The following is a 57,671-nucleotide window of genomic DNA, read 5'->3' on the forward strand; positions in this document are numbered from 1 at the left end:
CATCGCGGGTGACGACGACCCGGTGACGAACGTAGAACTGGCCGAGTTTCTGGCTACGAATATCCCGAATGCCCGCCTACGTGTCCTGTCCGCAAAGCATCTGGCCAGTACCGAACTGCCCGAACAATACGCCCAACTCCTCATTAATTTTTTTGTGGGCGAATCAACGGTTGATCGAGGGATGCATGTCCGCCGAACGGTGTTAGGAGATGTTCACGTCGATAAAGCTACAAGCCAGATTAACGAATTCAATGCTGATTTTCAGCAATTCATAACAACCTATGCCTGGGGCGAAATCTGGACGCGCCCCGGACTTTCCAAGCCCAACCGAAGCCTGATTACGCTGGCTATGCTGATTGTATTGAACCGAAAAGCCGAGTTTCAGATGCATGTTCGGGCTGCCCTGAATAATGGGGTAACCGAGGAGGAAATCAAAGAGGTTATCATGCAATCGGCCCTGTATTGTGGGTTGCCAGCCGCGAATGAAGCCTTTCACTCGGCGCTCGAAATCCTTAACCAACAGCCATGACCCACTATACACAGGTTGGCATTATTGGAGCCGGACCCGCCGGGCTCCTGTTAGCCCAACTCCTACAGCAGCAGGGGATTCGCTCGGTTGTGCTGGAAAACAGGTCGCGCGAACGCGTCGAAAGTCGGCAGCGGGCGGGCCTACTTGAACAAAACACCGTTGACCTGCTCCGACAGGCAGGGGCTACCGATCGACTCGACCAGCAAGGACTCGTTCATGATGGTGTTATTCTTAGTTACAACGGCCAACGACACCGTATTGACCTGGCTAAGTTGACTGGTGGCTCGCGGGTAACCATTTACGCGCAGACCGAAGTGGTTAAAGACCTGATCCAACTAAGATTGAATACGGGGGAACCCATTTTATTTGAGGCCGAAGCCACATCTATTGACGGGCTGGATGGAAACGAGCCGATGATCCAATATACCCACAATGGAGAGAACCATACCCTTATCTGTGATTTTGTAGCGGGTTGTGATGGTTTTCACGGCATCTCCCGGCAGACTATACCCGAGTCGTTAACAACTGCCTATGACAACGTCTATCCGTATTGCTGGCTGGGTATCCTGGCAAAGGTTCCGCCATCGACGCACGAGTTGATTTATGCCTACCATGAGCGCGGGTTTGCGCTTCACAGCATGCGTTCGCCGGAGATTTCCCGGCTGTATGTGCAATGCGATGTGACGGATACATTGGCCGATTGGCCCGACGAGCGTATCTGGGCGGAACTTCAACTTCGTCTCGGAACAGTGGGCTGGACGTTAATGGAAGGCCCAATTCTGGAGAAAACCATTACCCCCATGCGTAGCTTTGTGAGCGAACCCATGCAATACGGTCGGCTATTTCTGGCCGGTGATTCGGCGCATATTGTACCGCCAACGGGCGCAAAAGGACTGAACATGGCCGTGGCCGATACAGGGCAATTATTCCATGCGCTTATGGACTGGTATCAGAACGGAAGCTCCTCTAAATTGGCTAATTATACGGCTTGCTGTATGCGTCGCGTTTGGCGGGTGCAGGAGTTTTCCAACTTCATGACCGAGCTTTTACACCACAATCCGAACAAGACTCCATTTGAGGCTCAATTGCAGGCCTCCCGATTCAATCAATTAATCACCAGCCAGATGGCCTCGACCGTAGTCGCCGAGAACTACGTAGGTCTGTCCGCTAAACGCGCTAGTGAAGCTCAACAATCCGTAAATTTTCACGTATGAAAACCGTACCTATTCTCGACGTACATACAGCTGCTAAACTGGTTAACGAAGGCGATACGCTTTTGCAGGGCGGGTTTGGGATGACAGGCAACCCCGTTCACCTCATGCACGCTCTGGCCGAAATCGGTACGAAGAACCTGACGTTCATCGGCAATAACACAGGCGAAACCGGTTTAGGTGGCGGGCGGCTGCTCCGGAACGGCCAGCTCAAAAAACTGATCGGCTCGTTTTTTACGTCCAACCCCGATGCTGTAAAAGCGGCCCAAAGCGGGCAGGTGGAGTACGAACTCCTTCCGCAGGGAACACTGGCCGAAGCTATCCGGGCGGGCGGGGCGGGTATCGGCGGCTTTTACACGCCAACCTCTGCTGGAACGCCACTTGCCCAAGGTCGTGAAACGAAAATCATTGATGGCGTAGAGCAGGTATTTATTAAGGGGATTCGGGGGAACGTGGCGTTTATTCGCGCCTGGCGGGCCGATACAGCGGGCAACCTGCAATACCGCATGACCGAAAATAATTTTAACAAAGCGATGGCTACGGCCGCTGATCTGGTCATTGCCGAAGTCGAAGAAATTGTGCCTGTAGGGTCAATTGCTCCCGAGTACGTGCATACGCCCGGTTGTTTTGTCGATTACCTTGTTCAGGCCACCCTAACGCTGGATGATTTAGGCATTTCGGCATCGGTCTCGTCGTCCAAAAAAGTGGACGACCGACGTATGAACATGGCGCGACGGGCACTTGCCGAGCTAAAGAAAGGGGATGTGGTCAACTTAGGCATCGGTATCCCGACGCTCGTTGCCGATTTGATCACCGATGAGCAAGGTATTATTCTGCATACCGAAAATGGAATGTTGGGCGTAGGGCCTGTGCCAGCGGATGGTGGTGGAGCGATGGATTACCCTGTTAATGCGGGGAAAATTCCAGTGACAGCCCTCAAAGGCAGTAGCTATTTCGATAGTGCCGATTCATTTGCCATGATTCGGGGCGGCCATGTTGATGTCGCCATTATGGGTGGTCTGGAAGTGGACGAAACGGCCAATCTGGCCAACTGGGCCGTTCCTGGCAAACCGTTGCTTGGGGTAGGGGGCGCAATGGATCTAGCGAAGGGCGCTAAACGGCTGATTATTACGATGACTCATATAAACCCGGATGGATCGTCCAAGATTGTGCCGGAATGCACGCTGCCCCTAACGGCCACCGGTGTTGTCGATATGGTGATTACCGATCTGGCCGTCTTCGCCTATCCCGACGGTAAGCTCACGCTCCTCGAACTCATGCCCGGTGCTACATTGGAAGAGGTACAAGCCAAAACAAGTGCGCGATTTCTAATGAGCGAAAGAGTAAAAGAGTGACAGAGCGATTCGCTACTCACTCCTCCGCTCCGCTTCGGCGGTCCGATTTCACTCATTAACTCTTTCACTCATTAATTTATGATTGACTCATTCATCATCGACGCCATCCGTACGCCCATTGGCAGTTTCGGAGGAAGTCTATCGTCCATCCGAGCCGACGATTTGGCGGCCTTGCCGATAAAAGAACTGCTTAGTCGTAACCCAACTATTCCGCCCGATGCCATTGACGATGTAATTCTGGGTTGCCATAATCAGGCTGGAGAAGACAACCGCAATGTAGCGCGCATGGCGTTGCTTCTGGCTGGATTGCCGTATTCTGTTCCCGGTGAGACGGTTAACCGGCTGTGCTCATCAGGTATGTCGGCGGTTATCCACGCCAACCGGGCCATCAAAGCTGGCGATGGAGATCTATTTATTGCCGGAGGAATGGAACACATGACCCGTGGCCCGTGGGTAATCTCCAAAACGTCGAAGCCGTTCGGCAATGATGCCCAAATGTTCGACTCCAGCTTTGGCTGGCGGTTTGTTAATCCCAAGATGCACGCTCTATATGGTACGGATGCAATGGGTATAACCGCCGAAAATCTGGCTGAGCTCTATGCTATCAGCCGGGACGATCAGGATTTATTTGCCTATAATTCCCAGCAAAAAGCCGCTCGAGCCCAGCAGTCAGGGCGGTTGGCCGAAGAAATCATGGGGGTTGAACTTCTGGCAAAGAAAGGTCCTGTGACCATTTTCAATACCGATGAATTTGTAAAACCACAAACCAGCCTGGACGTTCTGACGAAACTGAAACCCGCTTTCAAAAAAGAAGGTGGAACCGTGACGGCTGGTAATGCCGCTGGCTTAAACGACGGAGCTGCCGCTATGTTCATTGCGTCCGAAGTGGCTGTAAACCAGTACGGCCTTACCCCCAAAGCGCGAATCGTAGTCTCGGCGGTTGCGGGTGTTGAGCCACGTGTTATGGGTATTGGCCCAGTTCCGGCCACAAAAAAAGCGCTCCAAAAAGCTGGCCTTAGCCTGAATGACATCGACGTGATTGAACTTAACGAAGCCTTTGCCGCTCAGTCACTGGCCTGCACGCGCGCCCTGGGCCTGGCCGACAACGACCCACGTATCAACCCAAATGGCGGAGCTATTGCACTGGGGCACCCACTGGGTATGTCGGGTACACGTCTGGTGCAAACGGCCTCGCTGGAATTACAGAAACAAAACAAGCGCTACGGGTTGGCCACCATGTGTGTAGGCGTGGGTATGGGCTATGCGGTAATTATTGAACGAGTGTAAGCCATTCGGTACGAATTATTCCTTCTTATTTACCAGGGCTGGCGTGAGAATAAGACCCTCCTGTGGTTCTCGCAGGAGGATACTGTTTTCATCAATCAGATTTTTCAAGGACTTATCAGCAAGCGTATCCAGAAGTTTGTACTTCAATTGAAACAGTTTGGTCTGATTCGCCGATTGCGTCCATTTCATGATCTTACAATGGCAATTGGCGTTTTCACGTGTGTTGGTAACTTCTTCGAGTGAACCACCTTTGCCCTGCTTGATAAACACATTTCGGATACCAATCATGTCGTTGCCTTCGCCCGTATCAAAGCTCCAGGTGGTGGCAATACTGGTCAGATAACCTTTGCCTTTGTCCAATCGCAATAAGGCATGAATTGGGGATTCAACGTTTCCCGAAGCGTTTTTTACCCGGGAATAAATAGAGACAAGCGATGGGGCTTCAAATTGAATATAGCCGATATGATCAATGTTGGCACCGTGTCGATAGAAGGTAAAATAGCCGTCTTTGTAGGTTATCTCCACCAGATTATTGGCCACCTGATGGTAGCGATTAGGATCATTCCCCCTCGCCTGAGGAGCCCCCGTATAGTATAACCAAATACCCGACAGACTATCAATCTCTTCCTGTGTTGGTTGGTAAGGAAGAATCGTCAGGTCTTTCCGGATGGTGTTCCACGCTGCTCGCTCGGTAAACCAGCGAAAACCAACAAATGCGAGAATGGCAAGCAGAGTTACAAGGCCAGCCAGCCAGGCTCTCGTTTGTTTATTGAACGACGTTTTTAATTGACTTTTCGTCTCCTGTAGCTCCTGTTGGCAGGTTGCTAACTGTTGTCGAAGAGCTTCCTGTTCTTCTTTCAGTAAGCTTATTGATGCGTTGGTATCGGCTCCTTCAATGAGATGGGTATCTTGTGGATGTTGCTCAAATCCTTTACGACCAATACCGTACAGATAGATGTAACAGGCATCGGTCAGAAACGAACGTGGATGAGCCACTAACCGATTGTAGGCATCTTTAATTTGAACCCCTGTAATATCATACTTTCGGTGAGGGTAGTCTAACTGCTTAGGGTTTGGATCTGGCGGATACAAGTCATGATCCAGTTGTTGGGCCGTGTGTGGCAACTCATTACTAATGTTGCTGAGCATTTTAGCCACTTCTTCGTAGTTTTTTGGATTTGTGTTCCGTACGATTCGTTGGCCCGTAGCGAGCTGGTACTTTTCCATTACTTTTTCAAGTAAGTACGAAATCTCCTCCTTGCCCGTCTTAAGTTTCATGCAAACTGCTTGTTATGAGCTATTTATAGAAGTTTATTAACCTTAATAAAATTTCCTAAAGATAGGGCTTCATTCATAAATTGGAGGGGAGAATTTATATATAATGAATGATTGACGTAGTAGGATATAAGTAAGATTTGTGTGTATACCTTTGGTCTTATTAGCCGATCCAATACTATGCCTGTTGTTCGTTTACTTGTTTGTATTAGTCTGCAACTCATATCTGTGTTAGCCTTTAGCGCCAAAGTAGATTCGCTCGATGTGCCCAGTGCCGTTATGAAAAAGAATTTTCGGGCGGCAGTCGTTGTCCCCGAATCATATGCTAAAGGGAAAGCGAATTACCCTGTATTGTATCTGTTGCACGGCGGCTTTGGCCATTTCAACGACTGGGAAACGAAACTGCCCGATAAAACCCTGTTGCAGCGGTTAGCCGATCAGTATAATTTACTCATTGCCATGCCAGAGGGCGAAATATTCAGCTATTATCTGGATAGCCCCGTTATCAAAGACAGCCAGTTTGAAACCTACCTGACGAAAGAAGTCATTGACAAAATTGATAAGACCTACCGCACCGTTCGAACGAACAAAGGGCGGGTCATTACAGGTCTTTCAATGGGGGGCTATGGAGCCTTATACCTGGCCACGCGTCACCCCGATCTGTATGGCGCGGCTGGCAGTATGAGTGGCGCGCTTAATCTGGATATGACTAGCTGGAAACTGCTGCCTGAGATGGAGAAAGGCATTAAAGGCGAATTTGAAAAGATTTTAGGGCCATTTTCGCCAGAGAGTTACGCACCTTATTCGGTGATTAATATGGTCGATAAAATGAAGGCCAATGGATTGAAGCTGATTTTTGACTGTGGCGTCGATGACTTTCTGATTGAACCTAACCGGGAGCTTCACCGTCGGCTGGTGTTCAACCAAACACCCCACGATTACAGCGAACGGCCTGGCGGGCACAGCTGGGACTACTGGCAAAACTCGCTCCCCAATCATGTCTTATTCTTCAACCATGTTCTGAAAGCGAACGGAACTGCTGTTCAATAAAGCCAATGCGTAGACTATCGACCCAAATCCTGCTCTTTTTTATAGGTTGCCTGCTAACATTCCCCTTGTTTGCCGCCAAAGTAGATACGCTGGATATAACGAGTGCCAGTATGAATCGGACGCTTCGGGCAGCTGTGGTTCTGCCAGCGCGCTACAAGAAATCGAAGCAACCATTTCCGGTATTGTATCTGCTCCATGGCGGAACAGGCAGTTTCCGGGATTGGCTGACCAAAACACCCGATAAAACACTACTGCACCGACTGGCCGACCAGTATAACATCATCATCGTAACACCCGATGGTGACCCTACCAGTTATTACTTCGATAGTCCACTCGTTAAAAGCAGCCAGTTCGAAACGTTTATTTCCAAGGAGTTAATCGACAAAATTGACAATACCTACCGCACGGTTCGCGAGCGGAAAGGGCGCATCATTGCGGGTTTGTCGATGGGGGGGCACGGGGCTATGTTTATCTCAAGTCGTCATCCAGACCTGTACGCAGCCGCAGGCAGTATGAGTGGCGTTATGGATATTAACACCGCCAGCTGGAAGGTACCCGCCGATTTTGCCAAATCCCGGTCTGAAAACTTTGCCAAGCTATTAGGGCCACCCAAAGAAGGCGACACGCCTTATCCAGGCTATACAATGGTCACGCTGGCCGATCAGCTCAAGAAGAATAACCTGCCTTTGATTTTCGACATCGGGGTGGATGATTTTCTGATCAACGGCAATCGCGAGTTACACCGTCAGTTGATGGAAAACAAAACACCCCACGACTATACCGAGCGGCCCGGAGCCCATACCTGGGACTACTGGGGAAATGCCCTGCCTTACCAACTGCTGTTTTTTAGCAAGATTCTGACCGAAAATGGCGTGATGGTTCTTTAACGCAAAAATCAACTCTCAATTTGTATAACCCGAATTACCAACCTAAAAACTCCATGAAAATCAAACCAATCCTGGTATCCCTGCTTATCCTTGCGTTGCCTCTGCTGTCTATTGGGCAAGCCAAAGATCCCATCATAGCGGGCAAAGGCATCGCTACCGTGCCCACCGAATCGGGCAGCGTTCGAGGCTATATTCACAATGGTACGTTCACCTTCAAAGGCATTCCGTACGCCAAAGCCGAACGCTTTATGGCCTCTTCGAAACCTGATTCATGGACAGGAGTGCGCTCTTCTATGACCTACGGACCCGTTTGTCCGATGGACGTAACTACGACTACATACGACGAAATTGAGTTTCCGTTTCACCACGACTGGGGCTATACCAACGAAAACTGCCTGAGTCTGAACGTTTGGACTCCCGAAATCAGCAAAGCGAAAAAGCGCCCAGTCATGGTTTGGCTGCATGGTGGCGGCTTTACCGCGGGTTCGTCGGTTGAGTTGCCTTCGTACGATGGGGAAAACCTGACGAAAAAGGGTGATGTGGTGGTCGTGACGGTCAACCATCGCCTGAACATTCTGGGCTTTCTGGATTTGTCGGGCTATGGCGAGAAGTACAAAAATTCGGCGAATGCGGGTCTGATGGATCTAGTGTCGGCTTTGCAGTGGGTAAAGCAGAACATCGACCAGTTTGGTGGTGATCCGAACAACGTAACCATCTTCGGTCAGTCGGGTGGGGGTGGTAAAGTAACCTGCCTGATGAACGCCCCTTCGGCGAAGGGGCTCTTTCATAAGGCCATCGTACAGAGTGGTAGCTACATTACCAGTTTCACGGAAAGTGATGTGATGAAAAAAGTAAGTGCTGCGCTGCTCGAAGAATTGAACTTACAGCCGAATCAGGTCGATTCACTCCAAAAAATTTCATACGAACGGTTGAATGCGGCTGGTAAAAAAGCTCTACGGAAAGTGTCGGATGGGATGAAAGCCGAAGGTCGCCCCGCTTTTGGATTAGGTTGGGGCCCCATTCATGATGGGAATTTCCTGCCTTACCAAACGACAGACCCGGCTGCGATGGCACTTTCGAAAGATATTCCGCTGCTGGTTGGTTCGACGAAAAACGAGTTTACGCCTTTCAATCCGGCTACCCGCGATATCACGATGGAAGGAGCCAAGGCTAACCTACAGAAAAAATACGGCGATAAAACAGACGCGTATCTGGCAGCGGTGAAGAAAGCCTACCCCGAAACGGTGAAGCCATCCGATTACATCGATATCGACTTCAACTTCCGCCCGCTCACCGTTCGGCAGGCCAATGCGAAAGCTATTCCGGGCGCGGCTCCGGTTTATATGTACCTCTTTACCTGGCAGTCGCCGGTATTGGATGGCGCTTATAAAGCGATGCACTGCATGGAAATTCCGTTCGTATTCGACAACATCAGTCGTTGTGAAGAAATGACAGGTGGTGGTAAAGATGCTCAGACGCTGGCCGATAAAATGAGTCGGGCGTGGATTGCCTTCGCCCGAACCGGCAACCCGAACCACAAAGGTCTGCCAACCTGGCCTCAATACAATGCTGAGAGTGGTGCTACGATGATTTTCGACAATACCAATCAGGTAAAGAATAACCCCGATAAGGAGTTATTGGAGATCGCTGCTGGCAAGTCGATGTAATTTTTCTGACAGGATTAACGGGATAAGGCAGGATTTTTTCAATTCTGAAATCCTGCCTTATCCCGTTAATCCTGTCAGAAAATAATCTCACTCACTTATCTGACCATGCTTTCTCTACTTGGCTTTGCCACCATTGGCGTTTTTCTCGCCCTGATCATTACCAAGCGTTTGTCGGTCATTACGGCTCTGGTGCTGGTGCCGCTGGTTTTTGGGTTCCTGGCAGGATTTAATCCCAAAGAACTGGGAGAGATGATTCTGGCAGGCATCAAGCAGGTTGCCCCAACGGGTATCCTGTTGATGTTTGCCGTGCTGTATTTCGCGACGATGCTCGATGCGGGGCTGTTCGATCCCATTAGTACCGCCATCATCCGCTACGTAAAAGGTGATCCGCTAAAAGTGATTATTGGTACGGCCATTCTGACCATGATTGTCCACCTAGACGGAGATGGCACGGCAACGTTCATGATCGTGATGTCGGCGTTCCTACCGATTTACAAACTGTTGGGTATCAATCGCCTGATTCTGCCAGGCATTGTAGCCCTTAGCGTTGGCCCGATGCACCTGGTCCCCTGGTCGGGGACGTCGGCACGGGCTATTTCGACCTTAAAAACAGATGCAACACAACTCTTCAATCCAAATATTCCGGCGATACTAGCCGGTATTTGCTGGGTATTATTTGTCGCGTACTGGTTTGGTCTGAAGGAGCGGAAACGACTTGGTGTTAGTGAGTTGCGCTATGTTCATCACGAAAGCCTGACCGAAGAACAGCGACAATTTCGCCGACCCAAATTGTTCTGGATCAATGCGTTATTGACTATAGGGCTCATTACTACGTTGATGAAGGGTTGGGTACCCGCACCCGCCCTGTTTATTGTAGCCGCTGTGGTTGCCTTGTTGATTAACTATCCTAAACTCGCGGATCAGCAAAAAGTAGTGCGAAGTCATGGTAACAATATCTTCATGGTATCGAGCATGATCTTTGCCGCGGGCGTTTTTTCGGGGATTCTAACGGGTTCTAAAATGATCGACGCCATGGCAACTTCAGTTGTTTCACTGATCCCTCAACAACATGCGGCCTTGTTGCCAACGCTCACGGCCATTACCAGTATGCCAGCCAGTCTGCTCTTTACGCCTGATGCCTATTATTTCGGAGTAGTCCCTATTTTGAGTCAGACGGCCACGCAGTTCGGTATCGATCCGCTGGAAATTGGGCGAGCGGCTTTGTTGGGGCAAATGACGGTTGGCTTTCCGGTTAGTCCGCTGACAGCCTCAACCTTTTTGCTGGTTGGCCTGGCCGAGGTCGATTTAGGCGATCATCAGAAATTTATTCTTAAATGGGCGTTTGGCACTACGTTGGTCATGACGTTGGCGGCTCTGTTAACCGGTTCTATTCATCTATGAAAAACCGAATTCGCATCGGCTGTGGGGCTGGCTTTTCCGGAGACCGGCTCGAACCCGCCCTCATTCTGGTTCAGCAAGGCCAGTTGGATTATCTCGTGCTAGAATGCCTGGCCGAGCGAACGATAGCGCTGGCCCAGAAACGGAAACGCCAGGATTCTGCGCTTGGTTATGACCCGTTGCTAGAGCGCCGAATAGAAAGTCTGTTGCCTCATTTACTGGAAAAGAAGGTTCGTCTGATTACCAATATGGGTGCGGCCAACCCACTGGCAGCCGCTGAAAAAATTGTTGAAATCGCTCGGCGACTAAATCTATCCGTTACCGTAGCGGCCGTTACGGGAGATGACGTGTTCAGTCTACTTTCGGATGATGAACTGGCGTTAGAAACGGGCAAATCGCTGAAGGAATCCGGTACACTTGTGTCGGCCAATGCGTACCTGGGTGCCGATGCTATTTTACCCGCGTTGGAAACTAATGCCGATATTATCATTACCGGCCGTGTTGCCGACCCGTCGCTATTTGTAACCCCAATGGTACACGAATTTGGCTGGTCGCTGGAGGATGCGAATCAGCTTGGCCAAGGGACAGTTATTGGTCATTTACTGGAGTGTGCGGGTCAACTCACAGGAGGGTATTTTGTCGATCCCGGCCGAAAAGACGTGCCCGACATGGCGCATCTGGGTCATCCGTTTGCCGATGTGTCGCCAGATGGAACGGCTATTTTTGGTAAAGTAGCCGGTACAGGTGGAAGCCTGACTGTTGCCACCGCAAAAGAACAGCTGTTGTATGAAGTCATGGACCCAGGCTGGTACATCACGCCCGATGTTGTCGCCGATTTCACGCAGGTACGTTTAGCAGAAACAGGCCTGAATCAGGTTAGAGCCACAGGCGGGCGCGGTCAGACCCGCCCCGATACGTTAAAAGTAAGCGTGGGCTACGAAGCGGGATTTATCGGCGAAGGCGAAATTTCCTATGCGGGCTCAAATGCGTTGGGCCGGGCACAATTGGCTGGCTCAATCATTCAGGAACGCTTACAAGATCGCTTTCCCGATTTGCGAGTTGACTATATCGGCAGCACTTCGGTGCATCGAACCAGCTTTGGGCAGTACCCAGACCCCTATGAAATTCGACTTCGCGTGGCAGGGAAAGCTTCAACAGCACAACAAGCGGCTTTGGTAGGCGAGGAGGTCGAAGCGCTTTACACTAATGGGCCAGCCGGTGGTGGCGGGGCTCGCAAATACGTTCATGAAGTTGTCGGTATTGTATCGACACTGATGGATCGAACAAAACTAACACCCAGTATCAGCGTCCTCCAATCATGAGAATAAAGCTATATGATATTGCCCATAGTCGGGCGGGGGATAAGGGCAATACATTGACCTTATCGCTCATTCCCTATAGTGCCGAAGATTATCCGTTAGTATGCGCTAGGGTAACTGCTGAGGCTGTCAGGCACCATTTACAAGCTATTGTTGCAGGAGAGATAACTCGGTACGAGCTACCCAATCTGCCTGCTCTTCAATTCGTATGCCAGCAAGCACTAACAGGCGGTGTGACAACCTCGTTAACCATGGATACGCATGGAAAAAGCCTGAGTTACGCCTTGCTGGAGATGTGGGTAGAAACTGAAGTTAATGGACAAGAGGAAATGGGTAATGGATAATGAATAATGTAAAATGAATAATTGGTAGGGCGATAGTAGCCAGTGGATTATCCATTATCCATTGTTCATTATTCATTTTATTCCTCACTACTGCTTATTACTATCGACCACTAGGCGCTGGTCGCGATTGGCAATGTCCCAGGCGGTGTAGAAGACGAGCCGGGCTGATTTTTCGGCCAGTTTGAAGTCGATTTTCTCGATGTCATCTGTTGGTTTGTGATAATCGGGATGCAGACCGTTGAAATAAAAGATAATGGGGATCTGATGCTTGGCGAAGTTATAATGATCGGAGCGGTAGTAGATTCGCTGAGAATCTTTTGGATCGTTATACTTATAATCCAGCTCCATATTGATGTACTTTTTATTCGTCTCCTCACTGATTTTGTGCAGTTCCGATGAAAGTTTGTCGGAACCGATCACGTAGATATAGTTATCCGATTTGCCCAGATGCAGATCATCGACCCGACCCACCATGTCGATATTTAGATCAGCGACGGTTTTTTCAAGGGGAATCACCGGACTCATATCCGCGTAATACTGCGAACCTAGCAGACCTTTTTCTTCGCCCGATACGGTCAGGAATAAAATAGATCGGCGGGGCCCTTTACCAGCCGCCTTGGCTTTGGCGAATGCCTGTGCAATTTCCAGCACTGATACCGTACCTGATCCATCGTCGTTGGCTCCGTTATTAATCTGGCCATCGGCGCTGATACCGATATGGTCGTAGTGCGAGGAAACAACCAGTACTTCGTCTTTTTTGTCGGTTCCTTCAATAAAGCCCAATACGTTCGAAGACTCCGTTTTTTCATCAACCCGATCAGCTTTAACCGCTACGTTGCCAGTTAGTGATGAGGCAATGGGCTTCGCCGATTGAGCAAGTTGAGAGGTTGTTTGTCCTAGCGTGGCGGTGGAGGTATTCAGTAAGGCCGCAGCCATATCTGCTGTAATCAGAAATACACCCGCTGAACCTACATTTTCAGCACCGGGCTTCAGACTCAATCGATTGAACCGGGCTTGCATGGCGCTACGTTGGGTGAGCAACTGTTTAAACGCTTCGGCCGATTCCGCTGAAACAATAAACACCTGAGCAGCTCCCTTATCCTTTGCTGCCAAGCTCTTTGCCCGCCAGCCATTTGGGCCTCCCCATTTAGAGGCTTCGCTGCTGCCGCTCACCAGTTTTGTCCCATTAGCGGCTTTAGGCTCATCATCCAGCATTACAAGGGCTTTTCCTTTTACGTCGCGCCCTGCATAATCGTCGTAGTTCGTGTCACTGATGCCATAGCCAACAAATACGGTCTCGTAGCTTGTTTCTGTAGGCAGGTATAAAAGGCCGTTCGGCATGAAATCCTTCTGCGGTTCAAACCGTTTGCCGCCCGCACTCACATAAAAATCACCCCAATTCTTTTTGTAAAGCGTATAGGGCTGTAAGTAACCCAGCTTGCCATCCGTTTCCTTAACAATGGGTTTGAGCCCTTCTGCCGTAAACTGACTGGCGATATAATCCGCTGCTTTGCGCTGGCCACGGGTTCCGGTTTCCCGGCCCTCCATATCATCGGCAGCCAGAACACGAAGGTGTTTTTCAAGGTCAGCTGCCGTAATAGTATTGGCAAACTTTTCCTGAGCGATACTGGCGAAAGGCAGGCTGATTAGCCCGGCGGCCAGTAGTAGTTGTTGAGAAGTCATTAATCAGGTTTTGATTGGGAATTTTAGATGAAATAGCGAAAGCCCTATGTAGAACGGGACTACTAATTTCCGAAAAATTACTTTACTAAATTCGATTCCTGCTTTTTCTGTCGATTTGTGATCAAGAGAGGAATAATCAAAAAGCTCAGGCTGCTGAGCAATAAGGCGAAGCCAGTTTGAACGGCGTGCAGAAAGGTAGCTACAATGACGCCTTCGGTGAGCGTCATACCATACAGTACTAAAGCCCGGCTCACCAGAAAGTGATACGTTCCAATGCCGCCCTGAGTGGGTACAGCCAGCCCTCCTAGAGAGCTGACTGCTAAAATCGTTAAAGCAGCAGTAAGTTGCAGATTCGCTGTATCGGAAGTGCTTAATAATAATACATACGTAACCAGCCAACTCAGTGTTTGAATAAGGAGAGTCAGAGTAATAAACAAGCCAGGTTTTGATAGCTTCCGGATGGCCATGAAACCCTTACGGAATCCTTTAATTACATCTGTCATGCGTACAATAAGCGGGTGCTCCCGAAGCGTTGGATGGATAAGTAGTTGCCAGACGCCAACAAAAACAAGCAAAACCAATAGGCCTACCCCAGTTAGAACGTAGACTCCCGGAAGAGCCAGCGTTACTTTAGCAAGGTAGCTTTGCATACGGCTAAACTCAATCATAACGGTGAGCAATAGGACTAACGCGAGCATAAGCAAGTCCATAATGCGCTCGGCAACGACCGATCCGGCCGCCTGCGAAATCGGAATGTCATCTGTCCGCTGTAGTGTACCACATCGTGTCAATTCGCCTGCCCCCGGAACAATCATACTGGCTACTGTACCGGCTAATAGCGCAACAGTAGACCGGAATAGGGATGGTTCATAGCCCATCACTCGTAAGGTAAGTTGCCAGCGAGCAGCTCTAAGCACATAACTCAGGCAGATAAGTAACCCTACCAGCGAAAGCCAGCCATAATTAGCCAGTTGAAATTGATGACCTATTTCGGCAAATGGTACGCCTTTTAGTACATACCACAAGAGAAAAAAAGCCAGCAAAATTGGTAAGGCTCGCCTTAGTAACGCTTTATTCATGCGGGCAAATTACCGCATTTTCAGAAAGAAAATACGTAATGTTGGCAAACTGGCACGGTATTAGTAAGTTTGGTTACGCGTATCGTACTGATAACCTAATCCGAGAATTCTTCTAGAAACGTCCTCATGTCGAAGAAACAAAAAGGCCGCGCCACGTCAGTAGGGGCCAGCCCAGCCGTTAAGACCGCGAGTTCTCCACTTACTAAACCAATATTGACAGCCCCTTCCAAGGTCGAAGATTTGCCTGAAACCCAATCATCGTTTGAGCTAATTCGATTTGACAAACCTGTAAAACGGACGCTGGGGACATTTTTAGGGCTTTTTTTGCTGTTTGTCCTATTCAAATGGCATTATGTGTCGTTGCCTATCTGGAATACACTTTTACCCGACGGCTCTCCGCCAACACGCGGACTAATTGCAGGTACACCTAAGCAAATTCGGATGGATGACTATGCGGTGGCGGCTCCCTGGATTCTGTCGAATGTACACCACCAACTTGCCCAAGAGAATGAAGCCATTGGTGGATTGAATTCTTCGTTGATCCTGCTTCCTACGCTCCATCCCATTACGCTGTTTAAGCCTGGGCACTGGGGTTTTCTGGTGCTTGACTCAGAACGAGCTTATGCCTGGATTTATGATATAAACCCACTTTTGCTACTGGTAGGTGGTTTCCTATTCTTTCTATTAGTCAGCCAAAATCAATACTGGCTTTCGCTGGCAGGCGTTTTAACCTTATTCCTGTCATCAGGTACAGTACGCTGGTCATTTATCCCCTCCAGTATTATTGGTTATTGTTGCGCAGCGTTTGTCGTAGCCGCTTATTTACTGTATGAGCAAAAGCCGCTATGGTCTGCTTTGTATGCGTTACTGTTGGTATGGTTGGCGTGCTCACTGGCGCTGATTTTATATCCTCCTTATCAAGTTCCGATGGGCTACCTGTTCGGGTTAGCTTTCGTTGGATATATCATCAATAATAGACGTTCGTTATTCCCAATCAAGGGCATTTGGCTCAAACTAGGTTTATTTGGTGGAGCGGTTGGGCTGGCTGGATTAGTTCTGGCATTGTTTTATGCCGACGCTCAGGAAACCCTTAAGGCTGTGGCAAGTACAGTTTACCCAGGTCAGCGTAGTGAAACTGGGGGCACAGGTTTTATTGGCAATGCGTTTTCTGAATATTATAGCTGGTTTTTTGATGATCAAAAATTTCCAAAAACCTGGCTTAATATCTGTGAGCTATCACATTATCTCAATTTTGCACCAGTTATTGTTCCATTGTCAGTTGCCCTTTGTATTCTGAAACGTAAAGTGGACTGGTTACTGGCCGCTGTTTCTGTATTCGTACTGCTCATGTGGATATGGGTTGAAATCGGCTTCCCAGCAGGACTGGCCAAGGTTAGTCTCATGAGTATGGTACCCACCCGCCGGGCGCAGATTCCCATGGGTGTGGGGAATATTTTACTTTTGTTTCTGTACCTGAGTGCCATTCGCGATAGTAATATCAGTTTACCTCAACGGGTACCTGCCTGGGTAAATGCAGTGGCTATTGCTGGCATTGTTGGCTTTGTAGGATATACAGCTTATGTCAATGTGAACGATACAGATGGATTAATTAAACCGTATCAGACGTTGATGCCAGTCATATTTTTTTCGCTGATGAATGCCCTGTTACTCTTTACCATTCCAGTCCGATATCGAGTTGCTATTTTCTGCTCAGGCTTACTCCTGTTTCTGTTGCCCAACCTGAAAGCAAATCCGCTGTCAAGAGGTATGAGTCCGATTACCGAAAATGCGTTTTATAAAACGGTACGTCAATTGGTCGAGCAGGAACCACAGGCCCGGTGGCTGGTTAATGGTAATCAGTTTATTACGTATATGGTTACGGCAACTGGGGCAAAACAAATCACAGGTGTGAAATACCTACCGGATCGGAAACATATTTTTAAGGTTCTTGACCCGCAAATGGAGCGCGATTCGGCCTATAACCGATATGCACACGTTACGAATCAGAGCTTCATAAATGGCCGAGATTCCGTGATTCTCGTCAATCAATTTGAAGATGGGTATGTTATTGCAATGGACCCCTGTTCGCCACGGATGAAACAGTTGAATGTGAAATATCAGGTATTCGACCATCAGCCACAACCAGTTGAAATCCGGTGCATGAAATCGGTTGCTACGCTCGGGTCATTAACGATTTATCAGGCAAATCCATAAGTTATGCCTACTAAGCCGCATATCCTGGTCATTGTGCCCTGCTATAATGAGCAGGGGGCTATTGCTCAGGTAGTACGTGAACTTACGGCGATACGTGACCGCGAGAGCTATCAATTAGACATTCTGATTGTCAATGACTGCTCTACTGATGATTCAATGGCTGTTGTTCGCACGCTTCCCTGCTTTTACTTAAACCTGCCTGTTAATCTTGGCATTGGTGGAGCTATGCATAGTGGCTACCGGTATGCCTATCAGAAAGGGTATGATATTGCGGTTCAGATGGATGGCGATGGACAGCACCCCGCCGAAGAGTTACCTAAGGTTCTTCTGCCTGTTCTAGCCGAGGAGGTAGATGTTTCAATTGGTTCGCGGTTTATCAATCGAGAAGGGTTCCAGTCATCTTTTACCCGTCGGTTAGGTATCCAATATTTTCGCTGGCTGAATCAATTACTCATTGGGAAAACCATTTACGATAGTACGTCTGGTTTTCGTGCGTTTAATCGACGTACCATTGAACTGGTCAATAAATATTATCCAGATGAATACCCAGAACCCGAGTCGATCGTGCAGTTTGGGTTACAGGGGTTACGGATCAGAGAGGTTCCCGTCAGAATGCGCCAACGTGAAGAAGGCGTGTCGTCCATTAACACCAGTCGGGCGTTTTACTATATGCTGAAAGTGTCGCTTGCAATCGTATTTATGTATTTTCGTTTGATAAATAAACGTACATACTAATGGCATCGGTACCAATAACAATACAGATTATCAGTCTATTAGGCGCGTTTTTGTTTCTGGCGTTTATTTTCAGACTGATTGTAAAAGGCAAACTTCGGGAGGAGTATTCCATTTTGTGGATTGCCTGTACACTTGTGCTGATCGTTTTCTCTATCTGGCGAAAGGGATTGGAGCAGATTTCACTGGCATTGGGTGTATTTTATCCACCTTCGCTGGTATTCCTGGGAGCTATTTTTGCGATTTTAGTTTTTTTGGTACACTTATCGGTCGTTGTTTCGCGGCTACAGAATCAGATTAAAGTACTCACTCAGGAAGTTGCTTTGCTGAAAAACGAACTCAAAAGCCATCATTTACTGAGTGAATCCGAATCAAGCACGCTAGCTGAACCGGTTACACTCATAGAGTAATCATGTTGCCATCCATCAGTGTTATCACACCTTCGTATAATCAGGCTTCTTTCATTCGGCAAACGGTTGAATCGGTACTTTCGCAGAATTACCCCCGGCTAGAATACATTGTGGTCGATGGTCTTTCAACCGACAACACCCTGTCCGTACTTGAAACCTATAAAGATCAGCTTACATTGATTGCCGAACCCGATAATGGGCAGACCGATGCGATTAATAAGGGACTGCATCTGGCGACTGGTGATATTGTTTGCTGGCTAAATTCGGATGATTATTTTTTGCCTGGTGCCTTGGCTGCTGTGGGTAACTTCTTTTCCCAACATCCTGATAAACTCTGGCTTACGGGCGATTGCCAAATTGTTGATCAGCATAGTCGTGTTATTCAGCAGCCTATTCGGCACTATAAGCGGCTACTCCGATCACTTACGCCTGCACTGTATTTAGGCATGACCAATGCCATCTGTCAACCTTCAACCTTCTGGCGTCGGCAGGTTCATACAGACTTGGGTTTCCTGACCGAATCATTGTGTTACACAATGGATTATGACTGGTGGTTGCGTTTAGGAGAACTGCAGCCACCCGCTATATTACCTCAGCCTTTAACAGCATTCCGCATTCATGCCGATTCTAAGGGGGGGAGTCAGTATCAGTTACAATTTGATGAAGATTATCAGACATTCAGTCGGTATTGGTCGAGTACGCCTATTCGATGGTTGCATAAACTGCATAATCAGGCAATAACCTCCGTTTATCAGTTTGTAAAATAATGCCGCCATAATTTGTGGTTTTGACAAAATAGTAGGCCCTGGTTTACTCATTTTGGTAGTCCTGTCTGATGACAAACTGAATTGAATAGAGCTGCCATGTTACTGAAAAATATCATTCGGATTCTGAAGACATCACCTCTGCTGGTTCCACTACTTGCACTCATTGATCTGGCTTTGTATGGTATTGATCGCCTTGCGGTCTTATCTGTTGGTCCAATTAAGCAGAAACCAAATACCTTGTTGATTCTGCGGATTGATGTGTTGGGTGACTATATGGCGTTCAGACCCTATTTGCAGGCAATTCGGCAATCGGCCCGGTATAAAGACTATTCAATCACACTCTGCGCCAACCACGCCATCCGAACCGTTGCGGAGATTTTCGATGGCGATCTGATAGATTCCTTTATCTGGACTGATATTTACAAGCTAAGTACTCGGCCCCTCTATCGGTTTCGTTTTGTGCGTCAGCTTCGACAACAGGGATTTTCGAGCGTTTTTTGCCCAACTTACAGCCGGGTTCTTGTGCTAGACGATTTTCTGGCTAAAGCAACGGGTGCCTCCGAACGGGTTGGGTGCCTGACAGATTTTGTGAATATCAAACGGTGGGAAGATCGGTTTGGTCGTCAGCTCTATACGCGTCTGCTTCCATCGGGTGACGGGCTGGTATTTGAAATGGAGCGAAACTGTCAATTGGTAGAAGCATTTCTGGAAGAGCCCGTTTCACCTGGGCAACCCGTTTTGAAGACTGCTTATGCCAAACCCGTGTTACTTCCTAATCAGTATGTTGTTTTATCGCTTGGTGCTGGACAGGACTTTAGAATTTGGCCGGCAGAAAAATTTGCGAAGGTGGCTCAATTTATTTTGGACCATTACCCAGCCTGTAAACTTGTTTTAACCGGCATGAAGAGTGAGATTATGTATGCCGATGCCTTTAAAAAACATATGCCAGACTTATCATCGGTAGTTGATCTAACAGGAAAGTTATCAATTCCAGAACTGGTTTATGTGGTTAACAGTGCGGAATTACTCATTGCCAATGAAACCGGTGTTATCCACATTGCTGCTTCAACTCAAACACCGTCTTTAGTAATTTCTCAGGGTAAAACGCTGGTCCGCTGGCACCCGTATCCGAGCCCTATTGGTGATTATATTCACTATTTATATCCCACTTTTATCGAAGAAAACAGACATCGACTAACAGAAATAGCACCAGCATTTAACCCCGAGTCACCTTACCCAATTGAGGAGATATCGGTAGAGCGGGTGATCAAACTGTTGCCTTCATTATTGCATCAGTTAGCTGTTTGAAATACAAGGTTTGTGTACCGGTTCGCCCCTTTTTTACTTTCGGCAAATAAGATATTGTAATCAGTTTCTACAACGGTTTTGTTCGCTTCATCAATTCGGCTGACCGAATAGCCTAGTGTTTGCATCATTGTCAGGTAATCAGCCGGAGAAGCCCCGCTATTGTACAAACCGCGCGGCCAGAATTCACTGATGACGATTGGCTTATACTTCGCCAAAAGAGCGCGCCCTCCTTTTAAAACAAAGTATTCAAATCCCTGAACATCAATTTTTATGAGATCAACTCGCTCGCTGACCGTATCGTCGATACGTAATGTGGGTACATCAACGTATTCAGTAAAATCACCGTCGTTATAAAGTCGATAATCACCGACATTGAATGGATGTTTATAAAGACGTAACGTATCTTTTTTATCCGACAGAGCGGCATTATAAGTAACTACGTTTGTTAACGTGTTTAAGGCCAGGTTCTTTTGAAGAATAGCAAAGTTGCCCGGGTCTGGCTCAAAGGCTATCACTTTTCCTTTCTTTGCTTTTTGCCCCACCCGAATGCTGTAAAAACCCATGTTTGCTCCAATATCGAGCATCACAGTATCTTCTTTTACGAACGAAAGAATGGTTTGTGTTTCAGTTTCCTCGAATTTACCTGAGCCCGTAATTTGCAACGTATCGTGAGCATCTACGTACATTGAGAAGTCACCAAAATTGTAGGGTTTGCTGTTGTCGATAGCGCCTTTCAAGCCTAATTTATGGGCTAAAATGGCAGTTTTAAAGAGAACCCTGTCTCCATCAAAACCCAAACGATCTAAGGTAGAGGAAACAGTGTTAAGAAGGGCTTGCTTCATTGTGGGTGAAGAGGTTAGGTTATGGTCAATACAGGTCAAAAAGTAGGCTTTCGAACCAATGTTAACAACTAACGTGCCGAAATTTTTCTCCTGATTTTTCCGCCAGCTATATCTCTGTATACCTTACCAGAGAATTACGTTCACAATCCAATGGAATGATACTAGCTTGCCAATAAAAATAAGAGAAGCCAAATCAGCACCTTATTTTCTCTACTCTTTGTCAATAACAATTAAAATGCTGGCTTTGGGGTAATGCCAGGGCCAAGTAAGAACGAATTTATCGTTTATTTGACCAAAACTATACTTCCCTGAACTGTAAACTCCTCTCCGGTATCATAAATTCCTTTTATAGAATACGGATAAATACCCTGCATGCAGGGAATACCTCGGTATGTACCATCCCATCCATCTGCGAGACTACTCCCTTTAAAGATCACTTCGCCCCATCTGTCAAAAATAGTTAATACGGCGTTTCCAACACCTTGATAGATAGGTTTATAGATGTCATTTATGCCATCTTTATTAGGCGTGAATGAAGACGGAGTATAAACGCCGGGTTTTGCAGGATTTACTGGATTCAAAACATGTTCGCATGCGCAGGCACTCTCATTGTACGTATCATCAGTTTGATTGTTGTTATCGTTACAATCTGGTTTAGGTTTGGAAGTATGCTCACATTGGCAGGTGTTTGGATTAATTTGATCTTCGGTTAAGCAATTGTTGTCATCACAGACAAGGGGACCACATAGCAGGAACAATTTGTTAAGTTCGTCCTTAGTCAGAACTCGATCGTAAATTCTTACATCATCAATAAACCCTTCAAAATAATCGACAAAACTCCCACTGTTATCTTTTCGTGTACCGATATAGGTGTAATTGGCTAAGTTCCCAATAGAAGATGGTGTAGCTGAACAAGTTGAATAGATCGTGTTGCAGGTGGGATTATAGGCGGTACAATTTACCTGAAACGTTGCACGATCAGCTGCAAGCGTTTTCGTTCCATCATAAAGAAGAACAATTAGTTGCCATTCGTTTGAGTGCACAACGCTATTCACAGAACTAACCTGATACCCTCCTGAAAAAGCATTGACAACAGAACTATCGGGACTTACGCCAAACAATATACCTATTGGGTTTGAATTCCCGTAGTCAATCCAGTGCGAGTAAACAGATTTTAATGTGTGTTGGATATTATTGAAGCGTATGGGTTTGACCCAGGCGGTGATTGTTAGTTTTTGTCTACCATTTAATTGAGTAGCAAGGGGAAGGTCTATATAAGCATCCTTGCCATTTAAATAAATAGCCGAATTAGAATCTCCACATTTCCCCTGCCCAAAGGTCACATTATGAGACGTGCCATGTTTGGCGGAGCTACTTGCATCCTTTGTATCACCATCAAATTTATACCAGGCCAGAAGCCCGTTAGTTAAATCCTGTGCTTGAATGCAGGTGGGTAAAAACAATAGAAAAATAAAAAAACACGTAGATGTAAAATTCATTTAGTCCAAGTTTGGATAGAGTAAGGGGCGCGACTCTTAATGGTTGATCAAGCCTAACAAGGCTATCAAATACGAGGAAAATTAGCAGAAAAAAGAGGAAGATCACTGGAGTTTACTGTCCTTTAGTAAACAATTGTTTCTTTCTTGGATAATAAGCCTTACTGATGAGATAGATCGCAAGTTGCAATTGACTGGAAGAGTTATGAAAAAGTACTACCGAATGAATTTTGTCTCAAACATCCAGCGTCACATCCAGTTGCTGATAGGCCTTTGACGCTCCATCTGTCAGGCAAAGCCATAACATATAATGCCCCGCCTTCAGGTCTTTTTTGTCGAGAACGCAGGAAAAGCCCGGATGGGTATACTGTCTGTCTAAAGTATGGTCGGTTACGTCATCCCAAACGTGTTTGTGGGTGTCAAAAACGTAACTGGCGGTTGGGGATTGTGCCACGATCTGAATAACGGTGTTTTTGGGCAAGCCGTTATTGACCAGAGCCCATGATCGGTAAAACACCAGAGTTTCTGGTGTGCTGTAGGGCTTCACCTCCGAGGTGACCGTGTTTGTGGCAACCAATTTTGTTGAATCGAAGGGCTGCGGGCTGCTTTTAAGATCGCGGAAGGTGAGATTTGGAATCTTGTAAAGACCTCGCTTGATCGCATCGTTGAAAATCGGCTCGGCTACTCCCGGATTGCCCCAGTGTAAAAACAGATTCGCGCGATTGTCGTTAAAGAAAGCTGTACTGTATTGCAGTTGCTGGGTTCGATCAACAATACGCTGCCGGTTGCTCTGATTGGTGGATGACAAATAAATAAATACTGCAACGCCAAGATAAACACCCAATATGCCCAGGCGAAGGTAACGTTGCGTAAATGCTTCAATCGCCAGGACAGCCTGTGTGGCAAATAACATAACGACCACAATGCCATAGCGCGGGCTGAACGCCTGCTCTACCCCCATCCCCGACCGGGAAGCCATCAACGACAGACAGGTAAGATAGAGGAATACTAACCAACCCAATACGGGCAAATGGGCCGTAAGCCGTTTCTTATACCAAAGATAGCCGAGCAGTCCTAGCGTTACGAGCAGCAACAGCAGACCAAATACCATCGCTAATTTGGCCCGTCCGATACCGACCATCGAGCCGGTTAATGAGAAAAAGTAGCTGATGGCGCGGCCCGTATGATTAAATAAAGAATCGACAATATCCGGATGGTAGGGCGGCCTGATGTAATTCGTAAAATAGAACCCTACTGTTGCGCCCCCGATGAGTACCCAAAGCGCCAGTTTTCGATAGGACTTCAGGAGAACCAGTAGCGGGATACCCACCATAAACGTGAACATCCCATTACCGCTGGTAAATGTTGCCAGAATCGCTGCTGCACAGGCAAACGCAAAAGCCCTTCGACCAGCCTGATTTAAACTGTAAATGCTGAATAGAGCGAACGGAATCACATATAAATTCTGCAAGGCAGCCATGCTCCAGGTCGACAGTTCCCAGTATTGGAACGAAAAAAGCGAGTAGGCGACAGGCAGTAGATACAAAAGTTTCTGATTGAGTGGTAAACCACGGAACGCCACTTTTAAAAAAAGATAGCCAACAAGCAGAAGCGCCAGATTCCCGACCAGAATTAGATGCACGAAATTTAATTGCCCAAATAGCCAGTAATCGGTCAGAAAAACGAGCCGGTCGAAAACAATGCGGTGCTCGTTGTACTGCCAAACGATGAGGTTGAGCTTTTCGCCAGTCGTAAGTTTTCCTGAGGTGTAGTCGGCAATAAAGGAAAGGGCACTATTAAAATCGTCTTCGTAAGGAAAGTTGTAGGCATTTGTGTAAATGGTAGCGTAATAAAGGATAGCTGGAATAGCTAGTAGTGCACTAAGAAGGAGGTATTGAAAGGCCGGTGCCTTTGGCGTCTGTGACGACGAATCTGAGGCTAAAGGGGATGGCCATTCAGGGTGTGAGTTCATGTAGATTGCGCGTTGTATCGATTTGTGTTTCCGGCGGGGAACAGGTAGTTAAACGAAGAAAAGTCTTAATACGAAAAGGATTGTTGTCAAATAATAGAGCAAGTATACTTCATAATACACTATCTGGGTATATGATTCGTCCAGTAAACTACTATCTGGCGATGACAAGGCTGCACAATTCCCTTAACGATACGGCTTTTACGGGAGGATTGCGTAAATTTGTCTGATCTAACAGACTATAGAAACCATCGTTCAATGAAGTTAAATCTTCGTTATCAGGAATCCTTCGAGGACCGTCATCACGGTCAAACAGACGCGGCTCTGACCGAAATGCTTAAAACGGTGGGCGTCCAATCCATCGATCAACTGATTGAGCAGACCGTACCCAAAATCATTCGACTCAAAAATCCGCTGAATTTGCCCGACCCTAAGTCGGAAATGCAGTTTCTGACTGATTTTAAAAAAATAGCCGGACAGAATAAAGTTTTCAAATCCTACATCGGTACGGGATATTACGACACCATCACGCCAAATGTTATCCTGCGTAATATTCTGGAGAATCCAGCCTGGTACACGGCCTATACGCCTTACCAAGCCGAAATTGCTCAGGGGCGGCTCGAAGCGCTATTGAATTTCCAGACCGTAGTATCAGACCTAACGGGCATGGATCTAGCCAACGCATCGCTGCTGGATGAAGGTACCGCTGCCGCCGAAGCCATGCATATGCTGTATGCGATGCGGCCAGCCGCCAAGAAAAATGCCAGTACGTTTTTTGTCTCGGAGCGCTGCCATCCCCAAACGATTGATGTTCTGTTAACCCGCGCTACGCCAATTGGAGTTAACATTCTCATTGGCGATCACCGCACGGTTGACCTCACGAACGGGGATATTTTCGGTCTCTTGCTCCAATACCCGGCTACGGATGGGGAAGTATTCGATTATACAGACCTGATTGCTGCTGCCCACGAATTAAATAGTACGGTTGCCGTTGCCGCTGATTTATTGGCCTTGACGCTTCTGAAATCGCCCGGTGAAATGGGTGCTGATATTGTCGTTGGTTCATCGCAGCGTTTTGGGGTGCCGATGGGTTATGGTGGTCCACATGCCGCCTTTTTCGCAACCCGCGATGCCTTCAAACGGCAGATTCCAGGTCGGATTATTGGGGTGTCGCAGGATGCCGAAGGGAAACCTGCTTTACGGATGGCATTGCAAACCCGCGAGCAGCACATTCGTCGCGAAAAAGCTACGTCAAACATTTGTACGGCGCAGGTATTACTGGCGGTTATGGCTGGTAGTTATGCGGTTTATCATGGCCCGCAACGGCTTCGTTCCATTGCCGAGCAAGTGCATGGATTAACAAAGGCATTTGCTACGGCGCTACGTTGGAGTGCCCACGAGGTTAGTACCGAAAATTATTTCGATACGGTAACGGTAAAAGTGTCGGACACCGAATCGTTGAAAAAATCAGCGAAGGCCGCTCAAATTAATCTAAAGTATCTGCCCGATGATGAGCATGTTAGCGTTTCCTTCGATGAGGCTAAAACCTATCATGATCTAACCGAATTGCTGACCGTATTTGGCGTGAAAGCAGATATGGAGGCAATTCTGGAAGGGCTGGAAACTACCTGGCCGGAACAACTTGTCCGAACATCTGATTACCTGACGCATCCGGTATTCAATACATACCACACAGAGCACGAAATGCTGCGGTACTTGAAGTCGCTGGAAGATAAAGATCTCTCGCTGGTGCATTCAATGATATCGCTGGGTAGCTGTACCATGAAACTGAATGCTACGGCCGAAATGATTCCGGTTACGTGGCCAGAATTTGGTAAACTCCACCCATTCGCGCCGAAAGATCAAACAACTGGTTATCAGCAGTTATTCAAAGAATTGAATGATTGGCTTTGTGAAATCACAGGCTTTGCCGCCATGTCGTTGCAACCAAACTCGGGTGCGCAGGGCGAATACGCAGGTCTGATGGTTATCCGAGCCTATCACGAAAGCCGGGGCGATACGCACCGGACAATTTCCCTCATTCCACAATCGGCGCACGGAACAAATCCGGCCAGTGCCGTTATGGCGGGCATGAAAGTGGTCATCGTAAAATGCGATGAGCGCGGTAACATCGATGTCGCTGATCTGAAAGCGAAAGCCGAGCAATACAGTGAAAACCTTTCGTGCCTGATGGCAACCTACCCATCTACGCACGGGGTGTTTGAAGAAGGCATCATTGAAATCTGCGATATCATTCACCAGCATGGTGGACAAGTGTATATGGATGGCGCGAATATGAACGCGCAGGTTGGTTTGACCTCACCGGCTAACATTGGTGCAGACGTTTGCCACTTGAACCTGCACAAAACATTCTGTATTCCGCATGGTGGCGGTGGACCGGGCATGGGACCAATTGGTGTCGCATCGCAATTGGTGCCTTTCCTGCCGGGGCATTCTATGGTTCATATTGGCGGTAGTCAGGCGATCCATGCTGTTTCGGCAGCCCCTTACGGTTCGGCTAGTATCCTGACCATTTCCTACGCCTACATCGCGATGATGGGTGGCGAAGGATTGACGAACGCAACCAAACGCGCCATTCTGAATGCCAACTACATCAAAGCGCGCTTAAGTGGTCATTACGAAACGCTTTATACAGGTTCCAATGGCCGTTGTGCGCACGAGATGATCATTGACTGCCGTCCATTCAAAACGGCAACGGGGGTTGAAGTTGAAGATATCGCCAAGCGATTGATGGACTATGGTTTCCACGCGCCAACGGTTTCGTTCCCGGTAGCGGGTACCTTAATGATTGAGCCAACCGAATCGGAATCGAAGGCAGAGCTGGATCGTTTCTGCGAGGCTATGATTGCTATCCGTGAAGAAATTCGGGAGATCGAAAACGGCCAGGCCGATCGCGTTAGCAATGTGCTGAAACACGCACCCCATACCGCTACTGTTGCGTTGAGTGATAACTGGACCCGGCCTTATAGCCGCGAGAAAGCGGTTTATCCATTACCGCAGGTTCGCGCCCGAAAATTCTGGCCAAGCGTTAGCCGAATCGATTCAGCCTACGGCGATCGGAATCTGGTTTGCGCTTGTGTGCCGGTAGAAGCTTATACTGAAGAGGTTGCGGAAGAAGTAGGAGCAGAGAAATAGCAATAAGTCTGATAAAGTAGTAAAAAAATAATTGTTGAAAAGCCACTTGCCCTTGTTAGGTAAGTGGCTTTTTCATATGCTTTACTAGTCAAAATTTGCTCAATAAAAAGCCAATTGTATTCGTTAAAAGTAGTACCCGCCTGAATTTGCAGTATCTTGGGCGCGGAAAAAGTACTCTGCTCACTAACCTCTATGAAAATCAATACGTTGTCTGTACTGCTAATAGCGGTGGGGTTGGCCTCCGGATTAATGGGCTGCAACTCGGCTATGCAGGCGTATAAAAAAGGCGTTCGTCATTACGACGCTGGAGAGTACAATCTGGCACTGAACCAGTTCCAGAAAGCGGCTAAGGGAAACATAGACCCCGCTCGGCTGAATTATTACACGGCAGAATCCTACCGGTTATCGAACCGGTTTGGCGAAGCGGTTCCGTTCTACCAGAAAGCCATTGAAGCCAACACGACCGAGCCAGACGCCCGGTTGAATTATGCCTACGCGCTGAAATCGCAGGGAAATTATACGGGGGCACTCGAGCAATTGCAGCAGTACGTAGCCAATGCGCCCAGAACCACAGCCAAAGGCACACTCGATAAGGCAAAGCGAGAGGTTGAAACCTTAAAGGCCATTGACATCATTGCCAAAAACAAGTCGTTGATTACGCTTCGGAATATGGGTAACCTGAACTCGCCGGGCGCTGAATTTGCGCCCGTTGTGCGGGGCGAAGAGCTCGTGTTTACAGCTTCGCGAAAAGAGCAGGTTTATAAAAATAATGGCCAGCCGATGCTGGGCCTATATAAAACCAAGCTGAACCAGAATCCCGATGAAACCGGTAGTATGCCCAAACCTGAACTGTTCAGTACAAACATTTTTGAGGGTAATGTGAATGAGGGTACACCGGCTTTCTCGAAGGATGGCAAAACAATGGTGCTGGCACGGGGCAACAATGGCAAACGCAAAGGTGGATTAGACGTTGATCTGTATATCAGCCGCTTCGATGGTACTACCTGGAGTCAGCCGCTTCGGTTACCCATTAGTGACTCATTAGCCTGGGATGGTTCACCCGCCTTTTCGGGGGATGGCAAAACGCTCTATTTCGCATCGAACCGGGCCGGTGGCGCTGGTGGAATCGACTTGTATCGGACCAGCATCGACGCATCAGGACGCTTTAGTCGCCCGGTCAATATGGGCCGCGATATAAATACCGCCGGCGATGAAATGTTCCCTTATGTTGGCCCGAATGCCAAATTGTATTTTGCCTCAGACGGACATCCCGGTTTAGGGAAACTGGACATTTTTGTGGCCACTCGTTCAGGGGGCGTTACGCGGGTTGAGAATATGGGTCAGCCAATTAACTCGCCAGCCGATGATTTTGGCCTGGTTTATACCGATCCGGCAAAAGGCTTCCTGGCATCTAACCGGACAGGTGGTAAAGGGGACGATGATATCTATTTCTTCCAGGAAGGCCCACCTGCCGATACAACCACGATTGCTAAGAATCCACCGCCAGCCGATGCACCTAAAATCGTACGTTATTTTATAGCAGGAACTGTTTCGGTCAACGAAACTCCCGTTGTGCCACTGGATTCAGCCAAAGTACGAATTCTGGACGATGCCACCGGCCAACCTATTGCCGAAGTAACAACGGGAGAATCGGGCACGTTTGGTAAATATCCATTACAGGAAGGGAAAGACTATACAATTCTGGCCGAACGGAAGGGCTATCTGACTCGTCGGGAGCAATTTACGATGCAGGGTAAAAGCATCCCTCCGGTTTTTCTGACCAAATCCCAGACCGACACAACGTTCTACGTTCCGGTTCTCCTGGATAAATCGGTACTCAACAAGACGTTTGTTTTGGAAAACATTTATTACGATCTGGATAAGTACAATATCCGGGCGGATGCTTCGCCAGAACTCGACAAGATCGTGGTCATTTTGAAAGATAACCCAACGCTCAAACTGGAGCTCAGTTCACATACCGATACGCGTTCTTCAGATGCCTATAACCTGAAACTGTCGCAGAACCGGGCAAAAGCCGCCGTTGATTATATTGTGTCGCAGGGAATTTCGGCCGATCGCCTTGTGGCGAAAGGGTATGGTGAAACTCGACTGGTGGTTAAAAATGCCAAAACCGAAGAGGAACACCAGCGCAACCGCCGAACAGAGATCAAGATTCTGGAATTGTAAGGCCAGAATCGAATCAAACGAAGTAAGCACTATATTTAAGGCCTTGGTTATCGCTTAATAACCAGGGCCTTATTGTTTATGAAGAACGACAGACTGCGTCAATTTTTCGTTGTGTTTAGTGTCATTTCGCTTATCGTTATGAACTATCTCTCCAATGTCGGTGCGTTTGGAGGGAAAACGAACAAAGAAATTTCGGATAAATACCATACGCTAATTACACCGGCAGGTTATGCGTTTTCCATTTGGGGAATCATTTTTCTTGGGTTGCTGGCCTTTGCGGTCTATCAGGGGCTTGGCACCCAGCGAACAAATCTTCGGTTTCGGGATATAGGCTGGTGGGTTGTATTGAATGGCTTTTGTAATGCCATCTGGAGTCCACTCTTCAATAATGAACAAATCGGAATTGCGCTGATCGTTATCCTGGTGATGCTGTTTTCATTGCTCATTATTGAGCAACGTCTGTTAGAAAAGAAACACGTTCCCATCGTAGCGATCGACCAAAATGCGACCCTTCCAGAATCGACAACATCAGCAGCAGAAACATGGTTAGCTCGTGTTCCCTTTTCGATCTACTTCGGCTGGCTTACAGTTGCGACTATTCTTAATGTTACTGTGTATTTAAAAGCGACCGATTTTGGTCTGATGGATCTGAGCGAACAAACCTGGGCTGTGGCCATGCTAATTGTAGGGCTATTGGTTGGCACTGTTGTCTTTAACCGGTTTCGAAGTATAGCGTATATACTGGTTTTCGCCTGGGCTTATGTGGCCATCGCCGTTGAGCAAACGAGCTATAATCAAATCAAGCTAGTAGCAGGTGCCGGAGCTATTATTGCGGTAGGGCTGGCCATCGCAGGCCTGATTTCTCGAAAAACACCGTCGTATAGTTAGTGTGGTTACAAAGCGGCTTGCGGTGATGTCAGTTTTTAGAAACTGACATCACCGCAAGATAAAACGCCCACACTCCAATAGAAGCGTGGGCGTTTACGCAAGAGTCTTATCCTGGCTTAAGCCGCTTCGTCTTCCAGCACCGTGATGCTGTTGATTTTATCGCCCTGTTGAATCTGGTCGATTACGTCCAGGCCGTCAACAACTTTGCCAAAAACCGTGTGGTTCCGGTCGAGGTGAGCCGTGTTCTGGCGGTTGTGGCAGATGAAAAACTGCGAACCACCCGTGTTACGGCCCCGGTGGGCCATCGACAATACACCCCGGTCGTGGTATTGATTCTCACCGGTTAGTTCGCAATCAATGGTATAGCCTGGTCCGCCCGCACCAGTTCCGGTTGGGTCACCCCCCTGAATCATGAAATTTGGAATAACGCGGTGAAATTTGACCCCGTCGTAAAATCCTTTTTTAGCAAGCGTGATAAAGTTGTTTACCGCTTTCGGAGCATCTTTCTCGAAGAACTCAATGGTCATCGTGCCCTTATCCGTATTCATTTGTGCCTTTGGCATAACCTAATCAATTTTGTTTTGTATGCAAACCTACAACGATTTCCAGTCAATGTGGTTCCATAAATGGGCAACTTTCCATTGGCCAGCCAGGCTGAATAGATAAATTAATTCTTTAAATAAGTCAATTATTGGTGTTGGTTTTTGTGGAATAATGCAACTAAATTGCCTTGTATTAAGTTGAAAACAAAAAGGAGTAGGGGATGACTTCTTGTTTTTGTGCAATTCTACTCAACGTTATTTTTCTTATTGAGTACTATTACTTCCGTAGGTTTCCTTATTGAGCCATTCGTACCCGTTTATTCTTGTCCTGAACGTCAATTAACGTGGAAAATCAATCGATTCCGTACTACGATAACCTGCCGGATTTTTTGAAGGCTGTGAAGTCGATTGACACCACCAATCGATGCTTCGGTATTTTTCCATTTGAGCAATTTGGCGGACCCGGAGAAGTAATTCCGCCGTTTCGAAGTAGTACCTATGTGGCCGCTCTGGTAACTGAAGGGACGGGCACTATTCACCTGGATGGCGTTCCTTATCAGGTTCAGCCGGGAACGTTATATTTTTTGCGCCCCTGGACAGTCCGATCAATCCATAAAGAAGATCAATGGCATGGTCTGGTACTGATGTTTACGTCAGAATTCGTAACCAAGCGGTCGTTGCTTTCCGATCCCATGCAGGAATACCCTTTTTATCGGAAAGGGGCTCAACCGTTAATTCATATTACAACCGATGAGGTAACAGAATTGGCCAGTCAATTTGAACTCATTGCTGCCGAATCTGGTCATCCAACGCGTTCAAAAGCGGATCGATTGGATTTAATTTACCATTTGCTTCAGGCGTTGCTGATAAAGAGTCGTCACACCTACCGCCAAACACTTTCGGCCATCGAGTATTCTCAACCTGTTTCGCTGGTTGAGCGTTTTCAGAGTTTGTTGCAGATGTATTACCTGCCTGATCCCAATCAGGACGCGCCAGTTTTACTTACTGTTCACGAAGCAGCTGAACGATTGCATATTCACCCCCATTATCTGAGCGATATACTGAAGAAATACACGGGTAAAACGGCGCTACAGCATATTCGGGAGCGAACCGCGTTTGAGGCTCAGAATTTAATTCGGAATACGAATCTGACTGTAGCTGAGATTGGTTACCAACTTCACTTCGATGATCCATCTAATTTTACCAAATTTTTTAAGAGCATAACGGGCATAACACCCCGGACCTACCGTGAGCAACTCTATGCTTTAGCCGCATAAGCCAATGTTAACTGGTAATTTTACTAACCTAATTTTTAGTATCTGCACTTTTTACCAGTGAAACTACAAAACCTACCTGTTCTGTTGATGGGCGTACCGTTAATTTTGAGCCATTAGTAGATAGAGTGATTGCTTAAGGCTGTAGGTACTAATTACTTACCTGATTCATCATGTGGATTGTTCGCTTAGCGCTTGAAAAAAAATATACCATCGCCGTTATGGCGTTGCTGATCATGATAATGGGTGGGCTGGCCGTTACGCAAATGCCAACCGACATTTTTCCGCGTATTAATATTCCGGTCGTATCCGTCATTTGGGGGTATACCGGTTTGTCGACGAACGAAATGGAGAAGATGATCACCAACTTCTCCGAAACCTCACTGATTAATAACGTAAGTGACATTCAACGGCTCGAATCGCAGACCTACAATGGCACTGCGGTTCTAAAAATATTTTTCCAGCCCAGCGTTAAAATAGAAGAAGCACTCGCGCAGGTAACGGCCATTTCGCAGACAATTCTGGTGCGTATGCCGCCCGGAACACAGCCTCCGCTTATTGTCCGCTATAACGCTACCGATGTACCAGTTCTGCAATTAGGCCTTTCGTCAGATAGCCTGACTGAATCACAGATTACCGACTACGCGCAAACGCGTGTTCGTCCGCAGATCTCAACGGTACCCGGTAGCCGTCTATCGCAGGCCTTTGGTGGTAAATCCCGCCAGATTGCGGTGGATTTAGAGCCCGAACAATTGGTAGCGTATAATGTCACGCCAGAGGAGGTGACCAATGCCGTCTCGGCTCAGAACCTGACGCTACCGGGTGGTTCCCTGAGACTGGCTGAGCGTGAATACAATGTTCGCCTGAATTCCAAGCCTGATGTTATTACTACTTTAAATGACATCCCGATTAAGACCGTTGGTGGAACGACTGTTCACATGCGCGACGTCGCTAATGTGCACGATGGATCTGCTGTTCAATCGAATATTGTGAAGCAGGATGGCAGTAAGGGGGTGTTGATGCGGATCGTGAAAACGGGGAATGCCTCAACGACCGAAATTGTCGATAAGATTAAAAACCAGATTTTACCAACGGTTCGGGCCGCAGCGCCATCAAATCTGCGTATTGAAGCACTGTTCGATCAATCGCTGTTTGTGCGGGCCTCTATCAAAGGCGTATTAGTGGAAGGCTTAATTGCTGCGTTATTGACTGCAGCGTTGATTTTACTCTTTCTGGGAAGCTGGCGCAGTACGCTTATTGTAGCGATCTCGATTCCATTATCTATTCTGTCGTCTCTGATTGTTCTGTATTTATTGGGCGAAACGCTGAATATTCAGACCTTAGGTGGGCTGGCGCTTGCCATTGGTATTCTGGTGGATGATGCGACGGTTACCATCGAAAATATTCACCGAAACGAAGAATTGGGCATGCCCCTACGGCAGGCCATTCTCGAAGGTGCCCAGCAAATTGCCACGCCAACGCTCGTCTCTACACTTACCATTTGTATTGTATTTACGTCGGTTCTGTTCCTTGAAGGACCGGCCCGATTCCTGTTTGGTCCCCTGGCCGAAGCCGTGGTGTTTGCCATGCTGGCGTCTTACGTACTTTCCCGGACACTGGTTCCGGCGCTGGCTGATCTGATGCTAAAGGGTGAGAGCCATGGTACAGGACACGAGCTTGAATCGGCGAGTCGGCCATCGGCCTTTGCTCGTTTTTATAACCGCTTCAATGCTGGGTTCGATCGGTTTCAGGCTCGGTATATTCGGGCTTTGGAATGGGTACTCAATAGTCGTAGAACCGTATTTGCTGTATTTTTAGTGGTGATTATTTTCACCGGCGTGCTGTTGCCGTTTGTCGGGCGTGATTTCTTTCCGCATGTCGATGGTGGGCAAATGCGGCTTCACTTACGTGCACCTGCCGGTACCCGTCTCGAATCGACCGAACAGGTTTCGGCTAAAACGGCTGAAATTGTTCGTGAAGTAATTCCGGAAGCCGAAGTAGGGTCAATTATTACGAACATTGGCCTAACCTCCGAGCGGTATAATTTCTTTTTCTCCGATAACTCATCGGCCAGCTCTGCGGATGCGGAGTTGCTGATTTCGCTGAACGAAGATCGTTCGCACTCAACGGACGACTATGCCAGCGAATTGCGGGCGCGGCTACGTGAAGAAATGCCTGACGTAACGTATTTCTTCCTCCCCGCCGATATCGTCAGTCAGATTCTGAATTTCGGTCTGACGGCCGCTATTGATGTGCAGGTGTCGGGCTTCGACCGCGCTAATAACCTTAAAGTAGCGCGGGATATGCAGGATAAAATCGCGCAGATTCCAGGCCTAGTTGATGTGCATTTGCACCAGGTGCTAGACGCCCCCGAGCTGTTCCTGGATGTGGACCGTGAACGAGCTGGTCAATTGGGCCTGACCGAACAACGGGTGGCAACCAATCTGAATATTTCCCTGAGTGGCACTGGTCAGACCCGCCCGAACTTCTGGCCCGATCCAAATACGGGTTTTCCCTACATCATTGCGGTACAAACACCACCGTACAAACTTGACTCATACGAAAAACTGCTTCAAACGCCCGTTACGGCAGGTCAGGCGCAGGCAGGGCCACAACTGTTGAGCAATGTAATGACGATGAGACGCACGGTTGCTCCCGTTATTATCAACCGGGTTAATACACAACCGACCTATGATGTGTATGCGTCTGTCGAGAAAACGGATCTAGGATCGGTTGCGAAGGCGCTGGAGAAAATCTCGGCCGAATACAAAACACAGCTAAAACCTGGTAACGTTATTTCGATTCGAGGGCAGGTGGAGAGTATGGAAAGCGCCTTTAACCGATTGGGTCTGGGTATTGTCTTTGCTGCTTTGCTGGTGTACCTGCTTATGGTGGTCAATTTCCAATCATTCCGCTATCCGTTTATTATTATCACTGCCTTGCCAGGTGCGTTGTGTGGCATGGTCTGGATGCTATTTCTGACCGGCACTACGTTTAGTATTCCATCACTGATGGGCGCAATTATGAGCGTAGGTGTAGCTACAGCAAACAGTATTTTGTTGGTTAGCTTCGCGAAAGATCATTTGCCTGAAGTTGGCGGTAATGCCTACGAAGCGGCTCTCGAAGCAGGACGGACCCGTTTGCGACCTATTCTGATGACCGCCATTGCCATGATTATCGGGATGCTCCCCATGTCGCTGGGGCTTGGCGAAGGGGGTGAGCAGAATGCTCCACTTGGACGGGCTGTTATCGGAGGCTTATTAATGGCCACGTTTACCACGCTGTTATTCGTGCCAGTCGTTTTTAGTTATCTGGCCCGGAAACCAAAGTCGGAGGATCAATCGACACCCGTTGTATCATGAGCTTGATTTATCACATTGTTTCGGCTGCCGATTGGGCTGCACAGGAAAATTCGCCGACTTATGAAGCTGCCAGCTTACAGACGGAAGGCTTTATCCATTTGTCGCAAAAAGAACAGGTGGGCGCAACCTTGGGCCGGTATTATGCAACCGTTCCTGACTTGCTGCTGCTGCATGTCGATACAGAGAAAATAACGCAGGAACTGAAATATGAACTTGCTACGAACAATGAGTTGTTCCCTCATCTGTATGGGCCTCTCAATAAAGATGCTGTTATAGAAATAGAACAATTGAACTAGTTGTCTTTGAGTTACTTATATGAAAGCGTTACGAATCATTATTCCCTTACTGGCCCTCACTGCCCTATTTGTATTTTTCGGAGTATTGCCGAGAATCAAGAATACGCAGGAACTGAAGGCAGCCGCTGATCAGGAAAAAAGCCGGGAGCCGATTGTGAATGCCGTGCCTCTGAAGCACTCGTCCGATACAACCGGCCTGACGCTGCCTGGCCAGATTCAACCCTATCGGCAAACACCGTTGTACGCTCGTACGCAGGGGTTTCTGCGCCGGTGGTACGTAGATATTGGTGCGCATGTAAAACAGGGACAGGTATTGGCCGTAATCGATGCGCCTGAACTTGATCAGGACATTGCGCGTGCCAAAGCGGACCGGCAATTGGCTCAGGTTAATCTCGACCGGTTACAAAGTGTAAAATTGCCCGGTGCCATTGCCAAACAGGATATTGATACCCGCCAGTCGGGTGTTACGGTTGCCCAGGCTAATTTGGGTCGTCTGGAGGCCCTAAAGGACTTGCAGCAGGTTCGGGCTCCATTTAGTGGTGTGATTACCAGTCGGACGGCTGAGAATGGGGTGATCGTGTCGCCAGGTACCGGCCAGCCGTTATTTACAATCTCCGAGTTAGGTACGTTGCGCGTATTTGTCGATGTTCCGCAAACGTACTTTCGTTATATCAAGATCGGTTTGCCCGCAACGGTTATCATTCCTGAGCTAAAGAACCAGAAATTTATGGGTAAAGTAGTGCGGACGTCGGGTACGTTGCGCAGTGATTCACGAACATTGCTGGCCGAAGTGGTCATTCCAAATCCTGGGCAGGACTTGCCATCTGGCCTGTACAGCATGGTAAAGTTTGATATGATTGCGGCTAAAGCCCCCGTTTTAATTCCCGCAAATGCCTTACAAATAACGTCCGAAGGCCCGCGGGTTGTTGTGGTTGATCCCGACAAACGGGTTCGGTTTGTTCCAATTACGCTAGGCCGCGACTATGGAACAACGCTTGAAGCCACCAATGGCCTGACCGGACAGGAAATTGTAGTCACTAACCCCAATGACCGCCTTCGCGATGGTCAGAAAGTTCGCTTCCGAAAGGAGATTATTGCGGCCAAAACCGTAGCCCAACGATGAGAAAAAGTATAGTAATTAGTTTATGGATTGTTGCGGTCGGTGCGCCGATCTATTCGTTCGAGGTAAACGCACAAACAACGCCTATTAGCCCGCCAGGTGGTGCTGTAACCATTCAGCCCGGCAACGGGTCGACCAATACACCAGGTACGGTTCAGCCCCAATCACCGGCCACGAATGGAGCTACTGCGCCGACCCCGAACATAACGTCGACTTTCAATTCCGCTGACCTGGCACCAACGCTGACGGTTAGCGGGTTTCGTCGTTTTGGTGACCCTCTGCTTGAGTCTCTGATTCAATTAGGGTTGGATAATAGCCCGAACCTACGGGCGGCATTGAGTCGGTTGGAAGAGGCCCGAATTCGGGTGCGGGTTGCCCAGTCGTTTTTGTCTCCCTCGTTGCGGAGTTCGGCCCTAATTACCACACAGAGTTTGTCTCAGCATCGGCCATTAGCTCTGCTAACGGCGGCACCAGACGAAACTCCCCGTTTTCAGTTGAATACATTTCAATTGCTGCCCATTGACGCCAGTTATGAGCTAGACTTGTTTAAGCGTATTCGGAGCACCATTGCTGTTGCCGATTTGCAGGCACAAGCCAGCGTTGCCGATTACCAGGCGTTTCGCCTGAGTCTTGCCTCCGATATTGCCCGAACGTATCTACTCATTCGGGGAAACGATGCAGAACAAGCCGTTTTTCGTCGGAATATTCAGTCCCGCGATACTACCCTGTCTATTCTTCGTGAACGTTTCCGGGTGGGGCTGATCAACCAGATCGATGTGCAACGGGCCGAAACAGATTATGCTGGTTTACAGGTAACCCTGAAAGGACTGGAGCGTGCCCGTGTTGAGCTGGTCAATGGTCTATCGCAACTATGTGCCCAGGACCCATCACAGTTTTCGGTTCCGGTAGGTACTTTACCGGCAACAGTCCCCAGTTATCCATTTGCTACCGTTGCGGTTGATCAATTGCAGAATCGGCCTGATCTGGTGCAATTTATTCGTCAGAACCAGATTGCCGCTGCACAGGTAACAGTTCAGGAGAACAGTACCCGACCACGAGTAAATTTGGTTGGTTCGGCAGGCGTACTTTCAGGGCGGGTTGGTCCATGGTTCACGCCAAGTAGTGGTACGTATATTCTAGGCGTCAATGCATCGGTGCCGCTCTACGAAGGCCACCGCGCCCGTCAAAATATCGCGCTCTCGAAACAATTGATCCAAACGAATCAGCAGACGTACCAGCAGGCGATCCAGGTAGCCCAGCGGGATGCCGAAACGGCCCTGGATAACCTTACCCTGTTACGTCAGCAGATTGACCTGCAAGGACAAACGCTCACACTGGCCCGTCGGACGGAACAATATAACCGTGAGCTCTATGTGCGGGGGTTAGCTACCTATCTTGAAGTGCTCGATGCGCAACGTACGATTCTTATAACCGAACAGCAGTTAGTACAGCTTCGGAGTCAGGAATCTCAGTATGCGGTTGCTCTACTACGAGCTGTTGGCGGGGATTGGTAGCACACTGATTGTCAATGTATAGAGTGATGAAGGAGTCTTACTATATGCCTTATCTAGAGGGCATATAGTAAGACTCCTTCATCTAGTAACTCTTTGTTAAGTTTTTATTAATCTAAAATCGTTTAATAAATAGGTTTGTATTGATACTGTTTATGTGTATTGGTAAATATATTGTATTAGTTTTAATTGTAAATTGAAGCCGTTTATAGATAGGCGTGATTGGTACGTATGGCCTACACTAAGAATACTAAACTTTTCTGGTATAAAAACAGTAAGATAGTGGCAACTTTGTCACAAAATTAGTTCGATATCAATGAATCACACCTATGTCATTATTATGGCGGGGGGCGTCGGAACGCGGTTCTGGCCTTTCAGCCGGACAAGTTATCCTAAACAATTCCATGATGTTCTCGGTACCGGCCGAACGCTGCTCCAACAAACCGCCGACCGTTTTGACGGCATCTGCCCCCCCGAAAATATTTATATAGTTACCAGTTCGCTTTACAAGGATTTGTGCCAGCAGCAACTGCCGCAACTCTCCGATGATCAGGTTTTGTGTGAGCCCATTGCACGGAATACCGCTCCCTGTGTGGCCTATGCCTGTTACAAGATAGCGCAGCAGGACCCCGAAGCCAACATCATTGTTGCGCCTGCCGATCATATTATTCTGAAGGAAGAGGAATTTCAGCGAACCATTCAGACGGCTCTCGATGCAACGAAAGAGCAGGATATTCTGGTAACCCTGGGCATTCAGCCTAGCCGTCCTGATACAGGTTATGGCTATATTCAATACATTCCTGAGTCGGAGAGTGCGATTAAAAAAGTCAAGACGTTTACGGAAAAACCCCACCTTGAACTGGCTCAACAGTTTGTAGAAAGTGGCGAATTCGTCTGGAACGCTGGTATTTTCGTGTGGAACGCTCAGTCAATCATTAAAGCGTTTGAGGCATATCTGCCTGAAGTCGCCGAGATTTTTGAAGAAGGAAAAGAGGCTTATTACAAAGAGCAGGAAAGTGTGTTTGTCGATAAAGCCTATTCACTCACGAAAAGCATTTCCATTGATAATGGTATCATGGAAAAAGCGAATAACGTGTACGTTGTCCTTAGTGATTTCGGTTGGTCGGATTTGGGTACGTGGAAATCATTGTATGAAGTGTCGGATAAGAATGATGACTTCAATGTGGTGGACGGTCATATCATGCTTTACGATACGAAGAACTGCATCATTAAAACGCCGAAAGATCGCCTGGTGGTTGTGAATGGACTGGATGGCTACATTGTAGCCGAGTATGACAACGTCCTGATGATTTGCCGGAAAGAAGAAGAGCAAAAAGTGAAAAACTTTGTAGCCGACGCCAAAGAGCGAGGCACTGAGTTTGTTTAAGTAGGTAGTTATAAGTTGTCATTAATGGTCATTGATTGTCATTTACCAATAAATGACAATCAACCAACACCCGTCTGGATCATTTTGATCGCGTAGCGATCTAATGAAATCCGGACGGGTGCCTTTTTTATATTAACTGGAAAAACTTTGCGCGCTTAAAATAGCAACCTGATTCCGTTCGTTATTCAGCCGTGTTGTACGATTAACCATCCTCGGTTATGCCTGTGAGAGCGGCTTTATCTTTATCTATTCTTTCGTTAAGTGTGGCCTTGGTTGGCCCGCTATCAGCCCAGATTCCCAGTAGTCCCGGCTCGTTTATTTGTAGCTACACGGGCGGGAAAGTGGCCCCCGACGTCATTTGTTCGCCTACGACTCCCTCCAATGGCCATGCTGAACGCGTTGTTGACCGGATTTTGAAGCCTATTGGGCTATTACGCAATTTCAAAGTCATTGAGTGCGCCAATACCTCTAACTGCTTCGCAACAGTCCTCAAAGGGCAGCGATTTATCGTTTATGATGGCGCTTTTATGGCGCAAATTGAGGAAGAGACCGAAACCGACTGGTCGGCTATCAGCATCATGGCGCATGAAATCGGGCACCATTTGCAGGGCCATACGATTGATGGCCGGGGGGGACAACCGATCAAAGAAATTGAAGCCGATAAGTTTTCTGGCTTTGTACTGCACCAGTTAGGTGCATCCCTGGAAGATGCAACGGTAGCCGTGAAAGCACTGGGTGATGAACACGCCACCTCAACCCACCCAGCCAAACCGGCCCGTATCGAGGCTATTCGCAAGGGTTGGCTGGAAGCGGAAGCCATGTATCCCAAAAGCCGAACGGCGGTGAAAACGCCAACCGCTATGGCTCCCAAGCCAATGAGTACCAATACCAGTTTGGCCGCATCATCTCGCCCCGTAGTGGCACCTGCCGCACCCGTCCGCCGGGCTGGTAACCGGGTAACAGTAGGTTGTGTGTCAGGTGATTGCCAGGATGGGACAGGGGTATTTGTTTACCCAACCCTCGAACGCTACGCAGGCGAGTTTGAAGAGGGCGATAAACACGGCGAAGGGACAGAATACTACGCCGATGGTAAAGTGAAATACAAAGGAAATTTTCGGGATAATCTCCGTTCCGACTATGGTGTGTATTACTACCGAAACGGCGATAAATACGTAGGATGGTTCCAGAATAATATACCTAACGGCAAAGGAACCTACTATTTTGCGGATGGCGATAAGATCGTGGCTACGTTTAAGAACGGTCAGCCAGTGCAGTAATCCAATAGCTACTCTAGTTTATTCGTAACGAGTGTACATTACCAACTTAGTACGAATAACATACACCACAGGGCTATCAATAGTCAGCATAGTATGGCGACTATTGATAGCCCTGTGGTGTATCTGTGCTTCCTGATTCGGACTATTCCCCAATTTCGTCGCACCTAAATCGCCTACAGATGCTTTTGGCTTAACCGATCGGTCAGTCTGACGGTCAGCCTAAAAAAAGTAAACTATTTTTTCGAATTGGAGGGGACACTTCGCCGGTTAGCTACTCTTGTTAGTAGGAGTAGACTATTTGTAGATTTTATTGCCTATATCTCATGCCTATCTATGCCGATTATACGGCTGAGGACCTCGCTCAGGATGATTTCTTTCGGAAATGGGTGCAACAGCCCGATTCTGAAACCAATTTATTCTGGTCTGATTTTCTGACGCGTTATCCCGAAAAGCAGCCTGTAGTTGTAGCAGCCAGAGCCTTGCTGAAAGCGGTTTCGCGGGTGCAGGTTATACCTAGCGTAGAGCAGGGAAACCGGATGTGGGCAATAATTGACCAACATCTTCAGGAAAAGGAAAACACCGTTTTAGCTGACGAACCGCGCCAGTATCAGTTGGGCTTCCGATGGCAGTGGTTGGCTGCTGCGGCTTCAATTGCCTTAGTACTAGGCATTGGGTGGTGGTTCATGCTGAAACCGGGTGCGTCAAATAGCATAGGGACGCACATTACTACGCCTGGCGAATCGGCAGTTGCCTGGATTGAGAAAATGAATACGACCCGCCAGCCATTATCTATTCAGTTGGCAGATGGGAGTCGGGTTGTTTTGGAGCCACAGACTAAACTAAGCTACCCGGAAAAGTTTTCAGATCAAAAGCGCGAAGTCAGCCTGACGGGAGATGGCTTTTTTGAGGTTGTAAAAAATCCCAGGCAACCGTTTCTCGTCTATGCAAACGGGTTAATAACGCAGGTCGTTGGTACAAGCTTTCGCGTGAAAACGCTGGCAAACCTGAATCAGGTAACTGTTGCCGTACGTACCGGAAAAGTGGCGGTGTTTAGTATGAAAGCATTTCAAAAGGCTCAGCAACAGAAGGGCAAGATTGCGCATATGCTACTGTTGACACCGAATCAACAAGCCTTATTTGAGAAAGATAGTGAGCGACTAACGAAAAGCCTGGTTAAGGAGCCCGCGTTGATTAAAAAGCCAGAGAACAATCAGCATTTTGTGTTTGACAACACGCCCGTTACGTATGTGTTTCAAACCCTGGAGGAATCCTACGGCGTAACAATCAAGTATGATCCAGAGGCACTAAAGCGGTGCAATTTGACGGCTCCACTGGGCGATGAGCCTCTTTTCCGGAAGTTGGACCTGATTTGCCAAACGATCGGTGCAACCTATGAAGTTTGGGAAACACAGATAGTTATCACTGGGAAAGGGTGCAACTAATAATCAATTAGCTACCTGGCAATAACACATTAACCCCTTATATATGAGAAAAAACTGACCTGCATTTAAAAAACCGGATCGCCAGGGTGGCCTTGTTGCGACCAAAGCTACCTCAGCAATCCGGCGTTCTTACTGTTCCCGTTCCTTTTCTGGCGTTGCGATTACCCTGAAAAATGGGGACGGGATTGCTTTTGCCCTTCATTTCTGAATCTGTTGAACAAAAACCAGTTTAAAAGTATGAAAAAACCTTGGGAATCACCCTTTTCCCTTTACCATGTCATGAAGATTACCTGTGTACAGTTGATACTGGCTGTAGTCTTTACAAGCCTGACCATAGCCCGGAATGGCATGGCCCAGGAGCTATTAAATCGTACGGTATCCGTTCAGGTGGAGAATAAACCGCTGAAAACCGTTCTGAATCGAATCGAGAAAGCCGCCAAAATAAAGTTTACCTACGTACCGCAACTGATTGATGCCGAGAATAAGGTGTCGGTGTGGGCTGCCAACGATCGGCTTGATGTCATTCTTGATCGACTGCTGAAGCCGCTCAATATCAGCTACCAAGTTTCGGGCAATTATATCGTGCTACGCAAAGAAGCGAGCAGTTCCAGTTTGCCTGATATGGGCCAAATTCCCATTATGGTGGCTGAACTGACAATTGCGGGCACCGTATCCGACGAGAAAGGAGACGTGTTACCGGGTGTTAGCGTACTATTGAAAGGTACACAACGGGGTACTGTTACGGATAGTAAAGGTGAATTTCGGCTGGCCGTTCCCAATAATTCGGCAGTGCTTGTATTCAGCTTTGTTGGGTATCAAAGCCAGGAAGTGGCGGTAGGCAATCAAACGACTCTGACTATTCAGTTAAAGGCCGATGAAAAAGCCCTCAACGAAGTGGTTGTCATTGGCTATGGGGCCGTCAGAAAGCGGGATTTAACGGGTTCCGTAGCGTCTATCGGTTCAACCGAACTCACGGCGCAACCTATTTCCTCATTTAACCAGGCTTTACAAGGCCGGGTAGCGGGTGTACAGGTTACTAATTCCTCAAATGCGCCGGGCGGGGGCGTCACGATTCGGGTACGAGGTGGCAATTCTATTTCAGCCTCCAACGATCCGCTTTACGTGATTGATGGTTTCCCCGTAACGAATCCTGCGTCGGCGCAGGGGGCCAGTGGGTCATCCAATTTTCCGAATGTGCTCTCAACAATCAACCCCAACGACATTGAAAGCATCGAAGTCCTGAAAGATGCATCGGCTACCGCTATTTACGGTTCTCGTGGAGCGAACGGGGTTGTGCTGGTCACCACCCGACGGGGCAAAGAAGGACGATCGACGGTCAATTTTGATGCGTATTATGGCGTGTCGAACATCACCAAAATGCTTGAGCTAGCCACGGCTGAAGAGCAAACCGCGCTCAAAAATGAACAACTCCGAAATCTGGGGTTCGCTGAACGATTCGGGTATACAACGGCCTATCCTAAGAAACCGTCAGAATATGGTGTCGGCACCAATTGGCAGAAGGAAATTTACCGACAGGCCCCGATGCAGAACTACCAACTCTCGTTTTCGGGTGGAACGGATAAGCTTCGGTATCTGATCAGTGGAAATTATTTCAATCAGGATGGCATCATTATTACCAATAATTATAAACGGTACACAGGTCGGATCAATCTGGACGCTACTGTGAGCAACCGGTTCAAAATTGGGACTACGTTTACAGTAAGCCACGGCATTAACAATGGCATTAACGAGACCGGCTATACCGGCAGCCCAGTGGGGGCGGCCCGAACTATTTCTCCGGCAAGTCCAGTATATGATGCTACTGGCAATTGGCAATTACTGAACGTTGGGCCCGGTTCGGGTATGGCCAGTATTGCCAACCCGGTTGCCTTATTACGAACCTCTACAAATGCGCTATTCAGTGATCGGGTGCTGGGTAATCTGTTTGGCGAGTATACATTATTGGCCGGTTTAACTGCCCGCGTTAGCGTAGGTGTCGATCTGCTCAATACCCGACGATACGTTTTCTACACGCCCCAAACGCTGGCGGCTAATACGGTAAATGGCTATGGCTCTAATGGTACGTCGAGCAATGTAAATTTGCTGAATGAGAACACGTTAACCTACAACCGAACGCTGAATGCCAATCATGCCTTCGACGTTGTAGCAGGAATTACCTTCCAGTCTAATCGGGAAGACCGCTCGTATCAGGAAGCCCAGAACTTTGCCAACTATACATTAGGTGCTTATAGTCTGGGGCAGGGCTCTGTACTGCTCGCCCCCACCACTACGGTTCAAAAATGGGGCTTAAACTCCTATTTAGGCCGGATTAATTACCGGTTCATGGATCGCTATTTATTCACCCTGACCGGTCGACTCGATGGCTCGTCGCGATTTGGGCTTAACAACAAGTATGGTTTCTTCCCCTCCGGCGCTTTTGCCTGGCGTGTATCGGATGAGCCATTTCTGAAAAACAGTAAAGCGATCAGTGATCTGAAATTCCGATTAAGTTATGGCTTAACGGGTAATGATGGGATTGGGCTTTACAGTTCATTACCTTCCTACGTAACTTCCCGCTCTGTCTTTGGGGATACAGAAGTGGTAACGACTCAGGCACAAACCATTGGCAATCCTGATTTGCGTTGGGAAAAAACGGGGCAATTTGATGCGGGATTTGATCTGGGCCTACTTAATAACCGGATTCAGGTAACGGCTGACTATTACATAAAAACAACGACTGATTTACTCCTGGGGATTGATCTGCCTGCTACAACGGGTTTCACAACCGTAATCCGCAATATAGGTAGTCTCACAAATAAGGGTGTTGAACTAGGTATTACATCGGTAAACGTCGACGGAAAATTCAAGTGGACAACATCGGGAAACATCTCGGCGAACCGAAATAAAGTAACTCGCCTGGCCGATGCGGATCAGTATCTGGTTACTGATGGGGGAACGAGTATGCAAACGATTGTAAAAGTGGGTGAGCCTATTGGGTCCTTCTACGGACGGGTTTTTGACGGTGTGTGGCAATCGACCGACGCGGTGAAGGCTGCTGGCAGTCTGGCTCAAACAGGCGATATAGGCGGAGCCCCTCGCTTCAAGGATGTGAACGGAGATGGTGTGTTCAATAATGCTACTGACCGTGCCATCATCGGGAATGGCTTACCTAAATTCATCTATGGCCTGACGAATACAGTTTCGTTCAAAGGGCTGGATCTTTCGATTTTCTTTCAGGGTGTGCAGGGAAATCAGATTTTCAATTATACCCGCAGTGTTACAGAGATTGATCCCGGCGCCACGGCGCTTCAAAGCTTTATTGACGATCACTGGCAAACGGAAAAACCATCCAATAATCGTCCCTCGGCCCGGCAGTGGAATTTTACGAATAGCTCGTATCTGATTGAAAACGGCTCCTTTCTGCGGCTTAAAAACGTCTCGCTGGGTTACCGGCTTCCACTGAAAACGAAAGCGATCCGCTCTGCCCGGGTCTATGTAAGTGGCCAAAACCTGCTCACGTTCACCAAGTACACGGGCTATGATCCGGAAGTGAACTCCAACTTCACCAGCAATACGACCTACGGCATTGATAACTATGCCTACCCGCCTTCCCGCACCTTCACCATAGGGGGTACTATCACGTTCTAAGTCGCTAATTCTTTGTCAGTCCTATGCGTCAGGCGCATAATCGCATAAACAGCCATGAAAAAAATTAACTATTTGCTATCCTTATTGAGCTGGCTGCTGGTGGCCAGCAGTTGCCAGAGTAATCTGGAAGAAGTGCCGATCAGTTTTTTAAGTGAATCCAATTCATTTATTACGGCAGCCGATGCAACCACGGCCATTAATGCGGTCTATGACCGGGCCAAGGTTATTTACCAGATACCCATGATTGTCCTTGGCGATTTGAGCGGAGAGGATCTCCTAGTTCGGCCCGATGGCGATCCGGCCGTCAACGAAATCGATCAGTTTAAATATACGGCATCGACAAACTATTTTGACAGCTTTTATACCAACTCCTACGTCGCCATCGACCGGTCGAATCGAGTGATCGAAAACGTCCCAAAAATTGCGATGGACACCAAACTCCGTGACCAGATTGTTGGGGAAGCTAAATTTCTGCGGGCCCTGCATTATTTTAATCTGGTTCGGGCTTTTGGCGATGTTCCCCTAGTGGTGAAAACGACGACCGATGTTGTGAATGTCAAAATTCCCCGGGATCCCACCGATAAAGTCTATCAGCAGATCATTCAGGATTTGCTGGATGCTGAGAAGGTGCTGCCCGTTAGTTACACCGCAGCCGGCGAAGTTGGCCGGGCTACCTTGGGTGCTGCTAAGTCAATCCTGGCCAAAGTATACCTGACTCGTAAAGACTGGACCAATGCGGCTGCGAAAGCGAAAGAGGTCATTGATTCAAAAACCTACAGTCTCGTGGCAGACTACCGGGACGTATTCACGCCCGAAAAAGAAAACGGCCCTGAGCATATCTTCTCGATCCAATTCAGCTGTATTCAGCCAAAGTATGGCAGTTCAATGGCCGAAAATTTTGCCATTTATTTTAGCTATCCAATTAACCTGACGGGTGGATCTCTTCAGGTTACGGATAGCTATGCAAACTCATTTGTGGCGGGTGATTACCGCAGGCAGGTGGCTGTCATTACCCAGAAAACAATTGCCAATGGCACGGTCGTTATGTCCCGAACCGGGCCTCACCTGGATAAGTACTGGGACCCTAATGCCTGTGGTGCGGGGGCTGCCCGGAACAATTTTCTGGTTATTCGCTATGCTGATGTGCTACTGATGTACGCAGAGGCCCTTAATGAACTGGCTGGTCCTGGCGTTGAGGCCTACAATGCTATTAATCAGGTGCGAACACGGGCCAGGAAAGGCGTCAATACCACGGGTCCACAGGATCTGTCAGGGCTTACGCAGGCTCAGTTCCGTGATGCGATTTTGCAGGAACGAAGCTGGGAGCTAGCCGGGGAAGGGCACCGACGATGGGATTTACTGCGTACCGGGAAATTGCTGGCAGCTGCCCAAACCCAAGGCTATACGGTTTCGGAGAAATACCTGCTTTTTCCCATACCTACCTTCGAGCGAGATGCCAATCCGTCGCTAACTCAAAATCCGGGTTTTTAAGCAAATGCAGACTTGCCTATTAGCTGGTGTGACCCCAACAGGGTCATACCAGCTAATGAATGATTAGCTATTAGCTAAATGCTTCCCATTTATTAATCTTAGACCATACAATGAAATCTATTTTCTTTTTTTGCTTACTGCTCACCTGTTGTAGTGCTTTTCAGATAGAAATACCGACTCAAACAGGAACCTACGATGTAGTTGTGTATGGAGGAACTCCCGGAGGGGTTATTGCTGCAGTGGCTGCTGCTCGCGAAGGCGCACATGTGTTGCTTATAGAACAAACCAAACATGTCGGTGGGCTAAATACCAGCGGTATCGGCACCTCCGAATCCGAACACATGATTGAGGAAACGTACTCAGGATTACCGCTGGAATTTTATGAACGGCTGGGTAAGCATTATGGTAAAAATGGGCCGGTGTTCTACTTCGAGTCGCATGTGGCCGAGAAAGTCTTTACCGATTTGCTACAGGAGGCAAAGGTGAAGGTTATGTACACCACCTTTATTAAGTCCGCCAAAAAACAGGGAACAGCCATTCAGTCGATAGCATTGACGAACGGCACGTCCGTAGCAGGGAACGTTTTCATTGATGCCACCTACGAAGGCGATTTACTGGCTCGGGTGGGTGTATCGCATACCCACGGCCGGGAAAGCCGGGAGCAGTATGGCGAATCGCTGGCTGGGGTGCGTTTCATTGATACCCCCATTGAAGCCGCTCCTTACGATGATGCCGGTAAGCTACTGCCGGGTTTTGTCGAACGAGCTACTTTAACCGAAGGGCAGGCCAGTGACCGGGTAATGAATTACAACTTTCGGTTGATGATGTCGACTAACGCAGACCGGCGACCGTTTCCCAAACCCGCTTCGTATAAACCCGAGCGCTATGTCTTATTAACCCGCTTGCTTAAAAATCATCCGGAAACGAAACTGGTTGATATTATTGACCTATATTCCTGGACCTACCCAAAAGGCAAGTTTGAGACGAACAATAAACAAAAGGCGGTGATTTCACTAGGACATTTTGGTGGGAATGTGGATTATCCAGATGCCAGTTACGCCCGACGAGAGGCTATTTACCAGGACCATAAATCCTGGACGCTCGGGCTGATGTACTACTTGGCCAACGATCCATCCGTCCCGGAAACCTTGCGTACCGAAACGGCGGGCTACGGCTTGAGTGCGGATGAATTTAAAGACAATGAAAACTTCCCGTACTACCTCTACGTTCGCGAGGCCCGGCGCATGGTTGGGGCGTATGTACAGACCCAAAAAGATATTCTTCAGGAACGTACAAAACCCGATGCCATCTGTTTAGGCTCTCACTGGATTGATAGTCACCATGTGCAACGGGTGGCTGTTTCGAAAACCCAGTTTGTGAACGAAGGGCGTATCTGGGAGCCAATCAGCCAGCCTTACGAAATCTCCTATCGGGCTATCACACCCAAGGCCACCGAGTGTACTAACCTGCTTGTGCCGGTATGTATATCGGCTTCGCACGTAGGCTTTTGCTCGCTCCGAGTCGAATCGACCTGGATGCAATTGGGCAACAGCGCAGGCATAGCCGCTGCTATGGCCGTAAAACAAAAGAAGGCTGTACAGAATTTAAATGCAGACGAGCTCAAGAAGGCGCTGGAGAAGAAGGGCGTCATTCTGAGTATCGATCACCAGGTATGGAACGGCAACCGGGACATGCCCAAAAAATCGTAGAATTAATTGAACCCAGAGCCGCAGAGAACACAGAACTTTATACACCTCTGTGTCCTCTGCGGCTCTGGGTTCAATTGAGTAGGCAGCACCACGCCGTTTCTTTCGGATTATGGAGATAAAGTAGTCTAACCATCGAAAAAATAACCATGAAGCGGTTTCTCATCGTTACGTTTCTTTTCATCAGTTCAATAGCGGCCGCTCAGGTCCGATTCGCCCGGCTATTCTCAGACCATGTCGTACTGCAACGTCAGCAACCAATTCCGGTCTGGGGCTGGGGTAAACCACGCGAAACGGTTCAGGTAACGCTGGCGGGCCAGACTCAACAGGGAAAAGCAGATGCCGCTGGAAAATGGCTGGTGAAATTTTTGCCGCTGGAAGCCGGTGGGCCGCATAAACTGGCCATTTCGGCAAAATCAGGGAAAGCTGAAGTAAATGATGTGCTGATTGGCGAGGTGTGGCTCTGCTCCGGTCAGTCTAACATGGAATGGCCAACGAAACAGGCTACTAATTTCCCCACTGAAAAGAAAAATGCCAACTATCCCCAAATTCGCCATTTTCGGGTTGACCACGAATTGGCATTAACGCCCCAAATAGACCTGAAAGCGGGCGACTGGAAAGTTTGCTCGTCCGAAACCGTCGGAGATTTTACGGCCATCGGGTTTTTCTTTGCCCGGGAGTTATACCAAAAATTGAACATACCTATTGGCCTTCTGCATTCATCCTGGGGTGGGTCGCAGGTGGAGGGCTGGATCAGTAAAGAAGGTATGCTCAGCAATGACGAACTTCGGTCGTATGCCCAGACTATGCCAACTACCTGGCAGGCCGCTGATAGTATTGTTGATGCCAAACTGCAACTCCAGCTTCTGGGAAAAGTAAACCCAACTGCCGCCGACGAGCAGAACTATCTGGCGACGGGCTATGATTTTTCCAGATGGAAGAAGGCGGATCCGTTTGGGCAGTGGGACTGGAAAGATATGCATGGGTTCCGTGGACAAGGCTACATGGCCAAACTTGTCGACATTCCGGACGATATGGCTGGCGTGCCAACGACGTTGGCATTGGCTGAAAATGACAGTCCCAATGAAATTTATATAAATGGTACCCGGATTGCGGAAGGTGTGTTGACCGGTGTACGAAAGATTGATATACCCGCCAATACCTGGAAGGCTGGCCCCAACCGGATCGTTATTAAGTTTGGCAATATGGTGAAGCCGGCCTGGTATGGGCTTGGGTTGATGGGCTCAGCAACCGATCTCTATGTAAAGAGTGCATCCCAGCAGGTCAGCCTGGCGGGCGAGTGGCAGCTTATGCCTGCTTTCGCTGAAAAGCATGAATACACCCGCTTCATGAACAACGTGGGTATCAGTATCTACAACGCCATGATTGCTCCGTTAATCCCATCTGCCATACGAGGTGTGCTTTGGTACCAGGGCGAAAGTAATGCCGGACGTGCGTATCAGTACCGGCAAACGTTTCCGCTACTGATTACCGACTGGCGTAAGAAGTGGAATCCAGATGGACGAAACCCGGATTTCTCTTTTTACTTCGTTCAGCTATCCAGCTATGGCGGTAATCAAAGCAGCAATCAGGGCAGCGGCTGGGCCGAACTTCGCGAGGCCCAAACCATGACCTTAAGCCTGCCCAAAACGGGAATGGCCGTTACGACCGATATTGGCAATCCAAAGGATATCCACCCAACAAATAAGCAGGATGTAGGCCATCGGTTGGCGGTAAATGCCTTAAAACTTGATTATGGTCAAGACATAAATTATAGCTCACCGCTTTACGAGTCGGCCAGCTTTGATGCCGGAAAAGCTATTGTTACGTTCAAACACACGGCTAATGGGTTGATGGTGAAAGATAAATACGGATACTTGAAAGGCTTTGAAATTGCGGGGGAGGACAAAGTTTTTCATTATGCCAAAGCTGAAATCAATGGCAACCGTGTCATTGTATCGCACCCGTCTGTTCAGAAACCCGTTGCGGTACGCTATGCCTGGACAGATGCCCCCGACGAGGCTAATCTGTTTAATTCGGAAGGTTTTCCGGCCAGCCCGTTTCGAACCGATTCCTGGCCTGCTGTGTCGAAGGATGTTCGCTTCAACTAAATGGAGCCTGGTGTTAAAAGATAAGTTGATAGCTGCCGTAATACTGGCTAGGCTACCCGAATTGGCGGCTGCTGATTTCAGGAATGGTTGCTGCCATTCCTGTTCTCCATTCTGGTTAAGCTTGAGGGTTTCCAGCGCGTGTATTGATTGTTGTTAGTGGATGACGTTGACGTCCGTCATTGTATCTCCTTGCTTAATGCACTCACCTTTGTAGATCAATTTCAGTATGGCGCATACCGTTACTGGTTATTCAAACGGATTTTAGGTTGATCGTAACTGCCACAAGCCAGACTGTTTATGTGAAAAGTTGATCTGAGGGTAAAATTAATTGGCCCGAAGTAATGCAGCCTTTAGCCTAAACAGGAATTCATATAGCCCGGGAAAGTAGCGCAGTGCCTACTTATGCTTTACTAAAATATCATCCACAATCTTAACATTCAGCCTATTATGACGCGATCTATATCTGGAATCAAGCAAATTGGGCAGCTATTATTTTCACGAATAGCGCCTGTAATTGGCGGGGGATTACTGTTTATACAACAGGGTTTCGCTCAGTATACGCCCGGAAATTTAGTTGTTCTTCAGGCGGGTACAGGAACGGGCTCGCTAGTCAATACGGGTAATCCAATTGTGCTTCGAGAGTTTACGCCTACCGGAACGGCAAGTACAGCGGTTACGGTCTCATCGTCTGGCGGTGACGCACTCATTATAAGTGGAAGTGCTGCTTCGGAAGGTCTCCTGGCCCGTTCGCAAGATGGTCGTTTACTCGTATTTGGGGGTTATGCGCAAACACTGCCAAACTCAACGCAACTGGCAAATGCAACGAGCGCTACCATTAACCGGGCAATAGGTACAGTTGATCCAGCAGGTACGTTCAGCCGGGTTGCAGTGAGCAATACCTTCCATTCGGCAAATAATATACGAGGAGCTGCTTCGGATGGGTTAACGAACTTCTGGTCTGCAGGAGGCAATGATGGGACCGATTATTTTGGTACGGGTACGGCCGCTACCGTCCAGAACGCCAAAGTTAATACGCGTGCAGTGGCTGTTTTTAACAGCAAACTTTACTTTTCAACCCAATCAAGTGCGGGTACATCCACATCACTAGGGATTTATCAGGTTGGTTCTGGGTTGCCCACCACGGCGGGGCAACCGATTTCATTGATTATCGACACGGGTACGGGATCGAATGCGGCAGGCTTTTATTTTAATCCTGCTGGTACGATTTGCTACATTGCCGATGGCCGAACAGTGGCGAATGGAGGAGGAATCCAGAAATGGACATTCAATGGCAGCGTATGGTCCTTAGCGTATACATTTGGAACAGGCGCTGGTTCCACCAATGGAGCCTTTGGTGTTGCTGCTGATTTCTCGGGTGCCAGCCCCGTGATTTATGCCACGACAACCGAAAGTACGGCGAACCGCCTGATAAAAGTCACGGATACGGGTTCAGACGCAACAGTTTCGTTAGTAACTACTGCCCCAGCCAACACAAGTTTTCGAGGGGTAGCTTTTGCTCCGGTAACGCCCCAGCCCGATCTTACCATAACGCTTGCCGCGCCAGCCGCGGGTATCGTTAATCAGCCATTCGATTATTCTGTAGTTGTTAGTAACCCAGGGAGTGCCAGTGCTTCAGGCATTAGCGCTCAGGTTGCTTTGCCAGCATCGGGCGCTACCTACACTACCGCCGTTGGAGCCAGTGGCTTTACGGCTAATGAGTCAGGAGGTATCGTTACATTTTCCAACGGTACGCTAAGCGCGGGAGGGAGCACCACCCTTACGGTTAGCGTCACACCTACCGTAACCGGCACGCTCGTAAGTGGTATCGCACAGGTTGATCCGTTAAACACCGTTTCTGAAAGCAACGAAGTCAACAACTCGGCTCAATCCGTTACCACCATTGTAGGGGCAGGTAACCAGCCGCCTACAGCTCCTGTGCTTGTCAATCAAGTAGGGAATGTTGGGGTACCCTTTATCTATACAATTCCGGCATTCACTGATCCTGAAAGCCAATCACTGACCTATGTAATTACCGGTGCACCCGGCGACTTAACGGTCGATAATGCTACCCGACTTATAAGTGGTACGCCTACAACTACGGGTATTTCAACCGTAACGGTGGTTGTTACAGATTCCGGTTCACTCTCTGCAACCGGTACATTCACCATTACTATCAACACCAATCAGCCACCGGTTGCCCCGTCAATTGCGAATCAGACTGCCACGGTTGGTACGGCGTTCAGCTTTACAGTACCGGCGTTTACAGATCCGGAAAGTCAGTCGTTAACCTACGCAATCTCGGGTGTGGGCAATGGACTGTCGGCTGATAACAACACCCGGATCATTAATGGCACACCTACGGCCAGTAGTGTACAGATGGTGACCGTTGTGGCCAGTGATCCAACGGGCCAAACGGCTACCGCTACATTTTCACTTTTAGTTAGTGCAACCCCGGCAGGGTTAATTCAGATTACGGAATACATGTATGCATCAACTAATGAGGGGGGATCTGGTGTTGGAGAATTCATTGAATTGACGAATGTGGGTAACGCGCCGATTGACCTGACCGGCTGGAGTTTCGATGATAACTCGCGGCAACCAGGATCGTTTACCGGAGTCAGCGCATTCGGTATTGTTCAGCCTAACGAATCGGTGATTATTACCGATGCCACCGCCGAGCAATTTCGGTCGTTCTGGTTTCTTCCCGCATCCGTCAAAGTAGTGGGCGAGAATAGTCAGAATCTGGGCCGAAGCGATGAGATCAATATCTACGATGCCAGTACTAATCTCGTAGCCCGACTTACGTTCAATGATCAGGGGACTAATCCATCGGGTACGGTCCGTACGCAGTTTGTAAGCGCCTGGCCACAGCGTAATTTATTGGGTCAAACGAATACGGGTGGTTGGCAGCTCTCCGTCGTCAATGATAGTCAGGATTCTTACATGGCTACTACCGGCGACGTAGGTAACCCTGGAGGTTACTTTATTCCCCTTAATCGGTCCGTTAGCATTAATGCCACAACTAACTCGGCCTATCTCAACTTATCCAGCAGCGGCCCTGCCTTTGTGAGTGGCGTACTGAATGACCCCACTGATCCAGCTAGTACTATTGGCCTAAATTTTACCCTAAGTGCCGCCACTAATCTGACCGTGACCGCCAGTAGTAGCAATGCCAGCGTCGTGACCGATGCCAATCTGAATTTGACCGGAACAGGAGCCAGCCGGAATCTCAAAATCACACCCAATGGGATTGGTTATACCACGATAACCCTCACTGTTAGTAGCAGTACCGCATCGGGTTCTTATGTACTTAATTATGCCGTTTCGGCGGCTTCAACTACGCCCGCATTGACCCGGTTCCATACTGGAGCTAGTGATGCCTCTACCGCTATCCGTGTCGATGCGGATTATATGCTGGTGGGCGATAGCGAAAACCAGGTTCTTCGACTTTACAATCGGCAGAACTCAGGCTTGCCGCTGGCCGGATTTGATTATAGCTCTTCACTAAATCTGACTGATCTGGCAGGTGGAGTACCTCGAGAAGTAGCTCTTGAGGCATCGGCTATAGCGGGGAAACGCATTTACTGGTTTGGCTCACAGAGTAACAAAGCAGGTGGAGGGGCACGACCGAACCGCGACCGGGTGTATGCTACGGATGTAACCCTAAATGGTGCTAATACGACCCTGGCTTATGTGAGCCGCTACGACTACCTACGGGAGGATATTGTTGCCTGGGATGTGAACAACAGTCATGGTAAAGGAGCAAACTATTACGGCTTACAGGCCAGCGCCGATGCCGCTACAGACCCGAAAGCTTCTTCTGGCTACAACATTGAAGGGGCTGAATTTGCGCCCGATGGTAGCACCGTTTATATCGGCTTCCGTGCCCCGCAGGTACCCTTGCCAGGCCGGACAAAGGCGTTGATCATTCCTGTCACAAATCTGGCTGGTATTTTGGCGTCTACGGGTGGAACGCTGGGTTCCGCTACCTTTGGCGCCCCCATTGAGCTGGATCTGGGTGGTCGCGGCATCCGGGAGATTCGAAAAAATGCGGCTAATCAGTACCTGATCATCGCCGGATCATCAGGTGGTGCTTCGAATACTCCGCCTGATGATTTCAGACTCTACACCTGGACGGGAGCAGCCACGGATGCACCGGTGCTTCGGGCCGATAACCTGGCTACGCTGGCGGTAGATGGAAGCTTTGAAGCGATTGTAGAGGTACCGGCTGATTTAACGGCAACTAGTCAAATTCAGTTACTTGTTGACAATGGAGATGCGGTTTATTACAACGATGCCACAATTGCCAAGGACTTACCGCAGGCCAATTTCAAGAAGTTTCGTAGCGAAGTGATTACCCTGGGTACAGCCCAGCAGCACGATCTGTCGCCCACGGTAGATTTGCCCCAAGCTAATTTTGACGTGAGTGGTCCTGATGCTACCCGCAACTTTATTGTCACGATTGGGGAAGTGGGCGGATTACCAACTACTGCGGGTACTATTGTCATTACCATGACCGCACCAGCTGGTTATACCGTTTCGTTTGATAATACCCTCACCAGCATCAATGTGACAGATGGGTCCAATAATCCGGTTACAGTGGCTAATACGAAGTGGACAGTTACGAGTAATGTGGCAGACCGCCAGTTGAGTTTGCGTATTAATAGTGGGCAGTTGATCGGAGCGGGTGGTCAGGCTGTATTAGGATTTAGCATAACCCGCACAACAGCCAATTCGGGTAGTGTTTCGAATATCATTGTTAATGTGCAGGACGACGGAGCAAACACTTACGACAGCAATTCTGCTAATAACGTGTATTCCCGAATTGTTACTGGACTGTAGCGGTGATAATCTGATGAGCTATTAATCAGGATTTAGACAGTCTATTTTATGTGTGTTGACCAGGGGACGAAAACTCTCTGTTAATGCTGTTCAGCAGATCGTCTTCTGTATACGGTTTTTTTAGGTAGCCCATTGCGCCTAATTCCAGCCCTCTTCGCTCGTCAATTGGCTCAGCCAGTGCTGAGATAAAATAGAACGGAAGATCCTGAAATTCAACCGTTCTTCGTATGCTGGTTAATACATCGTATCCACTTAGGCCTGGCATCAATACATCACAAAAAACCAGGTCCGGCTTACATTTGTGAATCAATTCCAGGCCCGTATTTCCTTCAGGGGCCGATAACACCCGGAAGCCCGCTAGTTCTAATAGTTCAACTGTACCCTCACGGATATCGGTATTGTCCTCAATGATAAGTAGGGTTCTCATAAACGCTAAGGAGAATGAATTAAACGTAATTATCACAGCATGATTGATCGTACTCACTAACGATGGTTCACTTGGCTACAAACGGTTTTTTAAGTAGTGTAGGTGTTACTCCAAACAGATTCTTTTGGTGCTATTGTGTTAATAACCAGCGTATATAGAGTCCATGATGCCCAAGGGGTCTA

The 57,671-nt window shown here is 48.2% G+C and carries 39 protein-coding genes (1 of these 39 cut by a window edge); 31 read left to right on the top strand and 8 right to left on the bottom strand.

Going from position 1 to position 57,671, the window contains the following annotated elements; genetic code table 11:
* From pcaDC to pcaF, 4 genes are all read left to right on the top strand, one after another.
* Positions 1–529, top strand: partial view of a bifunctional 3-oxoadipate enol-lactonase/4-carboxymuconolactone decarboxylase PcaDC gene (pcaDC, locus tag ACYVGO_RS02455; RefSeq protein ID WP_460967311.1) — the 3' portion only. 593 nt of this gene lie to the left of the window's left edge; the window shows 529 of its 1,122 coding nt (coding positions 594–1,122); its start codon lies off the left edge, out of view; its stop codon occupies positions 527–529.
* On the top strand, positions 526–1,743 hold the full coding sequence (locus tag ACYVGO_RS02460; RefSeq protein ID WP_460967313.1) for a 4-hydroxybenzoate 3-monooxygenase: 1,218 nt from the start codon (positions 526–528) through the stop codon (positions 1,741–1,743). Before pcaDC ends, ACYVGO_RS02460 begins: the two co-directional genes overlap by 4 nt.
* Positions 1,740–3,095 carry a 3-oxoacid CoA-transferase gene (locus ACYVGO_RS02465; RefSeq protein ID WP_460967315.1) on the top strand — a complete coding sequence of 452 codons (1,356 nt, stop codon included), beginning with the start codon at positions 1,740–1,742 and terminating at the stop codon, positions 3,093–3,095. The genes ACYVGO_RS02460 and ACYVGO_RS02465 overlap by 4 nt, the downstream gene beginning before the upstream one ends.
* A gap of 78 nt (positions 3,096–3,173) precedes the next feature.
* Positions 3,174–4,382 (top strand): 3-oxoadipyl-CoA thiolase, encoded by a 1,209-nt coding sequence (gene pcaF, locus ACYVGO_RS02470; RefSeq protein WP_460967317.1) that lies wholly within the window; start codon positions 3,174–3,176, stop codon positions 4,380–4,382.
* 15 nt (positions 4,383–4,397) lie between these two features.
* Here the strand turns inward: pcaF and ACYVGO_RS02475 are convergent, their stop codons facing one another.
* Positions 4,398–5,660 carry a hypothetical protein gene (locus tag ACYVGO_RS02475; RefSeq protein WP_460967319.1) on the bottom strand — a complete coding sequence of 421 codons (1,263 nt, stop codon included), beginning with the start codon at positions 5,658–5,660 and terminating at the stop codon, positions 4,398–4,400.
* A 177-nt stretch (positions 5,661–5,837) separates the two neighbouring features.
* Between ACYVGO_RS02475 and ACYVGO_RS02480 the strand changes: the two genes are divergently transcribed.
* The 6 genes from ACYVGO_RS02480 (at position 5,838) to ACYVGO_RS02505 (ending at position 12,322) form a co-directional block, all read left to right on the top strand.
* Complete coding sequence (locus tag ACYVGO_RS02480) at positions 5,838–6,707, top strand: alpha/beta hydrolase (protein WP_460967321.1); 870 nt, start codon at positions 5,838–5,840, stop codon at positions 6,705–6,707.
* 5 nt (positions 6,708–6,712) lie between these two features.
* Positions 6,713–7,594 (top strand): alpha/beta hydrolase, encoded by an 882-nt coding sequence (locus ACYVGO_RS02485; protein WP_460967322.1) that lies wholly within the window; start codon positions 6,713–6,715, stop codon positions 7,592–7,594.
* 53 nt (positions 7,595–7,647) lie between these two features.
* Positions 7,648–9,261, top strand: a complete 1,614-nt coding sequence (locus ACYVGO_RS02490; RefSeq protein WP_460967324.1) for a carboxylesterase/lipase family protein — start codon at positions 7,648–7,650, stop codon at positions 9,259–9,261.
* 105 nt (positions 9,262–9,366) lie between these two features.
* Entirely contained in the window at positions 9,367–10,662 is a 1,296-nt protein-coding gene (locus tag ACYVGO_RS02495) for a CitMHS family transporter (protein ID WP_460967327.1), read from the top strand.
* Complete coding sequence (locus ACYVGO_RS02500; protein ID WP_460967329.1) at positions 10,659–11,981, top strand: acyclic terpene utilization AtuA family protein; 1,323 nt, start codon at positions 10,659–10,661, stop codon at positions 11,979–11,981. Before ACYVGO_RS02495 ends, ACYVGO_RS02500 begins: the two co-directional genes overlap by 4 nt.
* Positions 11,978–12,322 (top strand): AtuA-related protein, encoded by a 345-nt coding sequence (locus tag ACYVGO_RS02505; protein WP_460967330.1) that lies wholly within the window; start codon positions 11,978–11,980, stop codon positions 12,320–12,322. Before ACYVGO_RS02500 ends, ACYVGO_RS02505 begins: the two co-directional genes overlap by 4 nt.
* A gap of 87 nt (positions 12,323–12,409) precedes the next feature.
* Here ACYVGO_RS02505 and ACYVGO_RS02510 read toward each other — a convergent pair whose 3' ends face one another.
* Together ACYVGO_RS02510 and ACYVGO_RS02515 are read right to left on the bottom strand one after the other, a co-directional pair.
* Positions 12,410–14,005 (bottom strand): M28 family peptidase, encoded by a 1,596-nt coding sequence (locus tag ACYVGO_RS02510; protein WP_460967332.1) that lies wholly within the window; start codon positions 14,003–14,005, stop codon positions 12,410–12,412.
* A gap of 77 nt (positions 14,006–14,082) precedes the next feature.
* Positions 14,083–15,084 carry a lysylphosphatidylglycerol synthase transmembrane domain-containing protein gene (locus tag ACYVGO_RS02515; RefSeq protein WP_460967333.1) on the bottom strand — a complete coding sequence of 334 codons (1,002 nt, stop codon included), beginning with the start codon at positions 15,082–15,084 and terminating at the stop codon, positions 14,083–14,085.
* A gap of 126 nt (positions 15,085–15,210) precedes the next feature.
* On the opposite strand from ACYVGO_RS02515, the gene ACYVGO_RS02520 reads away from it, so the two are divergent.
* The 5 genes from ACYVGO_RS02520 (at position 15,211) to ACYVGO_RS02540 (ending at position 20,515) form a co-directional block, all read left to right on the top strand.
* Positions 15,211–17,298 (top strand): DUF7657 domain-containing protein, encoded by a 2,088-nt coding sequence (locus ACYVGO_RS02520; RefSeq protein ID WP_460967335.1) that lies wholly within the window; start codon positions 15,211–15,213, stop codon positions 17,296–17,298.
* A 3-nt stretch (positions 17,299–17,301) separates the two neighbouring features.
* Positions 17,302–18,033, top strand: a complete 732-nt coding sequence (locus ACYVGO_RS02525; RefSeq protein ID WP_460967337.1) for a glycosyltransferase family 2 protein — start codon at positions 17,302–17,304, stop codon at positions 18,031–18,033.
* Entirely contained in the window at positions 18,033–18,440 is a 408-nt protein-coding gene (locus tag ACYVGO_RS02530; protein ID WP_460967339.1) for a DUF2304 domain-containing protein, read from the top strand. The genes ACYVGO_RS02525 and ACYVGO_RS02530 overlap by 1 nt, the downstream gene beginning before the upstream one ends.
* Positions 18,441–18,442: 2 nt before the next feature.
* The gene (locus ACYVGO_RS02535) at positions 18,443–19,207 is read left to right on the top strand and encodes a glycosyltransferase family 2 protein (RefSeq protein WP_460967341.1); all 765 of its coding nucleotides are present in this window, start codon (positions 18,443–18,445) and stop codon (positions 19,205–19,207) included.
* A 96-nt stretch (positions 19,208–19,303) separates the two neighbouring features.
* Positions 19,304–20,515, top strand: coding sequence for a glycosyltransferase family 9 protein (locus ACYVGO_RS02540; protein WP_460967343.1), 1,212 nt, complete (start codon positions 19,304–19,306; stop codon positions 20,513–20,515).
* On the opposite strand, the gene ACYVGO_RS02545 is transcribed toward ACYVGO_RS02540, so the two are convergent.
* The 3 genes from ACYVGO_RS02545 to ACYVGO_RS02555 form a co-directional block, all read right to left on the bottom strand.
* On the bottom strand, positions 20,500–21,357 hold the full coding sequence (locus tag ACYVGO_RS02545; RefSeq protein WP_460967345.1) for an FkbM family methyltransferase: 858 nt from the start codon (positions 21,355–21,357) through the stop codon (positions 20,500–20,502). The genes ACYVGO_RS02540 and ACYVGO_RS02545 overlap by 16 nt on opposite strands.
* Positions 21,358–21,641: 284 nt before the next feature.
* Positions 21,642–22,856: a LamG-like jellyroll fold domain-containing protein gene (locus ACYVGO_RS02550; RefSeq protein ID WP_460967347.1), complete on the bottom strand. Its 1,215-nt coding sequence runs from the start codon at positions 22,854–22,856 to the stop codon at positions 21,642–21,644.
* 232 nt (positions 22,857–23,088) lie between these two features.
* Positions 23,089–24,825 carry a hypothetical protein gene (locus ACYVGO_RS02555; protein ID WP_460967349.1) on the bottom strand — a complete coding sequence of 579 codons (1,737 nt, stop codon included), beginning with the start codon at positions 24,823–24,825 and terminating at the stop codon, positions 23,089–23,091.
* Between the two features lie 255 nt (positions 24,826–25,080).
* Between ACYVGO_RS02555 and gcvP the strand changes: the two genes are divergently transcribed.
* From gcvP to ACYVGO_RS02570, 3 genes are all read left to right on the top strand, one after another.
* The gene (gcvP, locus tag ACYVGO_RS02560; protein WP_460967351.1) at positions 25,081–27,978 is read left to right on the top strand and encodes an aminomethyl-transferring glycine dehydrogenase; all 2,898 of its coding nucleotides are present in this window, start codon (positions 25,081–25,083) and stop codon (positions 27,976–27,978) included.
* Positions 27,979–28,170: 192 nt separating this feature from the next.
* Positions 28,171–30,165 (top strand): OmpA family protein, encoded by a 1,995-nt coding sequence (locus tag ACYVGO_RS02565; RefSeq protein ID WP_460967353.1) that lies wholly within the window; start codon positions 28,171–28,173, stop codon positions 30,163–30,165.
* A 78-nt stretch (positions 30,166–30,243) separates the two neighbouring features.
* Positions 30,244–31,053 carry a tryptophan-rich sensory protein gene (locus ACYVGO_RS02570; protein WP_460967356.1) on the top strand — a complete coding sequence of 270 codons (810 nt, stop codon included), beginning with the start codon at positions 30,244–30,246 and terminating at the stop codon, positions 31,051–31,053.
* Between the two features lie 116 nt (positions 31,054–31,169).
* On the opposite strand, the gene ACYVGO_RS02575 is transcribed toward ACYVGO_RS02570, so the two are convergent.
* Positions 31,170–31,616, bottom strand: coding sequence for a peptidylprolyl isomerase (locus ACYVGO_RS02575; protein WP_142770285.1), 447 nt, complete (start codon positions 31,614–31,616; stop codon positions 31,170–31,172).
* A 323-nt stretch (positions 31,617–31,939) separates the two neighbouring features.
* On the opposite strand from ACYVGO_RS02575, the gene ACYVGO_RS02580 reads away from it, so the two are divergent.
* The 13 genes from ACYVGO_RS02580 to ACYVGO_RS02640 all read left to right on the top strand — a co-directional run bounded on the left by ACYVGO_RS02580 (position 31,940) and on the right by ACYVGO_RS02640 (position 57,062).
* The gene (locus ACYVGO_RS02580) at positions 31,940–32,872 is read left to right on the top strand and encodes a helix-turn-helix domain-containing protein (protein WP_460967358.1); all 933 of its coding nucleotides are present in this window, start codon (positions 31,940–31,942) and stop codon (positions 32,870–32,872) included.
* Positions 32,873–33,042: 170 nt separating this feature from the next.
* The gene (locus ACYVGO_RS02585) at positions 33,043–36,231 is read left to right on the top strand and encodes an efflux RND transporter permease subunit (protein WP_142770287.1); all 3,189 of its coding nucleotides are present in this window, start codon (positions 33,043–33,045) and stop codon (positions 36,229–36,231) included.
* Positions 36,228–36,527 (top strand): DUF952 domain-containing protein, encoded by a 300-nt coding sequence (locus tag ACYVGO_RS02590; protein ID WP_460967360.1) that lies wholly within the window; start codon positions 36,228–36,230, stop codon positions 36,525–36,527. Before ACYVGO_RS02585 ends, ACYVGO_RS02590 begins: the two co-directional genes overlap by 4 nt.
* 19 nt (positions 36,528–36,546) lie before the next feature.
* Positions 36,547–37,650, top strand: coding sequence for an efflux RND transporter periplasmic adaptor subunit (locus ACYVGO_RS02595; RefSeq protein WP_460967363.1), 1,104 nt, complete (start codon positions 36,547–36,549; stop codon positions 37,648–37,650).
* Entirely contained in the window at positions 37,647–39,161 is a 1,515-nt protein-coding gene (locus ACYVGO_RS02600; RefSeq protein WP_460967365.1) for an efflux transporter outer membrane subunit, read from the top strand. Before ACYVGO_RS02595 ends, ACYVGO_RS02600 begins: the two co-directional genes overlap by 4 nt.
* A 313-nt stretch (positions 39,162–39,474) precedes the next feature.
* A complete protein-coding gene (locus ACYVGO_RS02605) occupies positions 39,475–40,545 on the top strand; it encodes a mannose-1-phosphate guanylyltransferase (protein WP_460967367.1) in 1,071 nt (356 codons plus the stop codon).
* 218 nt (positions 40,546–40,763) lie between these two features.
* Entirely contained in the window at positions 40,764–41,822 is a 1,059-nt protein-coding gene (locus ACYVGO_RS02610) for a M48 family metalloprotease (protein WP_460967369.1), read from the top strand.
* 323 nt (positions 41,823–42,145) lie between these two features.
* The gene (locus ACYVGO_RS02615) at positions 42,146–43,264 is read left to right on the top strand and encodes a FecR family protein (RefSeq protein ID WP_460967370.1); all 1,119 of its coding nucleotides are present in this window, start codon (positions 42,146–42,148) and stop codon (positions 43,262–43,264) included.
* Between the two features lie 237 nt (positions 43,265–43,501).
* On the top strand, positions 43,502–46,912 hold the full coding sequence (locus ACYVGO_RS02620; protein WP_460967372.1) for a SusC/RagA family TonB-linked outer membrane protein: 3,411 nt from the start codon (positions 43,502–43,504) through the stop codon (positions 46,910–46,912).
* Between the two features lie 54 nt (positions 46,913–46,966).
* Positions 46,967–48,403, top strand: a complete 1,437-nt coding sequence (locus ACYVGO_RS02625; protein ID WP_460967374.1) for a RagB/SusD family nutrient uptake outer membrane protein — start codon at positions 46,967–46,969, stop codon at positions 48,401–48,403.
* Positions 48,404–48,513: 110 nt separating this feature from the next.
* Positions 48,514–50,112 (top strand): FAD-dependent oxidoreductase, encoded by a 1,599-nt coding sequence (locus ACYVGO_RS02630; RefSeq protein ID WP_460967375.1) that lies wholly within the window; start codon positions 48,514–48,516, stop codon positions 50,110–50,112.
* Between the two features lie 146 nt (positions 50,113–50,258).
* On the top strand, positions 50,259–52,220 hold the full coding sequence (locus tag ACYVGO_RS02635; protein WP_460967377.1) for a sialate O-acetylesterase: 1,962 nt from the start codon (positions 50,259–50,261) through the stop codon (positions 52,218–52,220).
* Between the two features lie 447 nt (positions 52,221–52,667).
* Positions 52,668–57,062 (top strand): beta strand repeat-containing protein, encoded by a 4,395-nt coding sequence (locus tag ACYVGO_RS02640; RefSeq protein WP_460967379.1) that lies wholly within the window; start codon positions 52,668–52,670, stop codon positions 57,060–57,062.
* A 46-nt stretch (positions 57,063–57,108) separates the two neighbouring features.
* Here ACYVGO_RS02640 and ACYVGO_RS02645 read toward each other — a convergent pair whose 3' ends face one another.
* A complete protein-coding gene (locus tag ACYVGO_RS02645; protein WP_142770299.1) occupies positions 57,109–57,489 on the bottom strand; it encodes a response regulator in 381 nt (126 codons plus the stop codon).
* Positions 57,490–57,671 lie beyond the last annotated feature (182 nt).

Source organism: Spirosoma migulaei, assembly GCF_054776855.1.

Excerpts from the sequence above, each read along its gene's own strand:
- ACYVGO_RS02460 (WP_460967313.1), top strand. The coding sequence starts at position 526 with ATGACCCACTATACACAGGTTGGCATTATTGGAGCCGGACCCGCCGGG.
- ACYVGO_RS02465 (WP_460967315.1), top strand. The coding sequence starts at position 1,740 with ATGAAAACCGTACCTATTCTCGACGTACATACAGCTGCTAAACTGGTT.
- pcaF (WP_460967317.1), top strand. The coding sequence starts at position 3,174 with ATGATTGACTCATTCATCATCGACGCCATCCGTACGCCCATTGGCAGT.
- ACYVGO_RS02475 (WP_460967319.1), bottom strand. The coding sequence starts at position 5,660 with ATGAAACTTAAGACGGGCAAGGAGGAGATTTCGTACTTACTTGAAAAA.
- ACYVGO_RS02480 (WP_460967321.1), top strand. The coding sequence starts at position 5,838 with ATGCCTGTTGTTCGTTTACTTGTTTGTATTAGTCTGCAACTCATATCT.
- ACYVGO_RS02485 (WP_460967322.1), top strand. The coding sequence starts at position 6,713 with ATGCGTAGACTATCGACCCAAATCCTGCTCTTTTTTATAGGTTGCCTG.
- ACYVGO_RS02490 (WP_460967324.1), top strand. The coding sequence starts at position 7,648 with ATGAAAATCAAACCAATCCTGGTATCCCTGCTTATCCTTGCGTTGCCT.
- ACYVGO_RS02495 (WP_460967327.1), top strand. The coding sequence starts at position 9,367 with ATGCTTTCTCTACTTGGCTTTGCCACCATTGGCGTTTTTCTCGCCCTG.
- ACYVGO_RS02500 (WP_460967329.1), top strand. The coding sequence starts at position 10,659 with ATGAAAAACCGAATTCGCATCGGCTGTGGGGCTGGCTTTTCCGGAGAC.
- ACYVGO_RS02505 (WP_460967330.1), top strand. The coding sequence starts at position 11,978 with ATGAGAATAAAGCTATATGATATTGCCCATAGTCGGGCGGGGGATAAG.
- ACYVGO_RS02510 (WP_460967332.1), bottom strand. The coding sequence starts at position 14,005 with ATGACTTCTCAACAACTACTACTGGCCGCCGGGCTAATCAGCCTGCCT.
- ACYVGO_RS02515 (WP_460967333.1), bottom strand. The coding sequence starts at position 15,084 with ATGAATAAAGCGTTACTAAGGCGAGCCTTACCAATTTTGCTGGCTTTT.
- ACYVGO_RS02520 (WP_460967335.1), top strand. The coding sequence starts at position 15,211 with ATGTCGAAGAAACAAAAAGGCCGCGCCACGTCAGTAGGGGCCAGCCCA.
- ACYVGO_RS02525 (WP_460967337.1), top strand. The coding sequence starts at position 17,302 with ATGCCTACTAAGCCGCATATCCTGGTCATTGTGCCCTGCTATAATGAG.
- ACYVGO_RS02530 (WP_460967339.1), top strand. The coding sequence starts at position 18,033 with ATGGCATCGGTACCAATAACAATACAGATTATCAGTCTATTAGGCGCG.
- ACYVGO_RS02535 (WP_460967341.1), top strand. The coding sequence starts at position 18,443 with ATGTTGCCATCCATCAGTGTTATCACACCTTCGTATAATCAGGCTTCT.
- ACYVGO_RS02540 (WP_460967343.1), top strand. The coding sequence starts at position 19,304 with ATGTTACTGAAAAATATCATTCGGATTCTGAAGACATCACCTCTGCTG.
- ACYVGO_RS02545 (WP_460967345.1), bottom strand. The coding sequence starts at position 21,357 with ATGAAGCAAGCCCTTCTTAACACTGTTTCCTCTACCTTAGATCGTTTG.
- ACYVGO_RS02550 (WP_460967347.1), bottom strand. The coding sequence starts at position 22,856 with ATGAATTTTACATCTACGTGTTTTTTTATTTTTCTATTGTTTTTACCC.
- ACYVGO_RS02555 (WP_460967349.1), bottom strand. The coding sequence starts at position 24,825 with ATGAACTCACACCCTGAATGGCCATCCCCTTTAGCCTCAGATTCGTCG.
- gcvP (WP_460967351.1), top strand. The coding sequence starts at position 25,081 with ATGAAGTTAAATCTTCGTTATCAGGAATCCTTCGAGGACCGTCATCAC.
- ACYVGO_RS02565 (WP_460967353.1), top strand. The coding sequence starts at position 28,171 with ATGAAAATCAATACGTTGTCTGTACTGCTAATAGCGGTGGGGTTGGCC.
- ACYVGO_RS02570 (WP_460967356.1), top strand. The coding sequence starts at position 30,244 with ATGAAGAACGACAGACTGCGTCAATTTTTCGTTGTGTTTAGTGTCATT.
- ACYVGO_RS02575 (WP_142770285.1), bottom strand. The coding sequence starts at position 31,616 with ATGCCAAAGGCACAAATGAATACGGATAAGGGCACGATGACCATTGAG.
- ACYVGO_RS02585 (WP_142770287.1), top strand. The coding sequence starts at position 33,043 with ATGTGGATTGTTCGCTTAGCGCTTGAAAAAAAATATACCATCGCCGTT.
- ACYVGO_RS02590 (WP_460967360.1), top strand. The coding sequence starts at position 36,228 with ATGAGCTTGATTTATCACATTGTTTCGGCTGCCGATTGGGCTGCACAG.
- ACYVGO_RS02595 (WP_460967363.1), top strand. The coding sequence starts at position 36,547 with ATGAAAGCGTTACGAATCATTATTCCCTTACTGGCCCTCACTGCCCTA.
- ACYVGO_RS02600 (WP_460967365.1), top strand. The coding sequence starts at position 37,647 with ATGAGAAAAAGTATAGTAATTAGTTTATGGATTGTTGCGGTCGGTGCG.
- ACYVGO_RS02605 (WP_460967367.1), top strand. The coding sequence starts at position 39,475 with ATGAATCACACCTATGTCATTATTATGGCGGGGGGCGTCGGAACGCGG.
- ACYVGO_RS02610 (WP_460967369.1), top strand. The coding sequence starts at position 40,764 with ATGCCTGTGAGAGCGGCTTTATCTTTATCTATTCTTTCGTTAAGTGTG.
- ACYVGO_RS02615 (WP_460967370.1), top strand. The coding sequence starts at position 42,146 with ATGCCTATCTATGCCGATTATACGGCTGAGGACCTCGCTCAGGATGAT.
- ACYVGO_RS02620 (WP_460967372.1), top strand. The coding sequence starts at position 43,502 with ATGAAAAAACCTTGGGAATCACCCTTTTCCCTTTACCATGTCATGAAG.
- ACYVGO_RS02625 (WP_460967374.1), top strand. The coding sequence starts at position 46,967 with ATGAAAAAAATTAACTATTTGCTATCCTTATTGAGCTGGCTGCTGGTG.
- ACYVGO_RS02630 (WP_460967375.1), top strand. The coding sequence starts at position 48,514 with ATGAAATCTATTTTCTTTTTTTGCTTACTGCTCACCTGTTGTAGTGCT.
- ACYVGO_RS02635 (WP_460967377.1), top strand. The coding sequence starts at position 50,259 with ATGAAGCGGTTTCTCATCGTTACGTTTCTTTTCATCAGTTCAATAGCG.
- ACYVGO_RS02640 (WP_460967379.1), top strand. The coding sequence starts at position 52,668 with ATGACGCGATCTATATCTGGAATCAAGCAAATTGGGCAGCTATTATTT.
- ACYVGO_RS02645 (WP_142770299.1), bottom strand. The coding sequence starts at position 57,489 with ATGAGAACCCTACTTATCATTGAGGACAATACCGATATCCGTGAGGGT.